This window comes from uncultured Senegalimassilia sp. (genome assembly GCF_902464545.1).
In the GTDB taxonomy this organism is placed as follows: Bacteria; Actinomycetota; Coriobacteriia; order Coriobacteriales; family Eggerthellaceae; genus Senegalimassilia.
The window spans coordinates 1-57,450 of sequence record NZ_CABQJR010000005.1 but is presented as its reverse complement, the minus strand read 5'-3'; the positions used below and the strand labels follow the sequence as shown (position 1 = coordinate 57,450).

At 61.6% G+C, this 57,450-nt stretch carries 52 protein-coding genes and 1 pseudogene (1 of these 53 only partly in view); 28 read left to right on the top strand and 25 right to left on the bottom strand.

All coding sequences use genetic code 11. The features are described 5' to 3' along the window. On the bottom strand, positions 1-1,204 hold the 5' portion of the coding sequence (locus RDW26_RS02590) for an aminotransferase class I/II-fold pyridoxal phosphate-dependent enzyme (protein ID WP_374110306.1). 362 nt of this gene lie to the left of the window's left edge; 1,204 of the gene's 1,566 nt are visible here — the first part of the coding sequence; it begins with the start codon at positions 1,202-1,204; its stop codon lies beyond the left edge, outside the window. 488 nt (positions 1,205-1,692) lie between these two features. On the opposite strand from RDW26_RS02590, the gene RDW26_RS02580 reads away from it, so the two are divergent. From RDW26_RS02580 to RDW26_RS02570, 3 genes are all read left to right on the top strand, one after another. After that, a complete protein-coding gene (locus RDW26_RS02580) occupies positions 1,693-2,862 on the top strand; it encodes an anion permease (protein WP_307982399.1) in 1,170 nt (389 codons plus the stop codon). Between the two features lie 12 nt (positions 2,863-2,874). Then, positions 2,875-3,105 (top strand): hypothetical protein, encoded by a 231-nt coding sequence (locus RDW26_RS02575; RefSeq protein ID WP_294379891.1) that lies wholly within the window; start codon positions 2,875-2,877, stop codon positions 3,103-3,105. A gap of 81 nt (positions 3,106-3,186) precedes the next feature. After that, entirely contained in the window at positions 3,187-4,044 is an 858-nt protein-coding gene (locus RDW26_RS02570) for a universal stress protein (protein ID WP_307982398.1), read from the top strand. A gap of 245 nt (positions 4,045-4,289) precedes the next feature. On the opposite strand, the gene RDW26_RS02565 is transcribed toward RDW26_RS02570, so the two are convergent. From RDW26_RS02565 to RDW26_RS02530, 8 genes are all read right to left on the bottom strand, one after another. Then, positions 4,290-5,210, bottom strand: a complete 921-nt coding sequence (locus RDW26_RS02565; protein WP_307982397.1) for a thiamine pyrophosphate-dependent enzyme — start codon at positions 5,208-5,210, stop codon at positions 4,290-4,292. Positions 5,211-5,212: 2 nt separating this feature from the next. Next, positions 5,213-6,529 (bottom strand): transketolase C-terminal domain-containing protein, encoded by a 1,317-nt coding sequence (locus RDW26_RS02560; protein ID WP_307982396.1) that lies wholly within the window; start codon positions 6,527-6,529, stop codon positions 5,213-5,215. Continuing rightward, positions 6,529-7,479: a 2-oxoacid:acceptor oxidoreductase family protein gene (locus tag RDW26_RS02555; RefSeq protein ID WP_307982395.1), complete on the bottom strand. Its 951-nt coding sequence runs from the start codon at positions 7,477-7,479 to the stop codon at positions 6,529-6,531. Before RDW26_RS02555 ends, RDW26_RS02560 begins: the two co-directional genes overlap by 1 nt. Before the next feature lie 146 nt (positions 7,480-7,625). Further along, complete coding sequence (locus RDW26_RS02550; RefSeq protein WP_307982394.1) at positions 7,626-8,279, bottom strand: LysR family transcriptional regulator substrate-binding protein; 654 nt, start codon at positions 8,277-8,279, stop codon at positions 7,626-7,628. An 87-nt stretch (positions 8,280-8,366) separates the two neighbouring features. Next, positions 8,367-9,710 (bottom strand): AMP-binding protein, encoded by a 1,344-nt coding sequence (locus RDW26_RS02545; protein WP_307982393.1) that lies wholly within the window; start codon positions 9,708-9,710, stop codon positions 8,367-8,369. A 393-nt stretch (positions 9,711-10,103) separates the two neighbouring features. Further along, on the bottom strand, positions 10,104-10,940 hold the full coding sequence (locus RDW26_RS02540) for a deoxyribonuclease IV (RefSeq protein ID WP_307982392.1): 837 nt from the start codon (positions 10,938-10,940) through the stop codon (positions 10,104-10,106). Positions 10,941-11,069: 129 nt separating this feature from the next. Continuing rightward, the gene (locus RDW26_RS02535; protein WP_307982391.1) at positions 11,070-12,116 is read right to left on the bottom strand and encodes a YeiH family protein; all 1,047 of its coding nucleotides are present in this window, start codon (positions 12,114-12,116) and stop codon (positions 11,070-11,072) included. A gap of 62 nt (positions 12,117-12,178) precedes the next feature. After that, positions 12,179-12,634, bottom strand: coding sequence for a C-GCAxxG-C-C family protein (locus RDW26_RS02530; RefSeq protein WP_307982390.1), 456 nt, complete (start codon positions 12,632-12,634; stop codon positions 12,179-12,181). A 128-nt stretch (positions 12,635-12,762) separates the two neighbouring features. Between RDW26_RS02530 and RDW26_RS02525 the strand changes: the two genes are divergently transcribed. After that, positions 12,763-13,344: a carbonic anhydrase gene (locus RDW26_RS02525; protein WP_307982389.1), complete on the top strand. Its 582-nt coding sequence runs from the start codon at positions 12,763-12,765 to the stop codon at positions 13,342-13,344. Positions 13,345-13,522: 178 nt separating this feature from the next. On the opposite strand, the gene RDW26_RS02520 is transcribed toward RDW26_RS02525, so the two are convergent. Beyond that, the gene (locus tag RDW26_RS02520; RefSeq protein ID WP_307982388.1) at positions 13,523-15,199 is read right to left on the bottom strand and encodes a SulP family inorganic anion transporter; all 1,677 of its coding nucleotides are present in this window, start codon (positions 15,197-15,199) and stop codon (positions 13,523-13,525) included. Positions 15,200-15,525: 326 nt separating this feature from the next. Here RDW26_RS02520 and RDW26_RS09115 point away from each other — a divergent pair, with 326 nt between their 5' ends. Next, the gene (locus RDW26_RS09115) at positions 15,526-15,831 is read left to right on the top strand and encodes a type II toxin-antitoxin system death-on-curing family toxin (protein ID WP_374110305.1); all 306 of its coding nucleotides are present in this window, start codon (positions 15,526-15,528) and stop codon (positions 15,829-15,831) included. 121 nt (positions 15,832-15,952) lie between these two features. Here the strand turns inward: RDW26_RS09115 and RDW26_RS02515 are convergent, their stop codons facing one another. Continuing rightward, on the bottom strand, positions 15,953-16,939 hold the full coding sequence (locus RDW26_RS02515; protein ID WP_307982387.1) for an AraC family transcriptional regulator: 987 nt from the start codon (positions 16,937-16,939) through the stop codon (positions 15,953-15,955). 169 nt (positions 16,940-17,108) lie between these two features. Here RDW26_RS02515 and RDW26_RS02510 point away from each other — a divergent pair, with 169 nt between their 5' ends. From RDW26_RS02510 to RDW26_RS02480, 7 genes are all read left to right on the top strand, one after another. Further along, a complete protein-coding gene (locus RDW26_RS02510) occupies positions 17,109-19,127 on the top strand; it encodes an ABC transporter ATP-binding protein (protein ID WP_307982386.1) in 2,019 nt (672 codons plus the stop codon). Then, positions 19,124-20,884, top strand: a complete 1,761-nt coding sequence (locus tag RDW26_RS02505) for an ABC transporter ATP-binding protein (RefSeq protein WP_307982385.1) — start codon at positions 19,124-19,126, stop codon at positions 20,882-20,884. The genes RDW26_RS02510 and RDW26_RS02505 overlap by 4 nt, the downstream gene beginning before the upstream one ends. Positions 20,885-21,564: 680 nt before the next feature. Continuing rightward, entirely contained in the window at positions 21,565-21,759 is a 195-nt protein-coding gene (locus RDW26_RS02500; protein WP_307982384.1) for a hypothetical protein, read from the top strand. Further along, the gene (locus tag RDW26_RS02495; RefSeq protein WP_307982383.1) at positions 21,759-22,178 is read left to right on the top strand and encodes a LysE family transporter; all 420 of its coding nucleotides are present in this window, start codon (positions 21,759-21,761) and stop codon (positions 22,176-22,178) included. Before RDW26_RS02500 ends, RDW26_RS02495 begins: the two co-directional genes overlap by 1 nt. A 672-nt stretch (positions 22,179-22,850) precedes the next feature. Next, positions 22,851-23,078 carry a hypothetical protein gene (locus RDW26_RS02490; RefSeq protein WP_307982382.1) on the top strand — a complete coding sequence of 76 codons (228 nt, stop codon included), beginning with the start codon at positions 22,851-22,853 and terminating at the stop codon, positions 23,076-23,078. A 312-nt stretch (positions 23,079-23,390) separates the two neighbouring features. Continuing rightward, positions 23,391-23,849 carry a hypothetical protein gene (locus tag RDW26_RS02485; RefSeq protein WP_307982381.1) on the top strand — a complete coding sequence of 153 codons (459 nt, stop codon included), beginning with the start codon at positions 23,391-23,393 and terminating at the stop codon, positions 23,847-23,849. Positions 23,850-23,992: 143 nt separating this feature from the next. After that, entirely contained in the window at positions 23,993-24,748 is a 756-nt protein-coding gene (locus RDW26_RS02480) for a metallophosphoesterase (protein WP_307982380.1), read from the top strand. 293 nt (positions 24,749-25,041) lie between these two features. Here RDW26_RS02480 and RDW26_RS02475 read toward each other — a convergent pair whose 3' ends face one another. Together RDW26_RS02475 and RDW26_RS02470 are read right to left on the bottom strand one after the other, a co-directional pair. After that, positions 25,042-26,028 (bottom strand): DUF5692 family protein, encoded by a 987-nt coding sequence (locus tag RDW26_RS02475; protein ID WP_114621053.1) that lies wholly within the window; start codon positions 26,026-26,028, stop codon positions 25,042-25,044. Positions 26,029-26,154: 126 nt separating this feature from the next. Further along, positions 26,155-26,742, bottom strand: a complete 588-nt coding sequence (locus RDW26_RS02470) for a TetR/AcrR family transcriptional regulator (protein WP_307982379.1) — start codon at positions 26,740-26,742, stop codon at positions 26,155-26,157. A 304-nt stretch (positions 26,743-27,046) separates the two neighbouring features. On the opposite strand from RDW26_RS02470, the gene RDW26_RS02465 reads away from it, so the two are divergent. The 10 genes from RDW26_RS02465 (at position 27,047) to RDW26_RS02420 (ending at position 34,421) form a co-directional block, all read left to right on the top strand. Beyond that, positions 27,047-27,628 (top strand): cytochrome c3 family protein, encoded by a 582-nt coding sequence (locus RDW26_RS02465; protein ID WP_307982378.1) that lies wholly within the window; start codon positions 27,047-27,049, stop codon positions 27,626-27,628. A gap of 54 nt (positions 27,629-27,682) precedes the next feature. Continuing rightward, complete coding sequence (locus RDW26_RS02460) at positions 27,683-28,174, top strand: FMN-binding protein (protein WP_307982377.1); 492 nt, start codon at positions 27,683-27,685, stop codon at positions 28,172-28,174. 14 nt (positions 28,175-28,188) lie between these two features. Beyond that, on the top strand, positions 28,189-30,036 hold the full coding sequence (locus RDW26_RS02455; protein ID WP_307982376.1) for an FAD-dependent oxidoreductase: 1,848 nt from the start codon (positions 28,189-28,191) through the stop codon (positions 30,034-30,036). Positions 30,037-30,045: 9 nt separating this feature from the next. Continuing rightward, on the top strand, positions 30,046-30,762 hold the full coding sequence (locus RDW26_RS02450) for a hypothetical protein (RefSeq protein WP_307982375.1): 717 nt from the start codon (positions 30,046-30,048) through the stop codon (positions 30,760-30,762). 73 nt (positions 30,763-30,835) lie between these two features. Continuing rightward, the gene (locus RDW26_RS02445; protein ID WP_307982374.1) at positions 30,836-31,771 is read left to right on the top strand and encodes an FAD:protein FMN transferase; all 936 of its coding nucleotides are present in this window, start codon (positions 30,836-30,838) and stop codon (positions 31,769-31,771) included. A gap of 60 nt (positions 31,772-31,831) precedes the next feature. Then, complete coding sequence (locus tag RDW26_RS02440) at positions 31,832-32,101, top strand: hypothetical protein (RefSeq protein WP_307982373.1); 270 nt, start codon at positions 31,832-31,834, stop codon at positions 32,099-32,101. Beyond that, positions 32,098-32,442 carry a type II toxin-antitoxin system PemK/MazF family toxin gene (locus RDW26_RS02435; RefSeq protein ID WP_307982372.1) on the top strand — a complete coding sequence of 115 codons (345 nt, stop codon included), beginning with the start codon at positions 32,098-32,100 and terminating at the stop codon, positions 32,440-32,442. The genes RDW26_RS02440 and RDW26_RS02435 overlap by 4 nt, the downstream gene beginning before the upstream one ends. A gap of 141 nt (positions 32,443-32,583) precedes the next feature. Further along, the gene (locus RDW26_RS02430; RefSeq protein ID WP_307982432.1) at positions 32,584-33,183 is read left to right on the top strand and encodes a type IV toxin-antitoxin system AbiEi family antitoxin domain-containing protein; all 600 of its coding nucleotides are present in this window, start codon (positions 32,584-32,586) and stop codon (positions 33,181-33,183) included. Further along, the gene (locus RDW26_RS02425) at positions 33,180-34,025 is read left to right on the top strand and encodes a nucleotidyl transferase AbiEii/AbiGii toxin family protein (RefSeq protein ID WP_307982371.1); all 846 of its coding nucleotides are present in this window, start codon (positions 33,180-33,182) and stop codon (positions 34,023-34,025) included. Before RDW26_RS02430 ends, RDW26_RS02425 begins: the two co-directional genes overlap by 4 nt. Before the next feature lie 51 nt (positions 34,026-34,076). Beyond that, a complete protein-coding gene (locus RDW26_RS02420; protein WP_307982370.1) occupies positions 34,077-34,421 on the top strand; it encodes a hypothetical protein in 345 nt (114 codons plus the stop codon). Here RDW26_RS02420 and RDW26_RS02415 read toward each other — a convergent pair. The 3 genes from RDW26_RS02415 to RDW26_RS02405 are packed head-to-tail and all read right to left on the bottom strand — an operon-like array spanning position 34,418 to position 36,927. Then, positions 34,418-35,221 carry a DUF3800 domain-containing protein gene (locus RDW26_RS02415; RefSeq protein ID WP_307982369.1) on the bottom strand — a complete coding sequence of 268 codons (804 nt, stop codon included), beginning with the start codon at positions 35,219-35,221 and terminating at the stop codon, positions 34,418-34,420. The two genes, RDW26_RS02420 and RDW26_RS02415, sit on opposite strands and share 4 nt — an antisense overlap. A gap of 43 nt (positions 35,222-35,264) precedes the next feature. Then, positions 35,265-35,618: a hypothetical protein gene (locus RDW26_RS02410; RefSeq protein ID WP_307982368.1), complete on the bottom strand. Its 354-nt coding sequence runs from the start codon at positions 35,616-35,618 to the stop codon at positions 35,265-35,267. Continuing rightward, the gene (locus tag RDW26_RS02405) at positions 35,611-36,927 is read right to left on the bottom strand and encodes a DNA repair protein (RefSeq protein WP_307982367.1); all 1,317 of its coding nucleotides are present in this window, start codon (positions 36,925-36,927) and stop codon (positions 35,611-35,613) included. Before RDW26_RS02405 ends, RDW26_RS02410 begins: the two co-directional genes overlap by 8 nt. 110 nt (positions 36,928-37,037) lie before the next feature. On the opposite strand from RDW26_RS02405, the gene RDW26_RS02400 reads away from it, so the two are divergent. After that, a complete protein-coding gene (locus RDW26_RS02400; RefSeq protein ID WP_148514812.1) occupies positions 37,038-37,334 on the top strand; it encodes a hypothetical protein in 297 nt (98 codons plus the stop codon). Between the two features lie 268 nt (positions 37,335-37,602). Here RDW26_RS02400 and RDW26_RS02395 read toward each other — a convergent pair whose 3' ends face one another. Then, a complete protein-coding gene (locus RDW26_RS02395) occupies positions 37,603-39,600 on the bottom strand; it encodes a bifunctional UDP-sugar hydrolase/5'-nucleotidase (RefSeq protein ID WP_307982366.1) in 1,998 nt (665 codons plus the stop codon). A 286-nt stretch (positions 39,601-39,886) separates the two neighbouring features. Further along, positions 39,887-40,309 carry a peptide deformylase gene (locus RDW26_RS02390; RefSeq protein ID WP_307982365.1) on the bottom strand — a complete coding sequence of 141 codons (423 nt, stop codon included), beginning with the start codon at positions 40,307-40,309 and terminating at the stop codon, positions 39,887-39,889. 177 nt (positions 40,310-40,486) lie between these two features. Here RDW26_RS02390 and RDW26_RS02385 point away from each other — a divergent pair, with 177 nt between their 5' ends. The 3 genes from RDW26_RS02385 (at position 40,487) to RDW26_RS02375 (ending at position 44,625) form a co-directional block, all read left to right on the top strand. Next, entirely contained in the window at positions 40,487-41,512 is a 1,026-nt protein-coding gene (locus tag RDW26_RS02385; protein ID WP_307982364.1) for a DMT family transporter, read from the top strand. Between the two features lie 442 nt (positions 41,513-41,954). Next, on the top strand, positions 41,955-43,274 hold the full coding sequence (locus tag RDW26_RS02380) for a dicarboxylate/amino acid:cation symporter (RefSeq protein ID WP_307982363.1): 1,320 nt from the start codon (positions 41,955-41,957) through the stop codon (positions 43,272-43,274). 166 nt (positions 43,275-43,440) lie between these two features. Further along, positions 43,441-44,625 (top strand): MFS transporter, encoded by a 1,185-nt coding sequence (locus RDW26_RS02375; protein WP_307982362.1) that lies wholly within the window; start codon positions 43,441-43,443, stop codon positions 44,623-44,625. A gap of 108 nt (positions 44,626-44,733) precedes the next feature. On the opposite strand, the gene RDW26_RS02370 is transcribed toward RDW26_RS02375, so the two are convergent. From RDW26_RS02370 to RDW26_RS02350, 5 genes are all read right to left on the bottom strand, one after another. Then, positions 44,734-46,326 carry a LuxR C-terminal-related transcriptional regulator gene (locus RDW26_RS02370; RefSeq protein WP_307982361.1) on the bottom strand — a complete coding sequence of 531 codons (1,593 nt, stop codon included), beginning with the start codon at positions 46,324-46,326 and terminating at the stop codon, positions 44,734-44,736. Between the two features lie 216 nt (positions 46,327-46,542). Beyond that, on the bottom strand, positions 46,543-48,030 hold the full coding sequence (locus RDW26_RS02365; RefSeq protein WP_118350423.1) for a flavocytochrome c: 1,488 nt from the start codon (positions 48,028-48,030) through the stop codon (positions 46,543-46,545). Between the two features lie 15 nt (positions 48,031-48,045). Beyond that, positions 48,046-48,642: a cytochrome c3 family protein gene (locus RDW26_RS02360; protein WP_296129661.1), complete on the bottom strand. Its 597-nt coding sequence runs from the start codon at positions 48,640-48,642 to the stop codon at positions 48,046-48,048. Positions 48,643-48,797: 155 nt separating this feature from the next. Further along, positions 48,798-49,592, bottom strand: coding sequence for an HAD family hydrolase (locus tag RDW26_RS02355; RefSeq protein ID WP_307982360.1), 795 nt, complete (start codon positions 49,590-49,592; stop codon positions 48,798-48,800). 166 nt (positions 49,593-49,758) lie between these two features. Continuing rightward, the gene (locus RDW26_RS02350; protein ID WP_307982359.1) at positions 49,759-51,429 is read right to left on the bottom strand and encodes a PLP-dependent aminotransferase family protein; all 1,671 of its coding nucleotides are present in this window, start codon (positions 51,427-51,429) and stop codon (positions 49,759-49,761) included. A gap of 254 nt (positions 51,430-51,683) precedes the next feature. On the opposite strand from RDW26_RS02350, the gene RDW26_RS02345 reads away from it, so the two are divergent. Beyond that, a complete protein-coding gene (locus RDW26_RS02345) occupies positions 51,684-52,484 on the top strand; it encodes an SDR family NAD(P)-dependent oxidoreductase (RefSeq protein ID WP_118350427.1) in 801 nt (266 codons plus the stop codon). Between the two features lie 392 nt (positions 52,485-52,876). Here RDW26_RS02345 and RDW26_RS02340 read toward each other — a convergent pair whose 3' ends face one another. Next, complete coding sequence (locus tag RDW26_RS02340) at positions 52,877-54,703, bottom strand: ABC-F family ATP-binding cassette domain-containing protein (RefSeq protein ID WP_307982358.1); 1,827 nt, start codon at positions 54,701-54,703, stop codon at positions 52,877-52,879. A 404-nt stretch (positions 54,704-55,107) separates the two neighbouring features. Between RDW26_RS02340 and RDW26_RS02335 the strand changes: the two genes are divergently transcribed. Then, positions 55,108-56,418 (top strand): ATP-binding protein, encoded by a 1,311-nt coding sequence (locus RDW26_RS02335; protein ID WP_307982357.1) that lies wholly within the window; start codon positions 55,108-55,110, stop codon positions 56,416-56,418. 161 nt (positions 56,419-56,579) lie between these two features. Here RDW26_RS02335 and RDW26_RS02330 read toward each other — a convergent pair. Beyond that, positions 56,580-57,450 (bottom strand): annotated as a pseudogene (locus RDW26_RS02330) (IS256 family transposase); the annotation flags it as partial.

The following is a 57,450-nucleotide window of genomic DNA, read 5'->3' as shown; positions in this document are numbered from 1 at the left end:
CGATGGACTGCGCCGGCACGTTGGAGCACAAGCGCATATTCGACAACATGTTCAGGCCCAAGATGAAGTCCTGCGCGCAGTATTTCTCGCCGGACAGCACCATCCAGCCGATGCGATAGCCGGCAATCATGTGCGACTTCGAAAGACCCGAGAAGGTGATGCAGAACAGGTCAGGAGCAAGGCTTGCGATGGAGACGTGCTCAAGATCGTCCATGACCAAGCGGTCGTAAATCTCATCGGACAGGATCATCAGCTGATGTTTGCGAGCCACATCGACGATCTGCTGCAGCACCTCGCGCGGATACAGCGCGCCGGTGGGGTTGTTGGGGTTGATGATGACGATGGCCTTCGTGCGCGGCGTGATCTTGCGCTCGATATCGTCGATATCGGGATACCACTCAGCCTGCTCGTCGCAGATGTAGTGAACGGGCGTGCCGCCGGCAAGGGTGGCGCAAGCCGTCCACAGCGGGTAGTCGGGGCTGGGGATAAGGATCTCGTCGCCGGTGTCGAGCAGCGCCTGCATGCACAGGTTAATGAGCTCGCTGACGCCGTTGCCGGTGTAGATGCTGTCCATATCCACATTGGGAAGGCCCTTGATCTGAGAGTATTGCATGATGGCCTTGCGCGCGCTGAACAAGCCCTTCGAATCACTGTAGCCCTCGCAATCGGGAAGCTGATGGCGCATGTCCTGAACCACCTCGTCGGGCGTGCGGAACCCGAACGGGGCAGGGTTGCCGATGTTCAATTTCAAAATGCGCATGCCTTGGGATTCCATGCGAGCAGCTTCGTCCACAACCGGACCACGAACATCGTACAGAACGTTATCAAGCTTCGAGGATTTCTTGAACTGACGCATAGGTACGCTCCCTTGATCATCAGACACAGCAGGTTCATTAGTATTGGAAGGTTCAAAATCGTTTTGAACCTCATGAACAAGTGGTTCAGGTGTAGAAGGTTCATGCTCAGGAGGAGTCATAGGTGCAGACTCTTCGCCGCCTAGCCACTCAGGAGTGACGTTCAATAGTTCAGCAAGCAGCTGCATCACATCGGGGCGGGGGATGGTCTTGCCGCTAACATACTGGCTGACCTGGCTTTTCCAGAGTTTATGACCTTCTTCTTGTGCTGCATGGATCAAATCTGCCTGCTTCATGCCGGTGGCATCCATGGCAATCTTTAGTTGTTCGGCAAACACGTTCTGATCCATGCCGGTCCTTTCGTTCAAAGTTCAAACTATAGGTTCAAAGTTCAGTTCAATATAGAATTGAACTTTAAATTGAACCAAAGTATGAACAACTCAGTCCATGAACCTTTAAACTGAACCATGAACTGAAGTTATCACTCAATTGCAGTTCAGAGTTCATAGGTTCAATTTCTTGCAGTGTAGCACGTTCGCATAGTCGTGTGTTCAATTTCATAAAGCCCCTGAAGTTCAAGAATGAACTTTCTCCGATTAGCGGTCTGTTCACTTCTTCTCCCCGATTCCTCAAAAGCATTACCCTCATCTGAAGTCGGCCTTACAGTCGCTTTACATATCGCCCCTAGACTTTCTCTCTGCATGCCGAGGGTGTGCTGCGCCCTTGAAACGTCGTAGTAAATGCGTTCGGGAGAATCAAGCTCTCATATGGGGTAGAGCTTCTCAAACGTTCGATGTTTTAACGACGCAATGAGGTTTTCGAAGGGAGAACGAAAGTAATGGATCCGGCAACGCTGGTAATCGTCGGCTTGGTGATCGTCACCGCTTTGACGTTTGACTTCACGAACGGTTTCCACGATACGGCCAATGCAATGGCCACGTCCATCGCTACGGGCGCGCTCAAGCCCAGAACCGCTGTTATCGCCGCAGGTACGCTGAACCTCGTCGGCGCGTTTCTGTCTGTGGAGGTCGCAAAGACCATCTCCGGTGGTTTGATCAACGAGCAAGTTGTCACCATCGCGCCTGAGTTCATCTTGGCGGGCTTGATCGGTGCCATCATTTGGAACCTGCTCACCTGGCTGGTAGGCCTTCCTTCCTCGAGCAGCCATGCGTTGTTCGGCGGTCTGGTCGGCGCCGTCATCATCGGCGCGGGCGTTGAGGGCGTGAACTTCACTGCCGTGATCACCAAGATCCTTGTCCCTGCTCTGGTGTCTCCCGTCGTTGCCGGTTTGGCGGCCTTCTGCGCGGTCAAGATCATCTTCGCCGTGGTTAAGCACATGAGCGAGAAACAGGTCGAGTCCGGCTTCCGTCACGGTCAGACCGTCACCGCTTGCTTGGTGGCTCTTTCGCACGGCACTAACGACGCCCAGAAAACCATGGGCATTATCACGCTGACGCTTATTGCCGTGGGCCTTCAGCCTTCCGGTTCCGGTCCTGAGCTTTGGGTCGTCGCCATTTGCGGCCTCGCCATCGCTGCCGGCACGTATATGGGTGGTTGGCGCGTCATCCGCACGCTGGGCAAGGGCTTGACCGAGATCAGCACCCCGCAGGGCTTCGCCGCCGAGGCTGCGAGCGCAACCACCATCCTGGTGTCGTCCCACCTTGGCTTCGCACTTTCCACCACGCAGGTTTGTTCCGGCTCCATCATCGGTACCGGTCTTGGCAAGAAGGGCAATCCGGTCAACTGGGGCGTTGCCGGCCGTATGGCGATCGCCTGGTTGGTTACCTTCCCCGCGGCCAGCATCGTCGGTGCTCTTGCTTGCGCTCTGGCGAAAACCGGCGTCTGGGGCACCGTTGCAACGGTTGCCATCGCCGTGTGCGTTGCGTTGATCATCTTCCGCCTTTCGAAGCGTAATCCGGTCAACAGCGGCAACGTCAACGATAGCCACGAGGTGAGCATCAACGCCGAAAAGGCTCGCACGGTTCAGCCTCAAGCTCAGGCTGCGTAAGGAAGGTAGAACATGATCACGACTGAAATCATTAGCTTCGCCACCGTTCTATTCACCGCGGTTTGCGTTGCGAGCCTTATCAGCGTCCTGTATGCATGGGGTTTGCGTATGTGGGCCGACGGCTCGGTGGACGCCCAGGGCAACGCTCATCTGCTGCATCGTGTAGTCTCCGTTATCTGCTTCACCGCCTGCGTCTCGATCGTTTTATTCGCCCTTTGGCTCATGATTCCGATGTTCCACTAATCAACGTTTGCAGTTGGGTGCTTTTGGCGGGTATTATCTTCTGACCGATATCCGAATGCGATCACTTCGTTAGGAGTTGCAATGGGAAGCATTTTGGTAGGCATTGACGGCAGCGATCGCGGGCGTCGCGCCCTTGATTGGGCGGTGCGATTCGCTCGCGTGGTCGGTTACGACGTCCACATGCTGGCGGTCATCGATGAAGCGATCGCCAACAAAGCCGGAGTAGGCGTCGAAACCATCACCGAAACCGTGACCGCCGCGCTCGAGAAGAAGCGCCAAGCAGCCTTGGAAAGCTATCCCGACATGCGCATCCAGGCAAGCGTCTCCGTCGGCGACATCGTCGGCGTGCTCGCCGATTCCGCGGCCATGCACGACCTGATCGTGTTGGGCAGCCACCACGGCCACACCATCGGCGAAACCATCGGCGGCGCGAAGGGCCTGCGCGTTTCCGTGTCCACCAGCGTCCCCACCGTCGTGGTGCCCGCGGATTGGGATGCGAAGCAGCAGGGTACCGGGGTCGTCGTGGGCGTCGGCCCCGACGAGGCGATCAGCGCCCGCGCCATCGACTTCGCCGCACGCGCGGCCGTGGCCACGCAGCAGCCGCTTGAGCTGATCAGCGCCTGGGGCGTTCCCGCATGGCTTGAGCGCACCGCGGAATCCATGGGCGGCGGCCTCGCCCCCGTCGGCGAGCAGCGTCAGATCGAGCTTGACCGCCAGCTCGGCCGACTTGCCTTCGAGTACCCGGCGCTGCAGGCCACGGGCCGCACTGTTGAGGATTCCTCGCCCTCCCGTGCCCTTATCGAAGCCGGTAAGGAAGCATCCATGCTGGTCATGGGCACCAACTCGCGCAATGCGCTGGGTCGCACGCTGTTCGGCAGCGTCACTCACAGCGTGCTTTTGAACCTGAAGGTGCCGACCATCATCGTCCCTCAGGCATAAGCGCTCCGCAACATATCCGATGTCGCATCTCCCCTTGGCGGCATCCCCCCATACGAAACCGGCGCCCTTGAGCGCCGGTTTCCGTTTCTGTTGGGGTTTACGGGCGAGCAAATCGCCCGCTGGGCGGTGGCGAGGCGGTTTTTGCGGGCGAAAGAAACGCCGCCGGGAGGATGGCCCTATGGCGGTAACTTATTCGCGAATCTCAGCCGTTGCGTCGTGCCGTCGCTTCGTCGCGCATCCTCGCGTTACGCCGTCCAATCGCGGCGGATCTTCTCCCATTTTGCGTCGCGGCCGGCTTCCACCTGGGCGATTTCGTCGTCGGTGAGCGCGCGGAATCTGCCTTGGCGTCGCAGATATGCCTCAACGCTGGCGAACTCCCGCGGGTTCCTGCTGAGCTTGAACTGCCCGCCCGGCACGCCGCTGAGCTGGGGTCCTTCGTATTCGGCCAGATACCACAGGCCGCAATCCACGATGTCGCGCGCCACGTCCACCATATCGGCCTCGGGACAGCCCCAGCCGGTCGGGCAGGGCGCGATCACGTGGATGAAGCGCGTGCCGCGGATGTCACGGGCGCGTTCCAGCTTGCGCAGGAAGTCGGGCAGATACCCCACGCTGGCGGTGGCCGCATAGGGGATGCCGTGCGCGGCCACGATCTCGAACACGTTCTTCTTCTGCGTCAGGCACCCGTGCGCGTTGCGCCCGGCCGGCGTGGTGGTGGTCTTCGCGCCGAAGGGCGTCAGCGAGCTCTTCTGGATGCCCGTGTTCATGTACGCCTCGTTGTCGTAGCAGATGTAGAGCACATCGTCGTTGCGGTCGATGGCGCCCGAAAGCGCCTGCAGGCCGATGTCGGCGGTGCCGCCATCGCCGGCGAAACCCACCACGGTGCAGTCGTCGGGCTTGATGCCCTGCGCCCGCAAACCGGCCTCGATACCGGTGAGCACGCTTGCCGTTGCCGCAAAAGGCGTGATCATCGCATTGTTGGCGAAGGAGAGCTGCGGGAAGTTGAAGCCGACGGCGCTCATGCAGCCCGCCGGCAGCGCCGCTACCGCGTTCGGGCCGAGCACCTTGAGCGCTGCGCGAACGGCAAGCGAGCCGCCACATCCGGCGCAGGCTTTGTGCCCGAAGAAGAACTCGTCATCGGGCAGGGTCTTCGCGTTCAAAGCCATGGCTATCGGCCTCCTTCCGCATCGGTTGCGCACGCACCGTCGCGCACGCCTTTAGGGTCGCCGCCGGCAATGGCAACGGCCCCGGCGTCGCCGCAACCTTCGCAGCACGGGTTGCCGAACTCGTCGGCAACGGAGTCGACGCCCAAAAAGCCCACGCGCGGGCAATCCTCGGGCGCGATGCGCCCGGCGGCGATCTGCTCCAGCACTTCGAACATGCCCCTCATCTGGGCCTGCGTGATATCGTCGCCGCCAAGGCCGCCCACGAAGTTCACCACCGGCACGGCGTTGCCCGCCTGCTGCAGTGCGGAGCACACGTTGGTCATGACCGTGCCTTCCGCGCCGAAGCTGACGTCCTTCTCCAGCACGCCGACGGCTGTCGCGTTCGCCAGCGCCTCCACGATCTGCCGCGCGGGGAACGGGCGCATGTACCGGATGCGCACCAGGCCCGCTTTCACGCCCTGCGCGCGCAGCTTCGCCACGCGCTCGCGCGCCAGGCCGGCGATGGAGCCCAGCGTGACCAGCACGATTTCGGCATTGTCGCAGTTCACGGCCTCGATCAGGCCCGGATAGCTCCTGCCGAACACCTCGGCGAAGCGCGCTTCGACGCGCTCCACGGCGTCGGCGGCGGCCAGCATACCCTCGTGAGCCGAGCGCTTGAAGTAGCGGTTGAACTCCGGGCCCGCCGAGTAGCCGATGTTGACGGGGTTTGCGAAGTCGAAGCGGTTGCCTGCGCCGTCGTAGGGCGGCAGGAACGCGTCGGCTTGCTCCTGGTCGGGAATATCCACGCTTTCGTAGGTATGCGTGAGCGCAAAACCGTCCAAGTTCACCATGAACGGCGTGCGGACCTCAGGGTCCTCGGCTACGGCATAGGCCATGAGCGCCAGGTCGAGCGCCTCCTGGTTGTCCTGCGCGTATGCCTGCACCCAGCCGTGGTCCAGAAGCGCTAGGCTGTCGCGCTGGTCGCCGTAGATATTCCACGGCAGCGCGGTCGCGCGGTTCGCGTTCATCATGACGATGGGGAAGCGGCCGCCTGCAGCATAGGTCAGGCATTCTGCCATGTACAGCAAGCCCTGGCTCGACGTCGCCGTGAACGTGCGCGCGCCCGTGGCCGACGCGCCGATGGCGCACGACAGGGCCGAATGCTCGCTTTCGACGTGCACGTACTCGGCCGCCAGCTGGCCTTCCTCGACCATTTCGGAGAGGCGTTCGACCACGACGGTCTGCGGCGTGATGGGGTAGGCCGAGATCACCTGCGGCCGCGCCAGGCGCACGCCCTCGGCGAACGCCTCGTCACCGGATAGAAAACGCTTCATGCTCATCACGCCTCCTTCGCGTTCGCTTCGGGCGCCATGGAAAGCGCGTCGAACTTGCAGGCAGCGGCGCAAACCCCGCAGCCTTTGCAGAAATCAAGGTCGATATCCACCGAAACGCCCGCCTTGTTCTGCCCGGAAACCTTGAAGATGGCGCCGTCCGGGCAGTACAGGTAGCACTGCAGACAGCCCGTGCACGCGTCCGCATTGAGGACCGGGCGCATGTTGCGCCAACCCGCGTTGACCTGCGTCAAGTAGCCCGCCGTGTAGCAGGTGGTGTCGGCGTAGGCGGAAGGTTCGGGAACGGTGGCGAACAGCTGCGGCATATGCGCTGCCGAAGAATGCGCAGACCGGTGCAAAGCGGTTACCGTCTCCGCCGCAGCACATGAATGACCTGCGGATTCGTCAACGTCAGCTTCCTCATGCCCTGCAACCTCGGCCTGCTGGACCAGCGCGATGGCGCGCTCGACCACCTTGATGTTGCCGTCGTGCAGCTTTGCGGGCATGTACTGGCGGATGGCCTCCTCCATGCTCTCGCGGTTCACGCAATCGGCAAGCTGCGCCAGCGCGCCCAGAAACACCGTGTTGGGGATGGGCCGGCCCAGAAGCTCGGTGGCCAGACCGTCCGCGTCGATGGCCAGCAAGCGCGGATCGTCCAGCGCATCAGCCGTGTTCACCAGGCAGATGCCGCCTGGCTTCAGCTCGCGCTCCCAGCCGGACGCCAGCAGCGTTCCGTCCAGGTAGATAACGAAATCCGCCTTCGAAACGGCGCTTCGGTCACCGATTTGCACCGTATCGATCTTGGTGAACGCGCGCATGGGGGCGCCGCGTCGCTCGGGGCCGAACGAGGGGAACGCCAGCGCGTGCCGCTTGCCGTCAAGCGACGCCGCCGCGCCCAGAAGCCGAGCGGCGGTGAAGGCCCCCTGCCCGCCGCGGCCATGCCAAAGCACTTCTATCATGTGAAACCTTTTCCCGTCTTGGATACGCCGTTCCATCATACGCCACGGCTTTTGCCCGGCATCCGGCAGGCCCGGCGTCGGCCCGCAAAACGCCGAAAAGGGGACGAGCGCGCTCGTCCCCTCCATGGTCGCAAAAACCGCGTTTCCTAGAACTTGGCGTAACGCTCCAAGTTCTTCTCGAGCGTTGCCACGAAGCGCGCCGCGGTGCCGTCGAGCTGCGCGCCCTTCTTCTTCAGGTAGCCCAAGCGCAGCGTGACGTCCGCGTCAAGCGGAACCGTGCGCAGCTGCGCGCCATCGGAGATGCCCACCAGGATGCCGGAGGTGACCGTGTAGCCGTTGAGCGCAACGATCAGCTCGGAAAGGCTGGCGCGGTCGGTGGTGGCGATGGACTTGGCGCGCGGCTGGTCGCCCAGCGCCTCCTCGAAGAAGGCAGCCGGAACGTCGTTTCCCTGGTCAAAGTAGATGTAGGGGTAATCGGCAAGCTGCTCGAGCGTCAGGCTGGACGCGTTGACCAGCGGGTGGCTTGCCGGCAGCGCCACGCGTGGGGCCGACTCGACCAGTTGCACGAACTCGAGGCCGGCGGCGTCGAAGGCGGCGTCAAGCTCCGCGGCGGTCGCGGAGGTCTCGAACACCACGCCCAGCTCGCTTTCGCCCGATGCCACGTCATCGATGACGCCCTGCGTGGTGCGGTCGCGGAACGCGTAGTTGTAGGAGTCGCCGCCGAGCGCCAGCACCGTGTGCGCAAACGTCTGGACATTGAACAGGTAATGCTGCCCGGAAACGGAGAAATCGTATGCCATGGGAAGATCCTTTCGTTCTGTGCCGCATCCCGCAAAAGCCTGTTGCGGGATGCGGTCGATGTGAACCAGATGGTTTTGCGCCGTCGCTTACTTCGCGCTGTCGCGCTCGTCGATGAAGCGCTTCGCCTTGTGCTCGCTGGAGGTGCCCAGCTTGTCGGCGTCGAACACGATGACCTTGGCCGGACGCACGCCCGTGTGGGCCTTCAGCGCCGCCTCGACGCGCTTGGACACCTGATCGTAGGGCTCGTCGCTGCCAAGGGCGCGCTCGACGGACACCTCATAGCGGGTGGTGAAGTTCTCGTCGTACACGCGGATGGAGTACTCGCCGGTCAGGCCCGCTTCTTTGCGCACGACGTACTCGACGTCGGAGGGGAACACGTTCACGGCGCCCACGATGAACATCTCGTCCTTGCGGCCGGTCACGTGGATGCGGGCGTGGGTGCGGCCGCAGTTGCACTTCTCGGTGGAAACGTAGCCGATGTCGCCGGTGCGGAAGCGGATCATCGGGCGGGCCTTCTTCATAAGGGTGGTGTAGGTCAGCTCGCCCACGCTGCCGGGCTCGAGCACCTCGCCGGTGACCGGGTCGACGGTCTCAACGAGGATCTGGTCCTCAACGATATGCAGGCCGTCCTTCGCCTCGCACATGGCCGCGCAGGCGCCGTAGATGTCGGACAGGCCGAAGAAGTCGACCACGTTCGCGCCCCACAGCTCCTCGATGCTCTCGCGCGTTGATTCGATGGAACCGCCCGGTTCACCTGCGACGATGATGGTGCGGATGCTGAAGTCGTTGCGTGGGTCGAGGCCCTTCTCCTTGATCTTCTGGCCCAGCGTCCAGGCGTAGGAGGGGCTGGTCCAGATGATGGTGGGCTGGTACTGCTTCAGCACGAAGATCAGGCGGTCGGAGGGGATGGCGCCGGCCCAGATGGCAAGTGCGCCCAGGCGCTGCGCGCCGATGACATCGGGGCCGCCGACGTACAGGGCGAAGTTCAGGCCGTGGACGTAACGGTCGTTGGGGCGCATGCCGGCCTGCCAGAACAGACGGGCCTCGGTGTCCTGCCACAGGTCGAAGTCCTCCTGCGTGAAGGGGCTGACCGTGGGCACGCCGGTGGAGCCGGAGGAGGTGGCCATGAACACGACGTCCTCCTCGGGCACGCTGCACAGCTCGCCGAAGAAGCTGCCCACGTGCTGGGTCTCGCGCTCGGTCTGCTTGTTGATGAACGGGAACTTCGCCAGGTCGTCAAGCGTTTTGATGTCGGAGGGCTTCACGCCGGCGGCGTCGAAGCTGCGCTTGTAGTAAACGGTGTTGTCGTAGGCGTACTGCACCATGGTCTGCAGGCGCTCGAGCTGCAGCTGCTCAAGCTCGGGGCGCGGCATGCACTCGATCTCGGGATCGTAGTACTTCTGGTCGTACGGGATGTTCTTCTTTGCCATGATGCGGTGCTCCTTGGATCGCGTAGTGCCGGCGGGCGCCTTGCCTGCCGTGGTTTTGCTGTTCGTATTGAAACACCGAATTGCCCGGTATTCAACGCAGGTTACTAGGATATTTATCGATGGATTGTTATCGGGCAAATCGATAACCTAGCTGACCTGGGAATATATGGCGAAGGAAGGGGCGGGGAAGGGGAAGCTGGCGAAAAGAATCGCGATGTTTGCCGCGGGTATTTGTCGGTTTGCGTGCTCAACGGTTGTCGGGTGAGCTGCCGCATGGGAAGAGGGGGGAGTGGAGGGCGGAGAATAGGGAAGGCGAAGGCGTGTCGCCTTCCCTATTCTCCTTGCGTGCTGTCCGGGTACCAACGCGCCCTTTGCCAGCTGCCTTTTCGCTGTTTACTCCCTTTCTGCCAGCTCGCGCAGAAGCTTGATCTCGGCTGCGTAGCCGGGCAGCTCGTTGGGGGTTTCCAGGATGAAGGGCAGCTCGCGCAGCGCGGGGTGCGTGACGATGCGCTGGAATGCGTCGACGCCGATGAAGCCTTGGCCGATGCACTCGTGGCGGTCCTTGTGCGCTCCGCAGGGGTTCTTCGAGTCGTTGATATGCACGGCACGCAGGCGCTCAAGGCCGATCACGCGGTCGAACTCGTCGAGCACGCCGTCCAGGTCGTTCACGATGTCGTAGCCGCCGTCGTGGATGTGGCACGTGTCCAGGCACACGCCCATGTGATTGGAAAGCTCCACGCGGTCGATGATGGCGGCCAGCTCCTCGAACGTGCGGCCCACCTCGGTACCCTTGCCGGCCATGGCCTCCAGCAGCACCGTGGTGGTCTGTTCGGGGCGCAACACTTGGTTGAGCAGGCCCGATATCAGCTCGATGCCCGTTTCTGCGCCTTGCTTCACATGGCTTCCCGGATGGAAGTTGTAGTAATTGCCGGGCACGGATTCCATGCGTACCAGGTCGTCTGCCATGCATTCGAGCGCGAACTCGCGGGCGTGCGGCTTGTCCGAGCAGGGGTTGAGCGTGTAGGGGGCGTGCGCCACCAAGGGGCCGAAGTTGTGCTCGGCCATCAGCGCGCGCAGCGCCGCCGCGTCGGCGGGGTCGATGGCCTTCGCCTTGCCACCGCGCGGGTTTCGCGTGAAGAACGCGAACGTGTTCGCGCCGATGGAAAGCGCGGTTTCGCCCATGGCTAGAAAGCCCTTCGACGTTGACAGATGGCATCCGATGGTCAGCATATCGACCCTTTCTTCGTTTGCGAATTTGTTTGAACCGCGGAAGCGGCGGTTTTGCGGGATGGCGGCGCGGACGTCGGATTCGGATTCAACGGCTCCGGCTCCGGGCGCCTAGCGTTCGCACGCCCAGCGTTACCAGAGTCCTAGCGCGTGCTGCGCCGCCAGGCTCGTGCATGCAATGGCCACCCAGCATGCCGCGCCCAGCACGATGGGTTTTGCGCCCGACTTCACCAGGCCGACCACGTCGGTGTTCAGGCCGACGGCCGCCATGGCAACCACGATGAAGAACTTGCTGAGCGTTTTGAGCGGCGCGAAAACGGCCGGGTCGACGCCTGCGGCGCTGGCGCCCGTGGCCACCAGGGAGGCGCACACGAACAGCACGATGAACGTGGGCAGCGCACGTTTCAAGCTGAAACCGCTGGTAGATGCATCATTCGCGCCGTTTTCCGCGGCTTGCTTGCGTTCGTGCGCGGAAACCCATAGCGCCAGCGCGAACGTGATGGGGATGATGGCGAGCGTGCGCGTGAGCTTGACGATGGTGGCGTAATCGAGCGCGTTTGCGCCGGGGTGCATGCCGTCCCATACAGCTGCGGCGGCGGTCACCGACGACGTGTCGTTGACCGCGGTACCCGCGAACAGGCCGAAGCCGTTATTGCTCAAACCTATAACGTCGCCAAGCGTGGGGAAGATGAGCGCTGCCAGCACGTTGAACAGAAACACCACCGATATGGCGTGCGCCACTTCCTGATCGTCGGCTTTGATGACCGGCGCGGTGGCGGCGATGGCCGAGCCGCCGCAGATCGAGGACCCCACGCCGATGAGCGTGGCGGTGCGCCCGGGCACGTGCATCACGCGGCACAGCACGGCCGCGGTGATCAGCGACGCGGAGATGGTGGACAGGATGACGGGCAGCGACATGGCTCCCACCTGGGCCAATTGCGTCAGCGGCAATCCGAAGCCCAGCAGCACCACGGCGGTTTGCAGGATCTTCTTCGACGCGAACTTGATGCCCGGCCCCGCAGCGCCCTTCTCCTTCCAGAACGTACCGATGACCATGCCCAGCAAAATGGCGAACACGGCGCCGCCCACCAGTGGCACCGCCTGGCCGAGAAACCAGCAGACGACGGCGATAAGGGCGCTTACGGCAATGCCGGGCGCAAGGGTTTTGATGTGGGACATGAGGTGCTTTCTACGCGTAAGTTGTATGACGCGGTCAACTATAGCGCAACGTCCCGGTGGAGCTATGCGCCAGCGCGCGCATCCGCCTGAAGAACATCGATGGCGATGTCCACGGCGTCTTGGATGCAGCCGGGGCAGGAGCGGAGCGGCCCCGCGGGGTTGCCGATGCCCTTGAGCTCGGAGCAGATGGTGGTGCCGTTTTGCGCCTTGAATCGCGAGCACATCTGATCGGCCAGCTGGTACGTTTCCATCTTGCTGACGGGGTTTTCGCTACCGGCGCTTTTGGCCCATCCGGCCGCCATGACGGCGCCCGACACCGCGCCGCAGGTCTCGGTATAGCCGCCCATGCCGCCGCCAAAGCCCTCCATCAGGCGAAACGTCTGGTCGACGTCAAGCCCGATCGCCGGCGCCAGCGTGCAAGCGACCACCTGCGCGCAATTGAAGCCTTGCTCGAGATACGCCATCGCCTGCGTTTTGCACGCATCGTGGTCAAGTTCCAAAATCGCCTGTTTCGACATGGCAGTTCCTTTCCCCCTAGGTTTGCCCTATTGTAACCGCTGACATTTTGCAGCTTGCCGGCAAAAATGCGTTCAGGTTTGCGCACCGCGGTAAGCTGAGCGTGAACATAATGAAAGGGGAGCCCGCCATGAGCCACAAATTTTGCAACCTTACGGCAGATGAGGCGCTCGAGCGCCTGCGCGAGGGAAACGCTCGCTATCTGAGCGCGAGCCAAGCGCAGGGCGATGTGTCGCCGGAGTTGCGCCAGTCGACGTTTTGCGAAGGCCAGCGCCCGTACGCTATCGTGCTGGCGTGCTCGGACTCGCGCGTGATCCCCGAGGCCATCTTCTCGGCGGGCATCGGCGAGCTGTTCGTCATCCGCGTGGCCGGCAACGTGGTGGACAAGCACCAGCTCGGCAGCATCGAATACGCCGAAGACCACTTGGGCTGCAACCTGGTGGTGGTTTTGGGCCACACGGGCTGCGGCGCCGTCGACGCCGCCATGCATCACGAGCCCTACGGAACAGTGAAGTTCATCACCGACGAGATAGCAGACGCTATCGGCAACGAAACCGACGAAGCCGCCGCCTGCCTGGCGAACGTGGCGCGCAGCGTACGCCGCATCGAGGAAAGCCGCAAAGTCCGAATCGACGAGGCGGAACACGGCCTACGGGTAATAGGAGCCCTCTACCAAACCGACACCGGCGAAGTCCAGTTTTTGGAGCGATAGCCGAACGCGGATGCGCCCGCGGGATTCCGCGGGCGCATCCGCGTTTTCGTTAGGTTGTTTGCGGACCGTTGGGCCAGCGAGGTCGCCATCCCTCGCAAGCTGCCTGCATGAACACACCTCCGTCCCCTGTCCACGGGGGGTCGCCGGGGCATCGAACCCATCGCCCCCCGCAGGCGCCTTACGCGGCTTTCTCCTCTTGCTCGAGCTGGGTGCGGGCGTAGGCGATGGCGTCGTCGATGTTCGGGCGGAAGCGATCCTTGCCCACCAGGTCGACGAAACCGGCGCGGCGCATGGTCCTCATGGGCTGCTCGTTGGCGTGGCTGAAGATCAGCTGCACGCCGTTTTCCGCGCAGTACTCGTACAGGTTCTCCAGCGCGTTCATGCCCGTGGCGTCCAGCGAGGGCACGCCGCGCATGCGGATGATCAGGTACTTCGTGAAATCCTTCACCGAGATGTCGGAGATGCGGTCGGTCATGCCGAAAAACATCGGGCCGTTGATCTCGTACACGCGAACGCTCTTGGGCAGCTCGCGCAGGTGCGTAACTTCGGAGTCCTTGTCGCAGAAGTACGTCCAGCCCTTCACCTCGGTCTCCTCGGAAACCATCTTCATGAACAGCACCACCGTGATGAGCATGCCCACGGCAATGGCGGTGACTAGGTCGAACACGATGGTCAGCGTGAACGTCAGCAGCAACGTGGCCACAGCACCGCGCGAGGCCGTGACGCAAAGGTGGGCGAAGTTGCGCCAACCCGACATGTTGTAGGCAACTTGCAGCAAAATTGCCGCAATGGTGGGCATGGGGATGAGCGCGGCATAGGGCATCAGGAATACCAGCACCAACAGCAGCACCGCGGCGTGCACCATGCCGGCGATGGGCGTGCGGCCGCCGCTTTTCACGTTGGCGGCGGTACGCGCGATGGCGCCCGTTGCGGGAATGCCGCCGAAGAGCACCGAGCCCATGTTGCCGACGCCCTGCGCCACCAGCTCCATGTTGCAGCGGTGATGGCCGGAAATCATGGAGTCGGCGACCACGCACGACAGCAGCGACTCGATGGCCGCAAGGATGGCGATGGTGATGCCGTTGGCAAGCTCGTCGCGGAACAGGTCCAGGCTGAGCTGGGGGAATTGCAGCGTGGGCAGGCCCGCCTCGATGGTGTACAGGTCGCCGATGGTGTTGACTTGCAGGCCGAATGCGGGCACCATGGCGGCGCCCACGATAACAGCCACCAGCGAACAGGGGATGCGCTTGGACACCTTCGGCCACAGCATCAGGATGACAAGGCACACCACGCCCACCAGCACCGCCTGCCAGTTCACCGTGGAGATGTTGGCCGCCAGGGCGCCCAGCTTGTCAGTGGTGTCGACGGTAGTGGTGCCGGCGGGGTACGTCAGCCCCAGCAGGTCCTTGATCTGCCCGATCACGATGGTCACCGCGATACCGGCAGTGAAGCCGGTGGTGATGGTGTAGGGAACGAAGCGAATGAGCGTGCCGAGCTTCAGCAGGCCCATGAGCACGAGTATCACGCCGGCGATGATGGTGGCCGCCACCAGGCCCTCCATGCCGTCGGTGGCCACGATGCCCGCGACGATGGTGGCGAAGGCGGCGGTGGGACCGGAGATCTGCACGCGGCTGCCGCCCAAGAACGCAATCAGGAAGCCTGCGATGATGGCGGTGTAAAGGCCCTGCTCAGGTCCGACGCCTGATGCGATGGCCAGCGCGATGGAAAGCGGCAGCGCCACCACGGCAACCACCACGCCCGAGACGATGTCCTTCGGGATCTGGCGGCGCAGCTCCTCTTTGCTGGAGTGCTTGATGATGCTGAATAATATGGGCTTGATCTTGTCTCGCTGCATGGCCTTCGTTTCGCGTCGGAATGGTCGGTTTCAAAGCTCCTGCAACGCAGCCCGCCGGGCGATGGAGACGACAACGCCCCAACCGGGCCTTTTCCCCGGATGGAGCGTGATGTGTCTTCAGATTGTACGGCATGCCTAGCCGCAAGAGGGTGTTTATGGTAACGCGGCAAAGCCGCCCGCCGCCCGACCACACAAAATCGCCAGTAAGAAGGGATATCGGCGCTGACGCGACGGCCGGGGGCGATTCGAGACAAGTCGGCAAGATGACGCCAGATGTCGCAAATGTAGGGAAATAACCTACATTTGCGACAATTCAAGCGAGGCAGATGGCCTTGAAGTCCTTCCATCAAGTTTTGCACCTCGCCCCATGCGCTCACAGGCGCAGGGCTGCTTTTCGTCATCCAACTGACGAGGCAAAGGCCTGCAGATACGCTTACGGCATCATCAAAGACCATCCATTCGCCGATGGTAACAAACGAACCGCCACCGCCTTCATGGGTACATACCTCAGGCTATCCGGGTTCGAATTCAAGCCATCCCATGCCGACCTTCTTGAAGCCATGCTCGGTACTGCCGATGGTACATGGGACTTCGAACCGCTTGTGGAGTGGGTGCAAACCGCTGAGGGATAACCGCGCCAAACGAACGGGGGACGGAGGTGTGTTCGCGCGGAAACGCGTTCACGCATGCAAGCACGTCGCTCGCTCCCCGCGGCGCGCCTGATGCCTGGTCCGTCCCCGCTCCGTCTCCCCGCTACCCCTTGCACGCGTCGCGCCATTCGGTGGGGGAGATGCCGGTTGCTTGCTTGAACGCCTGCGAGAACGCCGAGGGTCGTGGCCAACCCAGGCGCTCGGCCACGTACGCGACCGAATCGCCGCTTGCAAGCAGGACCTTTGCGCGTTCGATCCGGCGCGCTTTGGCGTATCGCCCGATGCTTTGCCCCGTCTCGCGCGAGAACGCCGAGCACAGGTGCGAGCGACTCACGAACAGCATGCTCGCAAGCTCGTCGAGGCCGGGTGCGCGCCCCTCGTCGAGCATGCGCTCGATGGCAGCCTGCGCCTCAAGAGCAAGTTCGCCGCGCTCGCGCGCCGAAGCGCCGCACCGCGCGTCCTCGTCACCGGCGCATGACGCGGCAAGCTCGGCCACCATCTGCTCGACGCGCGCCTGGATAAGCAGCGCCGAACCCGGCCGGTATTGCGGCCCGGTTCCTAGCAGCGCCGACATGATAATCCGCGATTGCGCCTCATCCCACGCGCGTCCGAACCGCTCGAACATGCCCGAGAACGCGCCTGGCCAGCGCAAATCGAGTTTCTCGAAATACTGCGGCAGAAAGCAGATGCAGCGCGACGAATACAGGCCTCCCCGGCGCAGCGTGCCGGAAGACGAACCCGCTGGCTGCACGAACGAGTACAGCGATCCGTCGAGCAGCGCCCGCGGCCGGTCGATCATCCGCGGCATGGTGGCCTTGGAATCCTCCGACACCATGCACACGCACGCATATGCGCTCTCGGGCGACTCGACCAGCGCCATATCTCGCTCCATATACACCTCGTGGCTGAACGCGATGCAGAAATCCCCAACGGGCATGCCCCACGCCGACCCGCAGCCCCAGGTGTTCCGACCCGTGCCCGACCAGCCTTCGCCGTTGCGGCGGATGACGATCCCGAACTGCTCGAGCTGCGGCTCGTAAAGCGAGCGAACCGCGCGTGGGATGGCGTTGTAGGCGGAAGCATCGGTCATTCGGATTCGTCTCTCATTGTTTCGGTTTCGTGCACGCGCTCAGCAGGAATGTTTGCCAAGGCTTCCTTGCATGATAAGTTACGCCAAGGTAACTAGCAAGAGGCATTCCGCGCCGGCAAAACGCCCAAAAACGCGCCGCGCAAAAGCCCCAAATAGGGAAGGAATAACTATGGCCGAAGAGGAACCACGCCCAACACCTCGCCAAAACGCCGACGAAGCCGCCGACCCGCCCACCGCCGAAGCACCTTGCTTGGCAGCAGGCGACGTCGGCGGCGGCGAAGCCGTAGGAAAATCGTTTGCGGCAAACGCCGAAAACAACCAAACCGGTGTCAATGTTGCTGGCGAAGCCGTTGACCCGTCGGCAACCCCCACTCCCAGCCCCAAACGCAACGACATCTCCCAGCTCCTCGACTTCGCAGGCAGCAGAAAGCCGCTCACGTACCTCGGCTTGGCGCTCAGCGCCGTATCGCAGCTGCTCGGCTTCGTGCCCTACGTGTGCATCTGGCTTGTCGCGCGCGACCTTATCGAAGTCGCGCCGAATTGGCAGGCCGCGCAAGGCATCGCCGCGTACGGCTGGTGGGCCATCGGCGGCGCGGTCGCCTCGATCGCGGCCTATTTCCTCGCGCTCATGTGCACGCACCTGGCCGCGTTCCGCACGGCGTCGAACATGCGCAAGCAAACCACCGAGCACCTCATGCGCCTGCCGCTCGGTTACTTCGACACGCACGCAACCGGCGAGCTGCGCCGCGTGATCGACGGCTGCGCTGCCAGCACCGAATCGCTGCTCGCGCACGTGTTGCCCGATGCGGCGGGTTCGATCGCCATGGTGGTCGGTATGCTCGCGCTGCTGTTCGCCTTCGATTGGCGCCTTGGCCTTGCGTGTCTGGTCCCGATCGTGATCTCGGTCTGCTGTCTCATGACCATGATGTCCGGCAAGGGCATGGAGTTCATGAAAGCTTATATGGGCGCGCTTGTGCGCATGAACGAAACCGGCACCGAATACGTGCGCGGCATCCCCGTGGTGAAGGTGTTTCAACAGACGGTGCACTCCTTCAAGGCGTTCCACGATGCCATCGCCGACTACGCGCGCATGGCGCAGGACTACGCGGGCACGTTCTGTCGAAAACCGCAGGTCCTTCAGCTGTCGGTGCTCAACGGCTTGGTGGTGTTCCTGCTTCCCGTGGCGCTCATCCTGGCGCCGGGCGAAGCGGATCTCCCCAGCTTCGTGGTCGATTTCGCCTTCTACGCCATCTTCTCGGCGGTCATTCCCACAGCTATGGCGAAGCTCATGTTCATGAGCGAGGCGTCGCAGATGGCGGGCGATTCCCTCGGCCGCGTGCGTGCGATCTTGGAGGCGAAGCCGCTCGAGGCCCTCGCGAACCCGCGCCACATCGAGGGCGGTGACGTGCGCTTCGAGCACGTGTCGTTTGCCTATGAAGGCGCCGCAGCCAACGCGCTCGACGACGTGAGCTTCGAAGTCCCCGCCGGCACGACCCTCGCGCTCGTGGGTCCGTCGGGCGGCGGCAAGTCGACGTGCGCAAGCCTGATACCGCGCTTTTGGGACGCAACCGCCGGGCGCGTGCTCGTCGGCGGCGTGGACGTGCGCGACGCCGCCCCGCACGAGCTCATGGACAAGATCGCGTTCGTCTTCCAAACCAACCAGCTGTTCAGCCGAACGCTCGAGGAAAACGTGCGCGCAGCCAGGCCCGATGCCACGCGTGAGCAGGTGCTGGCAGCGCTGCACGCCGCGCAATGCGACGACATCGTGGCGAAGCTGCCGCAGGGCGTCGACACGCACCTCGGCGCCGGCGGGGCGTATTTGTCGGGCGGCGAAGTGCAACGCGTAGCCCTTGCCCGCGCGATCCTCAAGGACGCGCCCATCGTGGTGCTCGACGAGGCCACGGCGTTCGCTGACCCCGAGAACGAGGCCCTCATCCAGCGCGCCTTCGCGAAGCTGGCCGAGAACCGCACGGTGATCATGATCGCCCACCGGCTCTCGACGGTGGTGGGCGCCGACCAGATCGTGGTGCTCGACCAGGGTCGCGTGGCCGAGCGCGGCACGCATGCCGAGCTGGTCGAAGCTGGCGGGCTGTACGCATCCATGTGGGCCGACTACGAGCAGGCCGCAAGCTGGAAGATCGCGGGCGCGCAGACGGAAGCGGCCGCCATGAAGGGAGGTGAGGCATGATGTTCGCCTCGTTTAAGAAGAAGTACTTCCTTTCCGACAAGGGCATGTCCGGCGTGAAGCGCGGCGTGTTCTGGACCTGCGTCACGAACCTGGTCACCATGGCCGGCATGGCGTTTCTGTTCCTGGTGATGGACGGGTTCGTGAAACACCTGACCGAAGGCGCCGACCTGCCGGGCGCGGCGCTGTTTGCCATAGGCCTTGCGGTGTTCTTCGCGGCGCTGTTGCTGTCCAACTGGCAGCAGTATTACTACTCCTACTGCATTTACTACGAGGAATGCGGCAACCAGCGCATGGAGATTGCCGAGCGTCTGCGCAAACTGCCGCTTTCGTTCTTCGGGCGGCGCGACCTGGCAGATTTGACCGAAACCATCATGGGCGACGTGCAGGTCATGGAACACGCCTACAGCCATGCGCTCGGCGAGCTGTGGGGCGCCGTGATCTCGACGTCCATTGTGTTCGTGTGCTCGCTGTTCTTCTGCTGGCAGCTTTCGATCGCGGCGTTTTGGAGCGTTCCGGTGGCTTTTGCCCTGTTGTTCGCCACGCGCAAGCCGATGAAGCCGGTGTTCGAGCGCAATAGGATGGCGAAGCTGAAGGTGACGCAAGGCATCCAGGAGACGCTCGACTGCGTGCGCGAGATCCGCGCCACCAACCAGGAGCGGCACTACCTGGCGGGCCTGAACGCCACGATCGACGCCACCGAGCGCGAATGCGCGAAGGGCGAGCTGACCAACGGCCTGCTGGTGAACACGGCGTACGCGATCTTGCGCCTGGGCATCGCCACCACGCTTATTGCGGGCGCGGCCCTTATCGCCGCAGGTCAGATCGACTTCATGGTCATGTTCGCGTATCTGCTGGTGATCTCGCGCATCTACGCCCCGTTCGATCAGGCGTTCGCGCTGGTCAGCGAGTTGTTCGCCTCCGAGACGTCGGCGGCGCGCATGCGCTCGATCATGGAGGAGCCCATGGCCTCGGGCACGGCCGAGTTCGCGCCGGCGGGCCACGATATCGAGTTCGACCACGTAGCGTTCTCCTACGGCGCCGGCGACGACGGGCGAGCGGGGGAGCGCGTGCTGGCCGACGTGAGCTTCACCGCGCGGGAAGGCCAGGTGACGGCGCTGGTGGGGCCGTCCGGCTCGGGCAAGTCCACCTGCGCGCGCCTAGCTGCGCGGTTCTGGGACGCCACGGGCGGCGCGGTGCGCGTGGGCGGCGTCGACGTGTCCACGGTTGACCCCGAAACGCTGCTGCGCGATTACGCCATCGTGTTCCAGGACGTGCTGCTGTTCGACGACACGGTGATGGGCAACATCCGTCTTGGCCGCCGCGACGCCACCGACGCCGAGGTTCTGGCCGCCGCGCGCGCAGCGAACTGCGACGAGTTCGTCAGCCGCATGCCGCAGGGGTACGACACGAAGATCGGCGAGAACGGCTCCAAACTCTCCGGTGGCGAGCGTCAGCGTATCTCGATTGCCCGCGCACTGTTGAAGAACGCGCCCATCGTGCTGCTCGACGAGGCGACGGCATCGCTCGACGTAGAGAACGAAACCAAGGTGCAATCGGCCCTTTCAAGGCTACTAGCAGGCAAAACGGTCATCGTGATCGCGCACCGCATGCGCACAGTCGAAGCCGCCGACAAGGTGGTCGTCCTCAAAGACGGCCAAGTAGCCGAGCAAGGATCGCCCGAGCAACTGAAAGCCGCCGGCGGCCAATTCGCCCGGATGGTGGCTCTGCAAAGGGAAACCGAAACCTGGCAACTGTAATCCGAGAAGCGGCGGGGCAAGCCCTTGCCGCTGCCGCTTCTCGCTTGCTCCGTGTTGTGAACGGGGGACGGAGGCGCGCTCGCGCTGACCGCTCGTGAGGGGCGATGTGTCTGCTGGGACGCAAGCAGCCTAATGCAATGGCAGCTGCGCCTGTGCGATTTCGCGATCGCATCTGCGTTCCGGTAGGGTTGCCCCGTTTGCTGCCAAAAAACGTGCGAGTGCGTGTTCTTAGACCTGGCTGAGCGTTTGATTTATTTCCTATTGCGAAAGTGTCCTGATAACAAGGGATTTAACCATGCATTTTAGTGCGCTAGGAGTGCTTTTTGCCCAGGTTGACCAGCAGCGCGCTCTCATTTACACTCACTCGCGCAATTTTTGGCAGCGACTCTCCGAGACCCCTCCTAATCTTCAATCCGCATAGCTAATCTTCAAAAGAAATTGAACATTACACCGATACACTGAAGATTAGCGCCGATCGAAATCGATGGCGAAGCAGCGTTCCCGCTACCTCCGCATCTCGTTCCCGCTACCTCCGCATCTCGTTCCCGCCGCCCCGGCATCCCGCGCTCGCCACACTCGGCCCCGCGCCCCGCGCCCCGCTTGCGCGCTCATACGCTATCATCAGCAGCGTCGTACACCTCGCGATGCCCAGGGCCTTGCTTGGGCGGTAAGGGATATCGGTGAGCTTGCTATCCGTGTTCATCCAGGGACTGACGCTGGGCCTGGCGTATCTGGCGCCCATCGGGATGCAGAACCTGTTCGTCATCAACAGCGCCCTGAGCCACAGGCTGGGCCGTGTCATGGCCACCGCGCTCGTGGTGGTGTTCTGGGACGTCTCGATGGCCCTGGGTGCTTCTTCGGCGCCGGCGCGCTGATGGACGCCCTCCCGTGGCTCAGGAGCATCGTGCTGGGCCTTGGCGGCCTGCTGGTCGTATGCATAGGCGTGGGGCTCATCAGGTCGGAAGCGGACCTATCCTGCGATAAGGAAATGAACCAGCCCTTCGCGAAGATCATCCTCGCAGCCTTCGTGGTGACGTGGCTGAACCCGCAGGCAATCGTCGACGGGACCATCATGCTAGGCGCGTTCAGGGCCACGCTTCCCCCAGGTGGCGACCCCTGCTTCATCGCGGGCTTTGCAACCGCCAGCTTCGTCTGGTTCAACGCCCTGGCCCTCGTGTTCAACCGGCTGGGCAGCAAGATCAACGTGCGCGCTCTCACGTGGGTTAATCGCGTCTGCGGCGTTGTAATCGCTCTCTACGGTCTCAAATTGCTCAGCACCCTTGTGTTGTTGTAGGCGAAAGAGCTGGTGAGGTGCATCTGGCGTTTGGGCGGCTCGCCCGACCTTCCTGGCCGGACTCTGGCGCTTGAAAGGGCCTTGTCTGATGAGGCGATTCCCCCGGGTGCATTGAATGATTGCGGCATTTAGCGTTTGATACAGGTTTGACCTGCGGTTTTGGTATGTGTCGTTATTCGCTGAGCCTTCAATCCACAGCTCTGGCCGCGATGTTCGCCCGTTCACGTGCTCGTATCATGGCGTTTGGCGAGGGTTCGGCCTAGCTGATGTCAAAAGCTCAAACGAATCCACTCCGTGTAAGAGTCGTAAGGGCAGGCAAGCAAGCGATCCTTAGCGGCAACGTCATAAAACCCTGCTTAACCAGCATCCCGTCGAGGCGGGGAGCGCCAGTGTCTATCTCCCATATCCCTGAAATCCTTCGAAATCACGCTGCGTACAGTCGGGGGCTGCAAACCACGCGACAGTTCTTTGAAGCTTCATTCCATCCAAGCCATGCAGGCTGGGAAAATGCCAGCATTCCGGTAGCTATGCGGTTTACTCTCTAGAAAAGTTGCGCTTATGACGCAACCTACAAATAGTACGCAACCATGCGGTTGCATAATATGCTTCAGCTTGCTATGATTCTCATCAACAACTGCTCGTTTGAGCATCGATCACTTGCAAGGAGGAACTATGATCGCACTAAACGCTATTGAGCAGAAAACCTATCAAGACCTGCTGTCAGCTATCGCTAAACGGCCGCAAGGCAGCAAGGTCCAAGTTTGCGACCTGTTCGGCATCGACCTTAGCCAACCCACTAACCCTCGCATCGCCCGCAGGCTGTATGAAGAGGTTGCCGCTGGCATGGTCCGGCTTCAGCCGCTGGGGCAACGAAGCGGCGAAGGATACCTTATCCTATAGCCGTATTTCGCAAGGCTCCGCATTCCAGCGGTGCGGCGCGAGATGCCGTGAGCGCCGCATGCCCTGAGCCTCGCCGCTTCTCTGCTGCGAGCATCGATCTGGCACCTTCGGTGACCACTGCGTCTTTGTCGCAAGCATCGATTCGCCCCCGCGAGCCACTGCGCTTCGGCCGCAATCGTCGATTCCGCATTGGCAGACAGACGTCGCCCATGGGGTCAAAAACGCCATCCGTAAAACAACCCACCATCCCAGCGGCACCGGCCACTGCAAGCACACTCAACCCATCAACCGCCAACGCATAAAAGGACCATCATGCAAATCAACATCGCGTTAACTGACAACAACTCCGAACAGGCGGAAACCCTCAGAAGCCAGTGGTATCCCTCCGCTAGCTCCCAGCAAATCCGGGACTCCTTTATCTTCAACGAAGTGATTGATCGCTTCCAAGGAGACCCGGTCGAAGTCCTGGCAGATTACTTCCGAAGCGACGACGACTCCCGCACGGCCCAGCGACGTATCACACTAAGGCAGGACACGAACGAACGCTTGAGGACGATCGCTTCAGTGGCGAACAAGCCCATAGCTGCCACGTTGCGGGCCCTCATTGCGCACGCAGTCGATAACCTTGCCGTAAGCGACGCAAAGGAGCAGGTCGAAGCGCAGGCGGACGCCACGCAGCTCCAGCTGCTCAACGAGAAGATCGCCCAGCTGGAAAGGCAGATTAAGGCCTGCACGAAAACCCTAGAAGACATCAAGCGGCTCGCAAAGTAAACGGCGAACGCCGCAGCGGTGATGCGCTCGCGTGCCGCCAACGTGCCGAACTCGAATCCCGCATCAAGCGCATGATCTGCGTGCGCCCGCCAATAACGCACGTCAGCGCTCTTACAAACCAAAACCGTAAACCCAGGAGTCCTATGATCTACGCCATGAGTGATACACACGGTTGCCTGGCGCCCTTGAACGCGGCGCTTGAAACGGTGGACCTGCGCGACGGCTGCTCCAGGCTCATCCTGCTCGGCGACTATTGCGACCGCGGTCCCGACAGCCTGCAGGTCTACGAAAGAATCATGCGCCTGCAGGACGAATATCCGGGGCAGGTGGTGGCGCTGCGCGGAAACCACGAGGAGATGCTCCTCGAATACTGCGACATGGTCGCGGACCCCGATTACGCCCGCGCGTGGATGCTGGCCGACTCCGGGCTCGCAACAACCAAAAGCTTCCTCGGCGCCAAAGCGTTTCAGCAGGTCGTTCATATGCTGAAGCTCAGGCGCTTCGAGGACGCGTATCGGTTCTCCGTCGAGCGGATGAAGGCCGACCACGCGGACGTCCTATCGTGGATTCGCGGCCTCCCGTACTATTACGAAACGCCCACCCAGGTGTTCGTGCACGCAGGGATCGACGAAGACGCCGGCGACCTCTGGAGGATAGGAACCCCGCCAGAATACTTCACCGCGATGATGCCCGATTACGTGGGCCGACATTTCGACCTGGACGTCATTGCCGGGCACATCACCACAGAAACCATCTCGGGAACACCCGGCTATCACGGAATCTGGCACGACGGTGCCTCCCACTACTATATCGACGGCAATGCCGTGGAAAACGGCCGCATCCTCGTGTTGCGATACGACGAGGCGACCGGCAAATACAGCGGCGAAGGGCTGGAGTAAGGCCGTTTGCGGCTGCGGCCGACCACCTTCCTGGTTTGCTGTCATTCGCAAGCAGGATGCGCCGGCGGCGTGGCACGTATAATCTGCCCGAGAAAGCAAGCAGGCCGGAAGATCAGCTCTTCCGGCCTGCTTTTGTTTTGCGAAGCGGTGTTTGACTTGCTCCGTCTCGCTTTGCCTTGCGGCGGTGCGTTTCCTCGCGTTTTTGACTCGCTTCGCTGCGTTTCGCAGCGTCGCAGGGTCGTTCCCGACCTTCGCCACGCCGCGTCACGCTAGCGAGACCTCCTTCGCGTTCCCTATGCAGCCACGTCCTCGCGGCGAGCCATTGCCTTCTCGTAGTCCTTCGTGCCTACGAATACCTCGTGCTTGTAGGGGTTGACGCCCAGCTTCTTGGCGCGGTAGGCCACGTAGCCCACGGCGGCGACGTTCGCGGCCAGCGCCAGCACGCTGACGACCAGGTTCACGTCGGGGTTGTTCACCGACTGTACGGCGAAGATGGAGTCGTTGGCGAACATGGGCACCACCTGGCAGAACATGCACCACAGGCTCAGCGTGTAGGCACGGTTCTGGATCCAGCCGCCCTTGTTCCACAGCATGCCGGCCACGGTGGGGGCCAGGAGCAGCGCCAGGCCGCAGTACCAGGAGTGCGTGGGCAGGCAGTTGTAGGTGTAGCAGAAGTTCCAGATGTCATAGGAGATGATGAACACCCACGTCATGTCAGGCCACAGCATGTCCTGCTTCTTCTTGGACGTGTAGATGCCCCACCAGCCGGTCATGACGAAGATATTCAGGAGGCCGGCGATGCCGTTGAACACGTTGTGCCAGCCACCGTACAGGGTGACGCCTTCCGAGGACACCCAGGTGGTGCCGAACGCGCGCACGGCGCTTTCGAAGTCGCTGACCACGGCGATCAGGATGTTGATGGCCACGATCACGAACGGGAAGCACTTGAACCAGTCGGCGTTGCCCAGCTTGCCCCAGTGGTACTTCAAGATCATGAAGCCGATGCACCCGGCGGTTGCCGCGTAGAGCTTCGCGTAGTGGAACCAGCTGTTCATGTACAGGTACGTCGGGTTGTTCAGCGCCCAGTCGGCACCGGCGGCCGCGCCGGCGTAGATGGCGATGAAGTAGCCGGTCAGGATGGCGGGAATCACCAGAAAGCAGGTGATGCCGCCGGCCTTCGTACGGCGTGCGACCTCGTTGAACCCGATGAGGGCCAGAAAAACCACCACCCATCCGATCCACTGGTAGACGGCGGTATCGCCGTAGACTTGGAACAACATGATGACCTCCCTTGAGTCGATACGCTCTCGCATCCGGCATTTCAGGCGCACAATGCCCGGGGCCGCTTGCGATGCCCTTTTCACCAGGCGTTTTGCCTGGTTGTTCCCTGTGTTAGTCGGTGACCGTTAACCGGCTTGCACCGGTTTGCGCATGGTTTCGCGCTCCATGTGCAGCGTTTGCGCGATGATGTCGCGCAGCACCTCGTCGGGCGCGTCGCGGTGCGTTCGCACGTAGCCGCAGATGCCCATGATCAGTATGTAGAACGTCTCGTAGACGTGGTCGATGTCGATGGGGTGGTTCTGCGCGTAGTCCTGCACGGTGGTCTCGATGAAGTAGCTGGCCATGCGGTCGGCTACGCGGTTGATGAACTCCAGGTAGAGCGACGCGTTCTCGTGCGTGTCGAGCGCGCGGCGGAAGCTGGAGTGCTCGAAGACGCCCACGCGCATGACGGTGACAACTCCCGCCAGGCTGCCTTCGATATCGCCGGGGGTGCGGTGCTGGTTCCAGAACTGCAGCGACTCGATGTAGTCGTTCACGAAGTCATCGATGACTGCGGAGGTGACCTCCTGCTTGTTGCGGAAGTAGTGGTAGAACAGCGACCGCGCCACGCCGCAGCGCTCGCTGATGTCCTTCACCGTCGTGGCGGACAGGCCCTGCTCCTCGTAGAGCTGCCGCGCCGCATCGACGATCTGCTGCCGCCTTTCGTCGCTCATCCGTGCCACCTCCCCTTGGTGCGCGTTTGTTGCGCCGTTGCGCGCCGTGCGCTGCGTTCCCGGGTGCGCGTCCGCGACGTGCGGGCGTTTCCCCAGTTGTGCACTTTGTTTTCCCCTTGGCGCGCATCGCGTTTCCCATTCCCCTCGGGCACTTGCGATGGCCATAGCATACGGGGTGCGTTGACGCAGCGTCAATGAACACATTTGCAGAAACGTCAAACATTTGATGGAGAAATCTTGCTATTATGCGGCCATCACGTTCACGGGTGCAACGAAAAGCATGCAAGTGTGAAAGGAGGGCGTGATGGAGACGAACGAACAGGCGAAGGCGAAGGGTGGCAAGCGCCGCCGGGTCCCCATCGTGTGCGCGGTGGTGGCCGTGGTACTCGTGTGCGCAGGCGGCGGGTTCTATGTATGGCATAACCAGCCGAGTTTCTGCAACGCGATCTGCCACGAGCCCATGGACTACTACGTGGACGGCTACTACGGCGAGGGCGATGCGGCCCATGCGCAGCTGGCCGTGGCGCACCAGCAGGAGGGGGTCACATGCCTGCAGTGCCACGAGGCGACGCTTGAAGCCCAGGTCAACGAGGGTACGGCGTGGGTTTCCGGGTCGTTTGAGACGAACGCCGACGGCAGCTTGGCGCCGCAGCTGATCACCGCGGACAAGCAGCAGTGCGCAACCGCCGGCTGCCACGACTGGAGCGACGTGGTCGTCGCCACGGAGAACTGGGGCGGTCAGGCGGGCGTGAACCCGCACCGGTCGCACCAGGGCGAGGCCATCGATTGCAGCAACTGCCACAGCGTGCACGGCCAGTCGATCATGTACTGCAACACGTGCCATAGCTGGGAGGTGCCGGAGGGCTGGAGCAGCCCGGCCAAGTAGCGCAGTTCTGCTTGCCGCGTTTCGGCAAGCCGGTTTTCGAAAGGAAGGACCGACATGAGGAAGACGACAGCAGCGGCCTGCGGCGCAACGGCGCTTGTACTGGGGCTTTCGGGTTGCGGCGCATCGTTCGAGGGTTCGGGGTCCAAAGACGCCGCAAGCGCCGAGCAGCTGGCCATGCACGCCGACGATCCATGGGATGCGGTGGTGCAGATCGACCCCGTCAAGAAGTGCGACACGCCGTTGCGCGACGGGGTGTACACGGGCACGGGCAAGGCAATGGCTGGCAACGTGACCGTCACGCTCCTGGTCGACGACAACCGTATCACGTGCCTGGAAACCGCCCAGGACGGCGAGACGCAAAGCGTCGGCGGGTTCGAGGCGGTGCGCGACGGCACCTTCGCCAAGATGATCGAGGCCGCGCAGGGCTCGGATATCGACACCGTCAGCGGGGCCACCATCACCACCGCGGGCGTGAAGCAGGCGGTCGACGACGCCCTGGCCCAGGCGACGGATACGTCCGCCGACCAGGCGAAATCGGGCAACTAGCGAAAGGGGAGGACATGAGCAAGCATGATAGCGAAGCGCGCGGCATCACGCGACGCGGCTTTCTCAGCGCCGCTTGCGCCGTAGTGGGCGGCACGGCGGCGACGGCGGCCATGCCCGCGGCGGCGCTGGCTGTGGAGCAGGGCGTCATCGGCGATTGGGCGGCCGACGGCTCGAAAAACGTCGCCGTGCCCGACAGCGCCGCCACCAACGGCAGCGGCGCGGACGGCACGTATCGTGAGCACAACGCCGCAGCGTTCCCGGCAAACGACGCCACGCCCATCGCCCCGCGCGCGGTCCCCGAGACGTGGGACTACGAGTGCGATGTGTGCGTGGTGGGCGCGGGCGGCGGCGGGCTGAACGCGGCCGCACGTGCGGCCGAGCTGGGTGCCGACGTCATCTGCGTGGAGGCGCTGGGTTTGCACGGCGGCAACGCGCAGTCCGCGGGCATGTGCGGCATCCTGGGCGGGTATTCCGGCCAGAACAAGAAGCACTTCGCCTTCCCCAGCTACCCCTTCGACGCGCAGGCGCTGACCGATTGGGCCATGGACGAGTACCATTACGCGGCCGACCCGAAGCTTATCTACAAGATCGCAAGCGAAGGCGGCAAAAGCCTGGACTGGATGGCGAATTGCGGTGTGCGCTGGCGTTTGGGCGAGGTGCCGGTGTACGTGGCGCCGAAGAACGCCACGCTCGACCACCACGTGCTGAAGATGAAGGACGCTACCGACGCCATGTTCGCCTTCGGTCAGAGAAACGGCGTGCGCTACAAGTTCCAGTGCCCGGCAACGGCGCTGGTGCGCGACGATTCGGGGCGCATCGTGGGCCTGGTGGCGCGCGAGGATTTCGACCATGAGGTGTACATCCACGCCAAGGGCGCCGTCATCCTGACGGCCGGCGGCTTCTGCAACAACAAGGCGCTGCTGGAGAAGTACATCCCCACGGCGGCTATGGGCTGCGCGTCAAGCTACCTGGTGGGCGGCGAAACGGGCGAGTGCTTCCGCATGGGCCTGGGCGCGGGCGCCGATGTGTCGGGCTTCAACAGCTCGGCCAGCTTCGACGGCGGCGTCGATTGGCAGGCCGAAGGCGGCCAGTGGGCGCGCTTCCTGTATGACGGCATGACGCAGCTCTCGCGCCAGCCGTGGCTGACCATCGACCGTTGCGGCAACCGCCTTCGCTATATGGACAGCCGCGTGGCCGAGGACGGGGCGAACGCCATCTACGCCCTGGGCGACCTGGCAACCATCCAGATGACGCCTCCGGGGCATCGCAGCTACATCATCTTCGACGCCGATTACGAGGATCATCTGGCGGGGTTCGCGCAGGAGCATTGCCGCAAGCTCATCACGCCCGACCTGGAGCAGATCGACAAGGTGCCCGAGCATTACCGCGACTGGCACCACGGCGTGCAGGACGCCATCGACGCTGACGTGCTCAAGCGTCGCGACACGCTTGAGGAGCTGGAGGCCGACCTGGGCTTCGCGCCCGGCGTGCTCACCGAGGCGGTGGCGAAGTGGAACGAGTGCTGCGAGCGCGGCGAGGACGACTTCATGTACCCCATGCCGCCCGAGTGGCTGCACGCCATCGTGAAGCCGCCGTTCTACGGCTGCCGCATCGGCGGCAACCTGTACGGCACGAAGGCCGGTCTGCTGATCAACGACCAGATGCAGGTTGTGGGGACGAACGGCCTGGTCATCCCCGGTTTGTACGCCGGCTGGCACACCGCCGGCGGCGCGTGCGGCGAGAACAGCTACATCGGCGACCCGATCTTAGGTTCGCTCATGGGCGACGTGGGGCTGGCGTTTTGCGGCGGATACCTGTGCGGCACCTCGGCCGTGGAGCACGAATTGCAAGGCGCGAAGTAGGGAAGGGGCGTGACGGAAATGAAGGATTCCATGCGCACGATGGCGCGATCGTACGCCATCTTGTTCGCCATCGCGCTGGTGGTGGCGCTGCTTGCCCGCATCGGACTGGCGGTGATGGACGCGGCCGGGTGGCTGGCGTACGACTACATCTCGGCGTCGGGCGTGCCCATGCTCGACGTGATCTGCTCGATTTTGACCGGCTCGGCGTTCGTGGCGTTTCTGTTCGCGGCGGCGCTCACGCTGATGGTGTCGGCGGCCGGCGCGGTGCTGCAGGCGGCGCTGTTCGCGAAGGGCGTCGAGGGCGCCGGCAAGCCGGCGGCGGCGTTTCTGTGGGGTTGGGCCGCGGCGGCGGTGTCGCTGGTGTGCCTGCTGGTGGTCGCCAGCGGCATTTTGAGCGGCGTGCAGGTGGGTTCCATGAGCAGCAAGCTGCCGGGCGCTGGTGCGCTCGTGCTGGCGGCCGTGTGCTTCACGGCGTTTTTGGGCACGCTTCTGGGTGCGTCGTCGCAGGTCATGTGCGCGTGCATCTCGTGTGCCGGCGGGCGTGCGAGCTGGAACCTGGTGGGCGCGGCGGCCGTGTGCGGCGCCGTGGTCATGGTGCTGACGGTGCTCACGTTCGCGGCTATTAACACGGCCAGCCCGAACATGGCGGCCGTGGGCGGCCTACTGGCGGTCGACTGCGTGGTGAACGTAGCGCTGTTGCTGGCGGCGAGCAAGTTCACGAAGTAGGGAAGTGCGGGGGCTTTTGCGGAAGCGCAAAAGCCCCTTTTCGGCGTTGCGAGGGTTTGGGAGGAGGAGTGTTGTGCGCGAGCTTTGTTCCGTGACGTTTCGGGCGTTCGATACCGTGTGCGCCGTGTCGGCCGATGTCGATGCGGCAGCGTTGCGCGAGGTCGAGGCGCTTTGCGCGCGATACGAGCTGCTGCTGAGCCGCTTCAACCCGGAAAGCCGCCTGTTCGCGCTCAACGCCGCTGCGGGTGAGTGGGTCGACGTGGGCGACGAGCTTGCTAGTGTTTTGCGTGCTGCGCTGGGATATTGCGAGCGCACGGACGGGCTGTTCGACATCACTATGGGAAGCGTGTGCCGCCTATGGGATTTCAAGCGCGGGGTCGTGCCGGACGATGCCGCCATCGCCGAGGCGCTTGCACATGTTGACTGGCGCAGCGTGCAGGTCGAAGGAACGCAGGCGCGCATCACCGACCCGCGGGCAATGGTCGATTTGGGCGGCATGGCGAAGGGATATATCGCAGATAGGGTGATTGACCTGCTGAAATGCCACGGCGCAACCAGCGGCGTGATCAACCTGGGCGGCAACGTGGCCTGCTTGGGCAGCAAGCCCGACGGCAGCGCATGGAACGTAGGCCTGCGCGCGCCCGTCCCCTCGGGCGGCAGCTTGCAGGCCGCATCGTTCACCAGAGTTTCCATACGTGGGGAGTCGGTAGTGACCAGTGGCGTCTACGAGCGCGCCTTCATACGCAACGGCCGCGTACTCCACCACATTCTGGACCCCCGAACAGGCAAACCGGCGGAAACGGATGTGCTGTCCGCAACCGTCATAGCCGACAAGTCGCTCGACGCCGACGGCTACACCACCGCGCTCATCATCATGGGCGCCGAGCAAGCTCTAACCTTCGCCGAGCAAACCCCCGGCATAGAGGCCATCCTCCTAACCACCAACGCCCACCTGCTAAAAACCACCGGCTTGCAAGGTGAGGACGTGGACATGGTAGCAAGGTTGTAACCGATGCAGCTGGTTTCTATAATGGATATACATAGATATCCATTCTTGGGAGGTAGCCCTATGGACGCAGTGCTCGGCAAATGGGGGAACAGCAAGGCCTTGCGGGTTCCAAGCGAACTGTGCAATCAGCTTGGAATCGACGTCGGCAGCGTTGCGAAGGTAACCGTCAACGAATCTTCTCGATCTCTCACATTTTCGTTTGAAGCACCGCAACAAGCTTACTCGCGGAGCAAACGAATGACTATGAAAGACTTTGCCGCAGGCTGGGAAGGCCCTAAAGTCGGTAAAGAATGGGGCGGCGGCGATGTCGGAGCCGAGGTGACCGAATGACCTTATACGAACAAGGCGACATCATCGAAGTTGATTTCGACCCCACCCTTGGACACGAGCCGAAGAAAATGCGATCCGCTTTAGTGGTATCTGTTGGGTATTTCAATAATGTCCTCTCGAGCCTTACCGTAGTGTGCCCCATTACATCAACGGTTAACGGGCATCCCCTACATGTGGAGATAGCAAGCGATAATGCCGTACATGGATGCGTATGCTTGGAGCAAATACGCGCTATCGACTTGAGCAGCCCCAAACGCCGCGTCAAGAAAACAGGGCTATCAATGGACACGGAAACCATGACGCGGGTGCTCGACGGCATCGGCGCAATGTTCGGCATCTAATTGCGTAAGGGCCCGGTTCGAATGCTCGAACAACGCCCGCCTGCTACAAACCACCGGCATAACCACCAAAGGCGCAAGGCTGCGAGTTGAGTAGGTGATGATTTTCTATGCTATAATATTAATTAGTTTGTAGCATAGAAAATCAAGGAGGGGACTACGGACGCGTTTGCTGAGATAGCGGCGGCGAATGGAGGATACGTGACCGCTTCGGAAGTCGAAGCGAGGGGTATCCAGAATCGCGAACTCGCCAATGCAGTAAACCGCGGCGAGCTTGTCAAGACGGCGCGCGGCCTCTATTGCACGCCCGAAACCTGGGAAGACGAGTACGTGAGAGCCCAGCATCGCTTCGCCCGTGGCATCTTCTCTCACGACACGGCGCTTTACTTGCTCGGCTTGTCCGATTCCGCCCCCGAATCGCTCGCAATGACTTTCCCTAGGGGCTATAACCCGTCTTCTGCGAAGAAGTCAGGTATCATCACGAAGTCATCGCCCGCCGAGCTACACGAACTCGGTTGCATTGAGCTAGGCACGCCGTATGGCAACATCGTGCGTGCCTATAACGCCGAACGTACCTTATGCGATATGCTGCGCGGCACGTCGTCGCCCGACCTCCAACTGCTTTCGCCGGCATTTCGCTCGTATTTGTCATCGCGAGAAAAGAACCTGCCAAAACTGCAATCGTACGCCAAAGCGCTTGGAGTCTCCCCCAAAGTAAGGAAGTACACGGAGGTGCTGCTATGAATACGAGAAACGCGATGCAACTCAAAGCGCTTATCAATAACAAGGCGAAGGCAGCACACGTGTCACCTCAATTGATGCTGCAGAATTATATGCTTGAGCGATTGATTGACCGGATTTCAAGATCTTCTTGGAGAGATTGCGTCATCGTGAAAGGCGGCATGCTTATTGGGTCGCTCATCGGCGTTGATCGACGCACTACGAAAGATTTAGACACGACAGTGCGAGGTTTTACCCTAACTCATGAGAAGGCCGCTGAAGTCTTCGGCGATATTTGCGATATTGATGTCGATGACGATATATCCTTTGAGATGATTCGCACGGAAGATATTCGAGAGGCAGACGAATACCCAGGTATTCGAGTGTTTTTGCGTGCTTGCTATAAGCCGCTCGCAGTCCCGCTGTCTATCGATGTGACAACAGGCGACAAGATAACCCCTGATGCCATAGTTTATGAGTACCCATTCGTGTTCGATGAAGGCTCAGCAAGGATTATGGCTTATCCACTAGAGACCGTATTGGCTGAGAAAGTCGAGACCGTGCTTTCTAGAAATGTTGCCACTACGCGCATTCGCGACTTTTACGATGTTTACGAACTTTGGCGCATCAAGGGCAACGTTGTCGATCGCTGCGTTCTTCGAGAAGCACTCTCCGCTACATGCGAAAAGCGAAATAGCTGGGGAGCCATCAAGCATCGCGAAGAACTGATTAACTCGATGTACGGCGATGATGGCCTCGAGCGTCAATGGCAAACATACGTGTCTAAACATTCATATGCGGCCGATATCACGTTTCAGGAAACGCTTGATGCCGTTCGCGACCTTACATCAGTTGTCTTTACGTAATGGCAGCTGCATTCGCTGAATCTTGTAGGTACACACGTAAGGAGGGTGCTTGTGTCGATTTGCGCTTCCGTTGAGGAGATGACGAATGCAGCTGCATTCGTCGAAACGGTTCTGGCTGCTCAGGAGCCTGTTTTCGTTATGAAAGACGGGCGAGAGGCGATTGTATCCATGTCTCCGGAAGCATACGAGAGCTTGCTTCGAAAAGCGACCCGCGCCCGCCTATATGATGTCGTCGATTGCGGATTGAACGACGTGCAAACCGGTCGAACGGCAGACGCGAAGAGCGTCACCGCAAACCTACGAGCGGCATACCTCGATCAGCTCTTGCCAACGCCCACCTACTTAAAAACCACCGGCATAACCACTGGCATAACCACTAAAGGCGCAGAGCATTAGCTAAGCCGTTTACGTTTGATCGCTTTCATGTAGTTGTTCTTAAACGCATGGGCGTTGCCGAACATTTTTATATCGGTGCGCGTCGCTTCCTTGTTGCGGTATTTTTCCGCCGTTAGCTCAAGTGTGCACAGCATGTCAGCGGCTTGCGCGAGCATGAAATCAGCAGCATTGGTTTTACGAAACAAGACGCTTTCCTTCGAGAGTGCGTATTCGACGGCACCGCGCAGCGCGTGCGCGACGATTTCCTGCCCGTTGTCGTAGTAGATTTTCACCTTGTCGTACGACTGGAAAAACTCTAGGTTGTCGAAGAGCAGGGTAATGATGTCGCGCTTCATTTTTGTGGCAAGCTGGGTGCTGCCTCCAACTTCTTTACGCTTATACAAGAACGTCTGATATGTGATGGGGAGTTTCTGGACGCTGATGAAGAACAAGGTAAGGTGCGACTTCCTCGTTTCGAAATCCATGTACTCGAAATCGTCGTGCCCAGTCATAATAGGGCCAGCGTGAAAAGGCACTTCGTCAAGGTTGCGATCAGCAAGGCCTTTACGATGTCTGATCAAATGCTCTTCTAGGCTAAATGACTGGTCATGAAAGACAAGCGTGAGTACGTAGTATTTCGAATGGCCGTCCTGCCCGCCAGATTCATCGACAAAGATACTGATTTCGCGCAATGCCCCTCCTAAATATAAAAAAATGCGGGAGGACACCCCCCCGCTACTTGGAGGAAACATCAAGCGATGTCTCCAATATCTTTTTACCACGCCAGCCGCGCTCTTGTCTAGGCTGTTTCGAAGATTCATGTGCGCTGCATTCAATCATGGAGAGCAACGTAGCTTGTAAGCCCTAGGCGTTTCGTTCGTGTCGTAGCCCTTCTCTGATTGATTCGAACACTTCATCGTGTTGGTATCTCAGGGATGCTTCCTCGGCTTGCGCGTCGGCGGCATCAAGTGCTTCCTCGATGCTGCCGTTCTCGACTTCGGCGATTACCTCTTCGTAGCCTTTTAGCGCTGCGAAGGGCATGAACTGGCTGCCACGGTCGGGCGAGGGGACCGACACGCGCACGCCGTCGGCCGCTACGCGTTGCGCTATACGGTCGAGCATCTGCGCGCGGTATTCGCGCTCGTCGGCCGACAGGCCCGGCCACACGTCTGGCGTGGGCAGGCCGGCGGCCACGCGCGCCTGATCAGGGCTAAGCACGATGCCCGCCTACCTGGTTGTTGCGCTCCATGGCGTTCGCCTCCTCCTTCAAGCTTGTGGCTTTCAGCAGCGCGTTCGCGCCGAAGCGCTTGCGCACGTCCACCATGGCCCGCGACAAGGCGGCCTGCTTGCGCTCGTTCGCGGCGTCGTCGAACAGCGTGGGCTGCACCTTCTCGGCGGGCATCAGGTCCGCCAGCGCTATGTTCACGCGACGGATGGCAAGCCCCGGCGTTACGCGCGCGCGGTAGATCTCCAGCACAGCGTCGGTCAGCGCGTCGACGGCGTTGGTGGGCTTGGGCAGCTTCGCCGACCCGCCCGCACCGGCGGCCGCGGCGCCGAACGGCCCGCATCCCTCCCACGATTGGTGGGGGAAATTGCTGGCCGAGTATCCCACGTATACGCTTGCCACCTGGGCGCATAAGCCTTTCTCCACCAGCTCGAGCGCGCTGCCCAGCACCATCTCGCGCAGCAGCGTTTCCACCTCGCGGCAGCTGTAGTCGCGCATGAGCACCTGCCCGTTGGTCAGCGAATGGCCGCGCGGGCGGTAACTGCGCGCTTGCTCGACGGTGCACGCCTCAAGGCCCCACGCGTGGTCGATAAGGTATTCGGCGTTTTTGCCGAACTCGCAGCGCAGCACTTTGGGGTTGACGGCGCAAACCCCCGCAAGGTCGTGCGCGCCGTGCTTGGCCAGGCGGCGGGCGATGCCCGGCCCAATGCCCCAGATGTCGGTGATCGGGCGGTGGAACCAGATCTCGCGCTTGAACGATTCGTCGTCAAGCTGCCCGATGCCGTCGCTGGCGTGCTTCGCGCAAATGTCGAGCGCCACCTTCGCTTGGAACATGTTCGGCCCGATACCGGCCGTGGCGGTGACGCTGGAAACCTCGAAGGCGCGCCGCATTAGGCGTTTTGCGAACGTGCGCGCGTCGGTGCGGTAGAGGCGCAGGTAGGGCGCGGCGTCGATGAAGCACTCGTCGATGGAGTACACCTGCAGGTCCTGCGGGCTGACAAGCTCAAGATAGCTGCCCACGATCTCGCCGCTGACCTGCATGTATCGTTTCATGCGGGGGACGGCGGTCAGGTACTCGATGCCCGGCGGGATGTCGCGTACGCGGCAGCGGTTGCGCACGCCGGCGGCCTTCATGGCCGGCGTGATGGCAAGGCAGATGGTGTTCGCGGAACGGTCGGGGTCGGCCACCACCAGGTTGGTGGTGAACGGGTCAAGGCCGCGATCGGCGCATTCCACGCTGGCGTAGAACGACTTCAAGTCGATGCATATAACGCAACCCGAGGTTTTGCGCAAATCCGTCACCCGCCAATCCTTTCCGTTTCTCCATCGTTTGTTCGCTAGCAATTTTCGAACGCGCGTTCGAAAATACCATAGCGATGGATTTTATGACGAAAGACGGCGAAAGGCGAGGCGTGCACAAAATGTACGTCAACGTCGTGCTGCACGTGAACGATGAGGGGCGTATCGACCCGCTGGCGGTCATATGGCCTGATGGGCGCACGTTTCGCATCGACGAGGTGCTCTACCGCGGGGAGCCGGGGCAAATGCAGAAGGGGGCGAAAACGTCGCGCTTCCGCATCCGTTTCGGGCGGAAGGAAACCAATCTGTACCTGGAGCGCCGCCAAGGTTCGCCAGCGCTCGGTACCCCCGACGTCGACCGCTGGTGGGTCAACGCCATCGACAACACCCCGACTAAGCCTAGCTGCTAGGGGAGCGGGGTGTTGTTCAGTGGCAGATAGCCGGCAGTCCGCGGCGGGCGATCGCAATATGGATTAGATTCCGCAAAATACGACATTTCCCATGAAAATGGATTTCAATCCATTTTCAGCGGCGATTTCAGCATTTTGCGGAATGGATTCCATTTTTATAGCTTCACTACGGCGTTACAAGCGCCGTGATAGGGGGCGGAGCGCGAAAACGAAAGCGGGCTGAAGGGAGAGCGCCCTTCGGCCCGCGAGCATTTAGACGAGCTTGTAACTATGCGCGTTCGTCCTTGGTTTCCGCGTGGGCGGTGGCGAAAGCGGCTGCTCCGACTGCTGCTGCGGCGGCAACGGCTGCGGAGGCTGCCTTCAGGGCGCCGTCATCGCCGGTCGGGGCAAGGGGCTTGGGGTCGCTCGCGTCGTTCGCTGGTGGCTGCGTTTCGGGCTGTTCGGGTTCGGGCTTCGGCGTGGGATCGGGATCAGGTACGGGATCGGGTCCCACCTGCGTCGCGATACGCCCCTGACCTGCGGCGCCTGCATATTGCTGTCCGATAACGCCCTGCAGGTTCAGCTGCACGTATTCCATAAGGGCATCGTTGTCCAAACCCAGCAGCGTGACCGGGTTCTTGCACAGCATGCTGTACGAACCGCCGCCTTCCACCAGGTAGTACGAGTGGCATACCAGCGTATACGCCGCTTGCGGGTCGATAACCTTGCCGTGCAGCTTCGCTCTGCGCACGCGGCGCTCCTTCGCGTCGTCTATGCCGACGAACGTGCTGCCCGAGCGCAAAACGGGCGAGTCGATGTCGGTGCGGATGACGAACTCCAGCCCCTCGGAAACCTGGAGGAAGTCACCGTTGGACTCGGGCAGGCTGCTGGCCGAGAGCTCAAGCGCATCAAGCAGGTCCTGACCCGAAACGCTGGTGTAGCAAAGCTGGTTGTTGAAGGGGTTCACGTTGATGAGGTCGCCCTTCGTCACGTTGCCGCGGTTCAGGTTCGCGCGAACGCCGCCGCCGTTGACGAACGCGATGTCGGCCATAACGCCCGCGTTCGTCGCATAATAAAGGTATGCATCGCACACGAAGTCGCCGAGGTTCGTTTCATGCGCTCGCACGGCCCAGGTGTAGTCGTCGTCCTCGAATGCGTACAGGTCCACTTCGGATGCGCCGATCACGGTTCCCGTTTGGGCTTCGACATCCGCCACCTTCTCGTTGATGGCCGCCTGTACGTTGTCATCGCGCCCGAACGTCGCCTCCTGCACGTATGCGGGATCGCCGCTTTTGCGGGCCTCGCGCAGAAGCGTCGCTTCGAAGGCGGGCGTGCTGGCGGAGATGGTGCCGCTGTCCGGGTTGATAACGACCTGGCCCACGCTGGAGAACTGCGTGCCCGTTTGCGTGATGATGACGTTTTTACCCTCGGCATCTTGCATGACCTGCACATATTCCTGATGCGAATGGCCATCGATGATCACGTCGATACCGCGGCAGCGCTTCACCAACGCATCGGAGCGCCAGATGTCGGGAGACCCGTCCTGGCCAAGATGAGCCAGCAGCACAACGTAATCGGCGCCCGCCGTGCGTGCTTGATCCACGGCGTTTTGCACTGCCGCGACCAGCGCCGCACCGGTATCGTCCTCGCAAAAGCCGTATACGCACGTATGGTCGTCGTCGCTTCGCCAGAACGATTTCGGCGATGACGCCGTCAGCGTCGCCGGCGTGGTAACCCCCACGAACGCCACGCGCGCAGCGCCGCCGCCCGCAAGCGGATAGGCCTGAACGGCGTACGGAGCGAACATAAGCGTGGGCACCTCGGGGCGCTTGTCGGTGAAATTGCAGCTCAGGTACGTGGTGTTTGCGCTACCAACCAGGTGGTTGAACTGCGGCATCCCGTAGTCGAACTCATGGTTCCCGGGAATCACGTAGTCATATCCCGTGGCGTTCATGATGTCGACGAGCGCCTGACCTTGCGTCAGCGTGCCCATGACGTTGCCCTGCACGGCGTCGCCGGCATCCACGAGCGTGACGTTCCCATTGCCGAAAACGCCTTTGCGGTCGGCAACGTAGCTTGCCAGCGCCGAATACCCCAGCGGTGTCGCTCCCTTTTCATCGGCTTCGCCAACGGCGCAGTGGACGTCGTTGGTGTGCAGGATGACGATAGCGCTGCCCGCTTGCGCATCATCGGCGAACGCGCGGCGCGGCAATCCGAACACAGCGCTGCCTAAAGCGAAGGCGGTCGCGCCCGCAAGGAACTGACGACGGGAAAGCTCGTTGCTCATAAGGATGCTCCAATCTGCGAAGAGGCCGAAGCGGGTGGACGCAAGAAGTAAACCAAGTGACTCGTAACGCACGACCATAATACGCGCGCACGATTCCGGAAAACGCGCTGCTTTTTGCGAAAATGGATTCGAACTCATTTCCAACGGCTAGTCGGGCACATTGCGGAATTGATTCCATTTTCGCAGCCTGAAGCAGCGAAATCGAGAGCGGGGCAATAGGGAATGCAGCGCAAAACCACGCAATAGAAAACGAGCCGAAGGGGAGTGCCCTTCGGCTCGTAAGCGCTTAGATGAACTTGCCCTTGCCGTGATCGGCCATGTGCTGGATCAGCTGCGCGACCCAGCCGCGGAAGTCGCCCTTGCGGGGGGCCAGCTTGCCGTCCACCAGCTCCTCGTAGGAGACCTTGATGCGGTCGTAGCGGGTGACCGTGACGGGCTCTTCGTGGGTGAAGCAGCCTTCGACCTGCTTACTTGCAGCCAGGCCCAGCTTGATGACGGGATTGAACATGACGTGCTGCTTGTCCTTCTCGTCAACATAGGCGAACAGGTTGTGCGTCACGCCGATCTGGTTGGCGTGCAGGCAGGCCGCCTCGTCGAGCGACGCCATGGTGTCCAGCAGATCCTGCGCCACCTGGGCATCCTCAGCCGTTGCCTTCTCGCAGGGAGTGGACAGCACCGCTTCATCGTGGACCAGTTCCTTGATAGCCATAAGACTTCCTTCGCTTCGACGCCGGCGCAAAACGCGTGCGCATGCATGCGCATCTGCGGATACGCACGCATGCATTTCCGCATGCACGCTCGCATGCACTTGCCGACGTATTGCTCTACAATCGCTTTCGATATTCTATCGTATACGCCGCCACACATCGGGGAAGGTTTAATTTACATGGCGAAAACGAAAGCGAAGCAGCCCAACAAGCAAGCAGCAGATGCCAGCCAGCCAACGAGTAGGCAGCCGCTTGCCGAGCAGCCAGTAGGCGAACGGCGCCGCATTTTCTGGGTCGGCATTGCCTGCGCGCTTGCGGGCGCCGGGCTGTGGGGCGTGTCGGGCGCGTGCGCGCAGCACTTGTTCTCGCATTACGGCATCACGCCCATGTTCGCCACGGCCGTGCGCTCGCTGGTGGCCACGCTGTTCTTCTTTGGCGTGCTGGTGCTGCGGCGCCGCTATATGCTCGAGCTGATTTGGAAGAGCGAGCCGCGCGTGAAGCTGTTCTTCCTGGTGTTCGGCGCCGCGCTGTTCGTCGACCAGTTCGCATACGCTATGACCATCGCGTTCACCAACGCCGGTACCGCCACCGTGCTGCAGATGCTCAGCACCGTGTTCGTCATGCTGTTCACGTGCGTGATGGGGCGACATTTGCCGAAGGGAAACGAGTTTGTGGGCCTGATTTGCGCTTTCGCGGCCACGGTGCTTATCGCCACGCAGGGCGACCTGGGCACGCTGATGTTGCCGGCAGCCGGCCTGTTCTGGGGTCTTTTGAACGCCGTATGCGTTGCAATCTACGTGCTGACCCCGCGCGCTGCGGGCCTGTTCGACCGTTTCGGCAGTTTTGCGGCCACGAGCGTCGGCATGCTGGTGACGTGCGTCTGCTCGGGCATCGCGTACGCCATGCAGCTCGCCATGGGCGCGGGCGCTCCCGAGGCGGTTGCGAGCATGGACGCATTCGGCTGGCTGGTGCTTATCGGAGGCCTGGCATTTCTGGGCACGTTCGTGTCGTTCGCGCTGTATCTGCGCGGCGTGGCGTTCGTGGGCTCGGTCACCGGCAGCTTGTTGGGCGCCGTCGAGCCGATCAACGCCAGCGTGTGCGCCTGCGTGTTCCTGGGCACGGCATTCTCCGGCTTCGATTTGGCAGGATTGGTGCTCATGCTGGTCATGCTGGCGCTCGTCACGTTGGGCGGGAAGCCAAGATAACATAAGATATATTATCGATATTATTGAACATACATTTAGATGTCAATCTAAGTTGCTGCGCCAGTCGGCGCAATTGTCGTCCTGCATGCCGACGCTATTCGCTGCGTCGGAAAGTTCTTTGCCAGCTTCGAAGGATTTTCTCGCATGACCCCGCGTGAAAACTCTGAGTCTCCCTGATTTGCTCGCTACGCCAGTTAGCGCGACTCCCGATTTGCTTCGAAGCCACGCTGCAGCAACAACCTAAAAACCTTACGCCATAAAACGTGCAGGCTCGGTTCCTTCGTCGCTAGTTTCCCTCGGCGACCGAAAACGATGGCTGTTTTGGGATGTTTTCGTAGAGTTTCGGGTACAATGCGCGTTTGTGCCTTATGGCGCTTCAATTGCAGCAGCGCGCGCAAGCGGCGGCTGCATAGGAAGGGTTTTTGAGTTAGAGAGGGATCACATGTCCAAGATCAACGACCTTGAGCAAGAGGTCAAAGCAGACGTTAAGGAGGCTACGGAAGCGGTTTCCGCGGGAAACGCCGACAAGCCTTGGTTCAAGCGTCTTTCCCTTACCACGTGGATTTTCATTGCGTTGGCCTTGGGCGTTGTGGCCGGCCTTGCCCTGCAGGGCGCCCCTGATATCGCCACCACCTACATCAAGCCCCTGGGCACTATCTTCCTGAACCTCATCAAGATGATCGTGGTGCCGCTGGTCATCTTCTCGATGATCGCCGGCGTCATCAGCCTGTCCGACATCAAGAAGGTCGGCGCCATCGGTGGCAAGACCATCGCGTACTACCTGTGCACCACCGCATGCGCCATCGTCATCGGCCTGATCATCGCGAATGTGTTCAACGTTGGCGGCGGCTATACCCTTACCGCCGACGAGCTTTCGTATGAGGCCAAGGCCGCGCCTTCCTTCATCGAGACCATCGTCAACATCTTCCCCAGCAACTTCGTGCAGCCCATGTCCGACGCCAGCATGTTGCAGATCATCGTGATCGCGCTGTTCTTCGGCTTCGGTATCCTGGCCGCCGGCAAGAAGGCGCAGCCCGTCGCCGACTTCGTCAACGGCATGTCCGAGGTTTGCATCAAGATCATGCACATGATCATCTCCATCGCGCCGTTTGGCGTGTTCGGCCTAATCACCCCCGTGGTTGCCACCAACGGTCCCGACATCCTGCTGCCGCTGCTTAAGCTCATCCTGGTGGCCTACCTGGCCATGATCCTGCACATGGTGGTGGTCTACTCCGGCATGGTGAAGGCCATCGCGAAGATGGGCCCGCTGACGTTCTTCAAGGGCCAGGTCCGCGCCATGACGTTCGCCTTCGCATCCGCATCCTCCGTGGGCACGCTGCCCATCAACATGGAGTGCTCCGAGAAGCTGGGCGTGCGCCGTGAGGTCTCCAGCTTCGTGCTGCCGCTGGGCGCCACCATCAACATGGATGGCACCGCAATTTACCAGGGCGTTTGCGCCATCTTCATCGCCCAGGTGTTCGGTATCGACCTGACCCTCGGCCAGCAGTGCGTCATCGTCATGACCGCCGTGCTGTCCTCCATCGGCACCGCCGGCGTGCCCGGCTCCGGCATGATCATGCTGGCCATGGTGCTGCAGTCCGTCGGCCTGCCCGTCGAGGGTATCGCGCTGGTCGCGGGCGTCGACCGCGTGCTGGACATGATGCGCACCGTCGTCAACATCACCGGCGACCAGTCCGCCGCCGTGTGCGTGGACTCCCTGGAGAAGCGCAAGGAGGCGCGCCAGGCCGCCAAGGCTGCATAAAGCGCACTGCGTCAAACGCTCGAGCCTTTCGGGATGGTTGCAGGAAATCTCTGCTGCCATCCCTTTTCTATTATGGTAACATCGAACACGCGTTCGTTCCAAGACTAATTTGAGCATGCCCTATCAGGTGAGTTCGTTTCGATCGAGAAGGAGGCAAGCAGGTCGCATGGCTACCAAGGTCGCACGCTCGTCGCAACACGGCGATCGGGTTTCAAACTATTTGGCGATGCTCGGACATGCATGTTCGGACATCAACCAAGGTGCGCTATCGGCAGTGCTGCCCTTTCTGGTGGTGGACGGCTATTCGTACACGCAGGCCGTTATGCTGGTGTTCGCTGCCAATATCGTGTCGGCTGTGGTGCAGCCGCTGTTCGGCTGGATAAGCGACCGTCGCGCATGCCCGTGGTTCATGGGACTCGGCGTGTTGCTTGCCGGCGCAGGTATGGCGGGTATCGGCTGGGCCGGCTCCTATCCTCTTATCGTTATAAGCGCCCTGGTATGCGGGTTTGGCGTGGCCATGTTCCATGCGGAAGGCGGTCGCATCTCCAACTTGGCGGCCGGTGCGCGCAAGGGAAACGGCATGAGCATCTTCGCCGTCGGTGGCAACGTGGGATTCTTCATCGGCCCGATCATGGCCGCTGTTTCGCTTTCGGTATTCGGCATGCACGGGCTTGCCGTGTTCCTTGCGCCCACGGCGTTGTGTGCAGCGGCGCTCTTCTTGCATAACAGCCGCTTCAAGGCGCTGAACGCCGTTGCTGCGTCCAATGCGGCGGTCATCGAGCGTCCCGAACGTTGGGGCTTGTTCGGGCTGATCATGGTCACGTTGTCGCTTCGGTCCGTCCTCAGCTACGGCTTCATGGCCTTCATCCCGCTGTTCCTTATGAACGTGCTCGGGCAAACCGAGGCGGCAAGTTCACTAGCTATCTCGCTGTTCTCCGTCGCCGGCATGGTGGGTACTGCGCTTTCTGGCCGCACCTCCGAAGCGGTGGGCGCGCATAGGCTAACCATCGCCTGTCTGGCCATCACCGCTCTTGCCGGTGCTGCGTTCGCGCTGAACGGCTCTTCGGTTGGGCTGGCTTTGGCGTTGACTGCGGTGTTGGCCATCGGGATCGACCTGTTCTATCCCTCGGCGGTTGCGGTGGGAATGGGCTACGTGCCGCAGCATCTAGGCATGGCATCGGGTTTGACGTACGGCGTTGCCATCTGCCTTGGAGGTGTGGCGGAACCGTTCCTGGGTATGGCCGGCGACGCTTTCGGGCTCACTCCCGTCATGCTCACGCTTGCCATCATCGCCCTTGCGGCCGCGCTGCTGTCCATCGTCATCAAGAAGCTCGACGGCACCCAAGCCTGATCGGGCCATCGCCACGTTCTCGGACCGGCTGTCGGCAGTCCGATCCGGCTGGACCGCAATGCGATTCCTTGCGGGATGCCGTAAGGGCTAACTCGTTATCAAACGCTTCTAACGGGTCTCGCTCAGCGCGTCGAGCAATTCCTGCTTGGAGTGGATGCAAAGCTTTGAGTACACATTGCGCGTATAGCTTTTCACGGTGTTTTCCGATAGGTGAAGTTCTTGGCTGATGAACGCCTTGCTACGCCCTTGCGCCAAATACCAGACCATGTCGGTTTCCCGATCGGTTAAATCGAAACGTGCCTGCAGCGCCGAGCAGCGAGCCCGTAAGCCATCTTCGAACGTTGCGCCCTCTACATCGCGGGCATCTTGCTCATTCGGAATTTCCTCGAACGCAGCAGCAACCGACGTCACCTGCGTTTCCCCGGCATCGCATTGCGCGGGCGCAGCTTCCGCCACCACGGTGCGCTCCAAAGCGCCCTTGCGCGCATCGGGCGTGCCGAAGGTGGCGAAGAATCGCCGTGCTTTCGGCTGGCTGCCTCGCAACATCACAGCCATGCTCAGCGCAAGCAGGCATACCAATGCGGCAATGACGAGCATTGATTGCCCAAGCTGGGGTCCAAACAGGAAAACCAGGTAGCGGCCAGCTTCGCGCGGAAGCAAATGGGCCGCCCAAACGGCGGCGAGCACCAGATACGACGGAATGGAGCTATGGCGGCAATAATCATACACGCCATACCACAACAGCCCGATCATGAACGTGTTCGATACGGTGATGAGCATCGCCCCGAATTGCGCCTGGTCAAGGGATACGATAAGCAGCACGCCGATGACCATGAGGGCAACCTCGAGCCACCACATCGCCCCGAAGCTCAAACCACGGCCGCGCACGAGCACCCACCAGATGATGCCAGCGCACAGCGCTGCCACGGCGATCTGGTGAGCAAGCTGGAACGAAGGCGCCAAAACGATGGAAGTGCCCTCCGGGAACCCGCGTGCCACGCCAAGCGCGAAATCAAGCAGCGCAACGGCGACAAGGATGCGCAGAGGAAGCGTTTTACTCTCGTGGTCGTAGACGCGGTCGCGTTTCGGTTCGGGAATGACGTCTTGCCGCGCATCGAGCGTGTCCATGGCCTGCTTGAACAACACGAACGATAGCGTCGGCATGAACAAACCGATGGCGAACACGGCAGGCAACGGCAAGAATCCTAGAACGAAGCCCAAAATCGCGCTGATTCCCAGACATGCGAACGAGTATATAAGCGCCTCGCCCTCGTCTAAGCGGTCGAAGAACGTGATCCACATGCCGCCGCCCCACACGATGCCCAATCCCGCAAACATGGATGCGGGAATGCCGAGCGGCAACGTCGGATATTCTATTTGCACTAGCAAAAGTGCAGGCGCCAACGTCATTGCCGTCATCGATAGCACGTCAAGAGCCTGTCGGGCGCGCCCGCTCAGCGGGATACGCGAGAACACGAGCATGAGAATGAAGATGAGGGCGACGCGCGTCATGTTTCCGATAATGGTGACGGCGCCCGAATCGGTTGCCGTATACCGATCGTACAGACAGCATTGCGTCCATACGCGAATAGCGATCAAGCCCATGAAGCAGGCGGCGAACCTTGGCCCATACGTGGACCGGAACTCCTGCCAGCTTGCCGTATGCACGCGCCGTGCGGCCATGGAAATCTCGTCGTTCATGCGCCCCTCCCTCTTTCAAGCGCATAATTATAGCAAGCGTACTTGCCGAATCGGCATAAGCACGTTGTCGTATCAGCGATGCAGGCGGTTCTCAACGTTTCCCATCGCCGAAGCAAAGCCTCGCGCAAACCCTGCATCGTCTACTACCCGATTGCGCGCAAAAGCCGGGAGCGTGATCGCGCTCCCGGCTTTTGCATACACGCTCAACGTCTTCTATTATGCGAAAACGTATGCGCACGCGGTTTCCTGCGCCTGACGGCCGTTGACGTTGATGTCACACACGGCGTTGCCGCCCAAACGGTTGCCGCCGTGGATGCCGCCGGTAACCTCGCCAGCGGCGAATAGGCCCGGGATCGCGTTGCCGTCGGCGTCGAGCACCTCGGCCGCGGCGTTCACGCGCAGGCCGCCCATGCAATGGTGCACGCCCGGCGCGACGGGAAGCGCGTAGTACGGCGCCTTCTCCAGGGGGTTCAGGCTCTTCGTGCGCCCCATGGGGTCGTCCACGCCGTTGGCGATGTTGTCGTTGTACGACGTCACCGTGTTCACGAACGCATCGACCGGCACGCCCATCTTCTGCGCTAGCTCTTCGAAAGTGTTGGCCACGTGGATGAGCCCGCGCGAGACGAACTTCTCCTCAACCGACAGGTTGTTGTCGTGCACCGACTGGTCGAACACGGCGAACGCTCCGCGCCCGGGCTGCGCCCATTCCGCTTCCGACACGCGGTCGCGCGTGAGCAGCTCGTTGGTGAAGCGCACGCCGTCGGTGTTCACCAAAATGGCGCCGTCGCCGCGGATGTTCTCGGACAGCAGCGTCGCGGTGGTCTGCTCGACGGTGGGGTGCACCTGGATCTGGTCGATATCCACGGTATCGGCGCCCACGGCCTGGGAGAACAGGATGCCGTCGCCCTGCGTACCCGGCTGGTTGGTGGTCACAGCTTCGCGAAGCTCGGGGCGGTACTGCGCCAGCATCTCGCTGTTGGCTCCGAAGCCGCCCGTTGCCACGATGAGCGCGCGGCAGCGATACTCGATGGGCAGGCCGTTGGGGTCGGTGGCACGGACTCCCGCCACCTTGCCGTCGTCCATGACGATCTCCTCGACCTTCGTGTTGCACACGGCGGACACGCCGCGCTGGCGACATTGCTCGGTCATGCCCTTCACGATGTACTTGCCAACGGCTTCGCCTGACTCGGGGCGATGGATGCGCTTGACCGAAGCACCGCCAGACGTGCCCAGCTTCGACAGCGTGATCCCCATGGAATCAAGCCAGTCGATAGCATCGCTCGAGCCGGCGCACATGTGGCGGATGAGCTCCATGTTGCCCTTCTCGTGACCGCCCGCGTAGGTGTCGGAGGACATGAGATCTACGCTGTCCTCGATGCCGGCTGCCTTCTGGAACTTCGTGCAGCATGCGTTCATGCCGCCCTCGGCGAAGCAGGTGTTGCCGCCCGCTACCGGCATCTTCTCCAAAAGCAGCACTTTTGCGCCCTGGTCGCACGCGCCCACGGCCGCAGCCATGCCCGCGCCGCCCGCGCCCACCACGACGATGTCGTACTCGCCGCCGTCGATGGTGTTCTGCGCGGCCTCCGCCTCAAGTGTTCGCGGGGTGCCGCAACCCGTCAGGCCCATCGCCATCGCGCCCATGCCGAAGGTCAGCGCGCCCGTGAGGAAACCACGACGGGAAACATCGTTGCCCTTGACGTCCATAATCGTTCCCCTTCCCTATTTCTTCTCACGATACGGGATGCTGTCCCAACCCTCGGGCACATCCTCGGCAGCCTGATAATGGCACTCCGAGCAGGTGATGACGGACTGGCTGTGCATCTTGTGGCAGTCGCCGCAGTCGGTGACGCCGTGCTCGCTGAAGTCATGCGGATTCCAGGCCATCCACTCGGTCTTCTTCTCAAGCTTGTCAAGGTCCATGTTGTGGCACGATTCGTTAAGGCAGAACTCCTGAGTGGCGAACTCGCCGCTGCGGCTCACCAGATGCTGCGTGTCCTCGTCGAACGTGTAGTCGCCGGTCACCCAGTGCATACCCTCGACCACCTGCTCCTCGATCTTGGGCTCGTGACACGTCAGGCAGTCCTTGCCCGCCTTCATGTGCGCGTTGGCAAGCATAGTGCCATCGGTGTTGTAATAGCTTTCCACATATGCGTTCATGGGCGTGTGGCAGATGCTGTTGCAGAAGCTGGGCTGGTTATGCCAAACCGCGAACCCCCCTACCGCCGCAACCGCCACGGCTGCGACCACGCACACCGTGGCAATGGTGCGATTGCGCTTGTTCTGCGACAACTTGCCCGTGTGCTCGCTTTCGCTCATAACGTCCTCCTGTTCCTTCTTGGCTTCCCATTCGCCGCCGAGGAGCGGCTTTCGACAAGCAAGATAGTAGGAGGAAACCCTTTGATGCTGCACATCCGAAAAGGGTGGTTTAAGCCTGTGACCAGGGTGGTTTTCGAAGGGTGTGCGAAGTGCCGCTACTTCCCCATCATGCTGAGCAACGCTTCCAGCTCACGCTGCACGGCGTGCTCGGTGTTGGGGCCGATTACCTTGGTGGAGATCTCCTTGATGGCGGAGCGGCCGTTGCCCATCGCGATGCTCGTGCCCACCATTCGCATGATCTCGTAATCGTTCATGGAGTCGCCGAACGCCACCACTTCCTCGGCGCGGGCATGGCGTGCTTCCATCACCTGCTTGATGCCCGTGGCTTTGCTCACGCCGCGCTGCATGACGTCGATCCATTTGCGGCCGGACGGTGCGAACACGAAGTCCTCGCCCATCTCGCGCTCCAGGATGTAGGCCATATCCATGACGGCGTCGTCCACGTAGATCGAGGCCTTGATGATGCTGGTATCGGGGCGCGGCAGGTCGCGCACGCGCAGCGGGTTCGGAAGGTTCTTGTCCAGCTCGCGCTCGAAGCGCTCCTCGTCGTCGAGCAGATAGGAGATCTTGCGGTCGAACACCACCAGATGCAGTCCGTCGAACAGGTCGACCACGTCCTTGAGCCTGCGTAGCGCGGCGTGGCTGTACACCTCGCGGTCCACAAGCTGGCCGCCGATCACCACTTGCGCGCCGTTGGAGGCGACGAAATCCATCTGGTTGCTCACGGGGGCGAACAGCTCCTGCAGCGTGTCGAAACGCCTGCCCGAAGATGCCACGAACCCGATGCCTGCGGTTTTCAACCTTTTGATCAGGTCGAACGTCTCCTGCGGCACATTTCCTTCGCCGTCCAGGAGCGTGCCGTCCATATCCGATGCGATGAGCTTGATCATGCCTGCCTCCTTTGCCGCCGCGCCCCATGCGCCGCGCGTTTGTTTCGTATCCCTCGCTTCGCCGCCATTGTACGGCGCGTTTCGCAAGCGAAAATACCGGCCACGAAACCTGCGCAGGATGCTTACCGGCCGTTGACGGAACGTTGAAGGCTTGTTGATGGAGGTGCTACTCACACTCTGGGAAGACGCATGCGAGGCGGCGCACGGTTTCCGGCAGGCGCTCCGGTTCGATACCGGCGTAGTTCAGCACCAGCGCGGTTTCGCCGTTCGAATACTGCTCAAAACGCTTTGTAGTGCGCTCGCTCAACCCGTCGCCGTCGCGCAGCAGGTAATCGTTGAACAGCGAGATGTTGAGCCCCTGCTCCGCGCCGCGCTGTCTGACTTGGTCGTGCGTAAGGCTCGTGCGCACATACAGCAAGAAGTGCGTGCCCGCGTTTCGCTCCTCGACGTGCGAGATTTCCGCCAGCGGCGATTGTGCGATCTCCCGCAAAACCGCCTCGCGCTGGCGACGATAGAAGTTGCGCGTGCGATTGATGTGCCGCTCAAGGTGACCCTCGTCGATGAAGCGCGCCAGCGCGTACTGCTCGAAGCTGGAAACCGTGCACGAGTAGAAGCTCATGGTGTCTACGTAGCGCGCTAGCAGCTTCGGCGGCAGCACCATGTAGCTGATACGCAGGCTGGGCACCATGGTTTTCGAGAAAGCGTTCAGGTAAATCACCTTGTCGGATGCGTCGTCGGCGAACAGCGGCATGATCAGACGGCCGCTGTAGCGGAATTCGCTGTCGTAATCGTCCTCGATGATGTAGCGTTTGCGCGCACGGTTCGCCCACTCGAACAGCTCCAGGCGCCGCTTGATGGGCATGACGATGCCCGTGGGGAAATGATTGGCCGGCGAAACGTGCACCACATCGGCGCCCGATTCCTCAAGTTCGTCCACCAGAAGGCCCGATTCATCGATGGGGACCGGCCGCCAGGGGTTACCGAACGCCTTGGAGATGGCGGCGAACTTGCGATAGCCAGGGTTTTCCATGGCGAACGTGGTGGTGGGCCCGAGCATTTGCAGCAGGCGGCCGTACAGATACTCGCTGCCCGCACCGATGATGATGCAGTCGGGCGAAACGTCCATGCCGCGCGTGCGCCGCAGATACGACGCGATGGCGCGGCGCAGCTCGGGCAGGCCGTTGAACGGAATCGATCGCAACAGGTTGTCGCTGGGAAGCGAAAGCGCCTCGCGCATGTAACGCCCCCACACCGTAGCCGGGAATAACGATACGCTGGTACGGTTAGCTTTCAGGTCGACGAAGTACTCCGGGTCGCGGGCTCGTTCAATCGCTTGCGGGGTTTCGGCGGCGAGGGTGTCACTAGCGGTGTCGGCGGAGCTCCTGGCGGTTCCGCGATGTCTGCTGTTGCGTCCTGCCGAAGCATCATCGAATCTCGCATCCTGGGCGCTGTGCGCAGCAAAAACGCCTCTTGCTGCCGCATCCTGCGCACCGCATTCGGCGCCGACGCTCGTTCCATCTTCGCTACTCGAATCTTTGACCTGGGGTGTAACCGGTTTACACCGGAACTCTGAGACGTCCTCCACGAAATAGCCGCGGCGTTGTTCGGTGCGCACGAACCCTTCCGTGATCAGCTGGTCGTATGCCGCTGTGACCGTTGCAACGCCGATATCGAGATGCTGGGCAAGGTTGCGTTTGGACGGCAGCTTCGTCCCGCAGGGGATTCGGCCGCGCGCGATGTCCTCGCGAATGGACTGGTATAGGAATTCGTAAAGCGAACTGGTGCCGCGCGAGCGCAAATCGTACGTAAGCATACCTGCCTGCTGAGATGCTGACATGGGCTGATCCTTTCGCGTACGGCCGCAAAAGCGCGTTTTTCGGTGCGTTTGCAGCGGGAACGGCCGGTTTGAGCGTTTGAACGAACTGGTGCAACTGGTCTATCTGGTATGTAAAACTATCACTGTTTTGGTTCTTTTGACCAAACCAAATACCGATTACACTTTTGTTGCTCATTGAATCCGGCCGCAACGATTCCTTGGCTGTTGCGGCCATTTGCATGCATGCCAAGGGCACACGAAGACGGGAGACGAACATGGGTTACTTCACCGGCAAAACCATCATCATCACCGGCGCGGGCTTTGCAGCGCTGAAGGACGGTTCCGCGGGCTCCATCGGGTTCGGCATCGCCACCGCCTTCGCCAAAGAGGGCGCAAACCTTGCCATCACCGGCCGTAACGTGAAGAAGCTCGAAGCCGCCAAGGAGCGTCTTGAGAGCGAGTTCGGCATCCGCGTGCTGCCCATCCAGGCCGACGTTAACGCCCAGGCTGATAACCAGGCCGTTGTGCAAGCCGCCGTCGACCAGGTTATGGCCGAGTTCGGGCGCATCGACGCGCTGGTGAACAACGCCCAGGCCTCCGCTTCCGGCGTCACCATCGCCGACCACACCACCGCCCAGTTCGATCTGGCGCTGTATTCCGGCCTGTACGCTGCCTTCTATTACATGCAGGCATGCTACCCGCACCTGAAGGAGACGAAGGGCTCCGTGGTGAACTTCGCCAGCGGCGCCGGTCTGTTCGGCAACTACGGCCAGTGCGCTTACGCCGCAGCCAAGGAAGGCATCCGCGGCCTGACGCGCGTCGCCGCCACCGAGTGGGGTCCCGACGGCATCAACGCCAACGTGGTTTGCCCGCTCGCCTGGACCGCTGCGCTCGAGAACTTCAAGGAACAGTACCCCGAGGCCTACGAGGCCAACGTGCACATGCCTCCGATGGGCCACTACGGCAACGTCGAGACCGAGATCGGTCGCGCCGTCGTGCAGCTGTGCGGTCCCGACTTCAAGTTCATGAGCGGCGAGACCATCACGCTCGAAGGCGGCATGGGCTTGCGCCCGTAACCCTGAACAGGGGACGGAGGTGCGTTCATCGCGCCTCTCCTCTAGCCCCATCTGCCTTCTGAACTGGAACAGAAAGGGCGTTCGTGTGGCTGTACCGGCCAACTACTTCTCTACGATTCTATCCGGACCCCTCCGGTGGAATAAACGAAAGCGCCTCGGGCATCTGCGGTCCGAGGCGCTTTTGCGTGCTCTGCTACTTGAACAGGGGACGGAGGTGTGTTCAAACTTGTCAGAAAGCTGGCGTCTGCCCCCCCCCTTTTTTTTTGGCACTTCGGCGATTTCTGTCGAGCGAACAGGGGAAGATAGCGTTCGCCCAGCTCGACCACCTGAACAGGGGACGGAGGTGTGTTCACACCTGAACACACCTCCGTCCCCTGTTCAGGTTGCCCCTACTACTCCCCTAGCGCCTCCGCGGCTTCGAGCCATTGCTTGTCGAGCTCGTCGATTTGGGCTTGGAAGTCGTCGATCTGCTGCTGGAACTTGCCGAGCGCCTCGAAATCCGATGGGTCGGCGGCGGCCATGTCGGCTTGGGCCTGCTCGATCTTGCCGCGCAGCGTGTTCGTCTTGTTCTCGCAGCTGCGCATACGCTTCTTCAGCTCGCGAATCTCGCCGCCGGACAGCTGCGGGCTATCGCCGCCAGCAGCGGTGGCTTTCGCGTCCTCATTCGCCCCCGAGCCCTGCGGCGCCTTGGCGTGCGCAATCGGCTTCGGTGCACGCGCTGACATCTCCAGGTACTCCTCAACGCCGCGCGGCAAGTGGCGGATATGGCCATCTACCAGGGCGAACTGGTGATCGGTGACGCGCTCCATCAGGAAACGGTCGTGCGTGACCAAAAGCAGCGTGCCCGGCCATGCGTCCAACAGCTCCTCGATGGCGGCCAGCATGTCAGTGTCCATGTCGTTGCCCGGTTCGTCCAGGATGAGCACGTTGGGCTCGTCGAGCAAGATAAGCATAAGGGCCAGGCGGCGCTTTTGACCGCCGGACAGGTCGCACACCGGCTCGTTGAGGTCGGCGCGCGAGAAGCCCAGCTTCTCCAGCAGCTGCGCGGGCGTCATTTCCTTGCCGTCGAGCATCATGCGGCGCGTGTAGTTGCTGATCACCTGGCGAACGCGGTCGTCGCCGAAGCGGGTGAGGTTGTCCAGGTGCTGCGACAGCACCGCGAACTTCACCGTTTTGCCGATCTTCACGAAGCCCGACGTGGGCGCCTGCACGCCCTGAATCACCTTCAAAAGCGTGGTTTTGCCCACGCCATTGGCGCCGACGATGCCGTAGCGGTCGCCAGGACCGATGATCCAGTCGACGCCGTCGAGCACGGGCGCGGGCTTGCCGTCGAAGCGCACCGTGACGTTCTTCAGCTCCACCACTTGCTTGCCCAGGCGTGCCATGGCCATGCGCTTGAGCTCCAGCTCGTTGCGCAGCGGAGGCACGTCGGCGATCAGCTCGTGCGCGGCGTCCACGCGGAACTTCGGCTTCGTACCGCGAGCCTTCGGGCCGCGCGCCAACCAGGCAAGCTCGCGGCGAAGGGCGTTCTGCCGCTTCTCCTCTGCCAGAGCAGCCAAACGGTCGCGCTCGACGCGCTGCAGGATGTACGCGGAAAAGCCGCCCTCGAACGGCTCGACCACGCGGTCGTGCACTTCCCACATGCGCGTGCACACCTCGTCCAAGAACCAGCGGTCGTGCGTGACCACCAGCAATGCGCCCTGACCGGCGCGCCAGCGGTTCTTCAGATGATTCGCCAGCCAGGTGATGGCGCGAACGTCCAGGTGGTTGGTGGGCTCGTCAAGCGCCAGGATGTCCCAGTCGCCGATAAGCAGGCGCACCAGGTCGACGCGGCGGCGTTGGCCGCCGGAAAGCGTGTCCACCTTCGCGTCCCAAGGGATGTCGCTGGCAAGGCCCGCGATGATGTCGCGAATGCGCGCGTCACCGGCCCATTCGTACTCAGGGATGTCGCCTACCACGGCGCGCTCGACGGTGTCGTCGTCGTTCAGCTTGTCGAACTGCCCCAGCACGCCCACGCGCACGGCGCCGTTGCGCAGCACGCGGCCCTCGTCAGGCTCGAGCATGCCCGCCATCACCGACAGCAGCGTGGACTTGCCGTCGCCGTTGCGGCCCACGATGCCGATGCGATCGCCTTCGTCAACGCCCAACGACACGCTTTCAAACACCGTTTTCGTGGGAAAATCCACGCGCACTTTCTCGCAACCCAGCATAAACGCCATAGGTACCAACTTCCTTGCATATATCAGCACCTTGGCCGCAACCGCGCCGAAAGCGCAAACGCGACCAAGGACCTGCATCGATTCCAACGCACCATGATAGCAAATGGCCAGCCAACCATCGCCCAAGCCCCAAAGCGCCCCAACTTCGCCACACCCTCCCGAACACGAAAGCACTCGCTCGCACAACCTTTGACGACGATCGATATGCTTCCCCCGATCTTCAAGCCAACGATTGCGACGACCTCGTGCCCAGCCCCGTTATATAACCCGATTCCCGCCCATATCCAGAACCATCAACCTAAATTACGATGTTATGTCCTGAGTTTCGCCAGTTTTGGTTATATTAAGGCCTTATTTTCGCCATTCTGTGCGAAAATAAGGCCTTAATGTTATAGGGAGGTAGCATGGACAGGACCTTAATGGCCAAGCTTATCGCCTGGAAGGATAAGCCACGCCGAAAACCGTTCATCCTCAATGGCGCACGCCAGGTCGGCAAGACGTGGTTATTGAAAGAGTTCGGCAGAACCCGATTCTCAAATGTCGCCTATATCAACCTCGACCACAACGCAGTCATGCAAGAACAGTTTGAACTCGGCTATGACATCCCCCGGCTCATCTCGGCATTCCAATTCGAAACGGGCGAGCACATAGCGGAAGGCGAAACGCTCATTATCCTCGATGAAATCCAAGAGTGCCCGCGAGCGCTCACCTCGCTCAAATACTTTTACGAAGAAGCTCCAGGTTACGCCATCGCGGCAGCCGGCTCGCTGCTGGGAATCACCATTCACGACGGCACCGGCTACCCCGTTGGCAAAGTGGAGACGCTTGACCTGTTTCCCATGGGATTCACCGAATTCCTGCTTGCAACTGGAAACGGCAATCTGGCAAAGCTTATCGCAATCGACGATCCGGTCATGATCGATTCGTTCTCCAGCAAGCTGATCCCGTTGCTTCGCCAGTATTATTATGTGGGCGGGATGCCCGAAGCGGTGGCGGCGTTTCTCGAACGCGGAATGCTAGAAGACGCTCGCGAGGTACAGAACGACATCCTGCGCGGCTACGAACGCGACATCTCCAAGCATCTTTCCCGAACGGAAGCCGAGCACGCTATCGCGGCCTGGGAATCCATACCCCAGCACCTAGGTCAGGAGAACAAAAAATTCGTTTTTGGGCATATCGCCAAGGGTGCCAGGGCGCGTAACTACCAATCGGGGATTACCTGGCTGGAGCAAGCGGGGCTTGTAACGCGCGTGCGAAGAGTGACGAAGCCTGGGCTACCGCTGCGTTCTTACGCTGATGACAGCGCATTCAAACTCTTCTTGCTTGACGTCGGTCTACTTGCCGCCATGGCTGGTCTGGACAAACGGACCGTCATCGGAGGCAGTTCAATCTTCGAAGAGTTCAAAGGGGCGCTCACCGAGCAATATGTCTGCCAGCAACTCATTTCCGAACGGGGTCTCGCACCTTATTACTGGTCCGCCGAGAATTCGACGGGTGAACTCGATTTTCTAGTGCAAGACGGAAGTCGAGTTGCAGCCATCGAAGTGAAAGCTGAGGAAAATCTTCGCGCAAGAAGCCTTCGAGCCTTTAAGGACAAGCATCCCGATATCACTGCGCTTCGCTTCAGCATGTCAGGATTTCGTGAGCAAGACTGGATGCGAAACATTCCGCTCTATGCAGCATGCAATGCTGAGCTATGGGGCGAACGCTCGTAGACCTCGCGCTAAACCATCAGCCTAAATATCGATGTTATGTCCTGATTTTCGCCAAGTTTGGTCATTTTAAGGCCTTATTTTCGCCAAAAATGGCGAAAATAAGGCCGTTTTGGTAGGTACCGTCAATAGTTTTGCGCAAATTCAGCAAGCCGCCGGTACGGCTACTCCTTGAGCAGAGACGCGTCCAAGTAGCGGCGGGAGCCCCATTCGCTGTCTGCGACGTACTTCAGGCGGGCGGCCACCAGCATCAGCGCGGATTTCCCGTCAGGGAACGTGCCGACGACGCGGGTATGCCGCCTAATCTCCCTGTTCAGGCGCTCGATGGCGTTGTTCGTGCGGATGCGCCGCCAATGCTCGCGGGGCATCTCGCATCACGTCAGCGTCTCGGCGAAGCCTTCGCGCACGACCTTGGCTGCCTCCTTGAGCTTCATCGACTCGAGCTCGGCGGCCACCGACTCGGCCTTGGCCGCCGAGGCCTCGCGCGACTCCATCGCGTGGATGGCCTTGAGCATCGCCGCGACCTGGGGGCGCTTGGATTTGGGGGCCTTGGCCAGCGCGTTGCGGTAGAAGTGCACCGTGCAGCGCTGGTATTTGGCCCCGGGGAACACCTCGGCGATCGAGCCGACCATGCCGGCGGCCTTGTCGCCGGTGAACATGCGAACGCCGCGCAGCCCCCGCGACTTCAGCCACGATAAAAAGTCCTGCCAGCACTCCTTGGACTCCGTGAAGCCCTCGGCGCAGCCGACGACCTCGCGGTACCCGTCCCCGTTCACGCCGATGGCCACCATCACAGCCACGTTCTCGTAGGAGCCTCCCCAGCTGCGCTTGAGGTAGATGCCGTCGATGTAGACATACGGGTATTCGCAGGTCAGAGGCCGGCACCTCCATTCGTCCACGGCCTTGAACGCCTTGTCGTTAAGATTGGAGACCGTGCCGGCGGAGACGCCGGCGCCCCACAGGATCTCGCTGACGTCCTCGATGCGCCGCGTCGACACGCCGGCCAGGTACATCTCGATGATGGCCTCCTCGACC

Coding starts and splice junctions, on each gene's coding strand:
- RDW26_RS02580 (WP_307982399.1), top strand. CDS start 1,693: ATGGATCCGGCAACGCTGGTAATCGTCGGCTTGGTGATCGTCACCGCT.
- RDW26_RS02575 (WP_294379891.1), top strand. CDS start 2,875: ATGATCACGACTGAAATCATTAGCTTCGCCACCGTTCTATTCACCGCG.
- RDW26_RS02570 (WP_307982398.1), top strand. CDS start 3,187: ATGGGAAGCATTTTGGTAGGCATTGACGGCAGCGATCGCGGGCGTCGC.
- RDW26_RS02565 (WP_307982397.1), bottom strand. CDS start 5,210: ATGGCTTTGAACGCGAAGACCCTGCCCGATGACGAGTTCTTCTTCGGG.
- RDW26_RS02560 (WP_307982396.1), bottom strand. CDS start 6,529: ATGAGCATGAAGCGTTTTCTATCCGGTGACGAGGCGTTCGCCGAGGGC.
- RDW26_RS02555 (WP_307982395.1), bottom strand. CDS start 7,479: ATGATAGAAGTGCTTTGGCATGGCCGCGGCGGGCAGGGGGCCTTCACC.
- RDW26_RS02550 (WP_307982394.1), bottom strand. CDS start 8,279: ATGGCATACGATTTCTCCGTTTCCGGGCAGCATTACCTGTTCAATGTC.
- RDW26_RS02545 (WP_307982393.1), bottom strand. CDS start 9,710: ATGGCAAAGAAGAACATCCCGTACGACCAGAAGTACTACGATCCCGAG.
- RDW26_RS02540 (WP_307982392.1), bottom strand. CDS start 10,940: ATGCTGACCATCGGATGCCATCTGTCAACGTCGAAGGGCTTTCTAGCC.
- RDW26_RS02535 (WP_307982391.1), bottom strand. CDS start 12,116: ATGTCCCACATCAAAACCCTTGCGCCCGGCATTGCCGTAAGCGCCCTT.
- RDW26_RS02530 (WP_307982390.1), bottom strand. CDS start 12,634: ATGTCGAAACAGGCGATTTTGGAACTTGACCACGATGCGTGCAAAACG.
- RDW26_RS02525 (WP_307982389.1), top strand. CDS start 12,763: ATGAGCCACAAATTTTGCAACCTTACGGCAGATGAGGCGCTCGAGCGC.
- RDW26_RS02520 (WP_307982388.1), bottom strand. CDS start 15,199: ATGCAGCGAGACAAGATCAAGCCCATATTATTCAGCATCATCAAGCAC.
- RDW26_RS09115 (WP_374110305.1), top strand. CDS start 15,526: ATGGCCTTGAAGTCCTTCCATCAAGTTTTGCACCTCGCCCCATGCGCT.
- RDW26_RS02515 (WP_307982387.1), bottom strand. CDS start 16,939: ATGACCGATGCTTCCGCCTACAACGCCATCCCACGCGCGGTTCGCTCG.
- RDW26_RS02510 (WP_307982386.1), top strand. CDS start 17,109: ATGGCCGAAGAGGAACCACGCCCAACACCTCGCCAAAACGCCGACGAA.
- RDW26_RS02505 (WP_307982385.1), top strand. CDS start 19,124: ATGATGTTCGCCTCGTTTAAGAAGAAGTACTTCCTTTCCGACAAGGGC.
- RDW26_RS02495 (WP_307982383.1), top strand. CDS start 21,759: ATGGACGCCCTCCCGTGGCTCAGGAGCATCGTGCTGGGCCTTGGCGGC.
- RDW26_RS02490 (WP_307982382.1), top strand. CDS start 22,851: ATGATCGCACTAAACGCTATTGAGCAGAAAACCTATCAAGACCTGCTG.
- RDW26_RS02485 (WP_307982381.1), top strand. CDS start 23,391: ATGCAAATCAACATCGCGTTAACTGACAACAACTCCGAACAGGCGGAA.
- RDW26_RS02480 (WP_307982380.1), top strand. CDS start 23,993: ATGATCTACGCCATGAGTGATACACACGGTTGCCTGGCGCCCTTGAAC.
- RDW26_RS02475 (WP_114621053.1), bottom strand. CDS start 26,028: ATGTTGTTCCAAGTCTACGGCGATACCGCCGTCTACCAGTGGATCGGA.
- RDW26_RS02470 (WP_307982379.1), bottom strand. CDS start 26,742: ATGAGCGACGAAAGGCGGCAGCAGATCGTCGATGCGGCGCGGCAGCTC.
- RDW26_RS02465 (WP_307982378.1), top strand. CDS start 27,047: ATGGAGACGAACGAACAGGCGAAGGCGAAGGGTGGCAAGCGCCGCCGG.
- RDW26_RS02460 (WP_307982377.1), top strand. CDS start 27,683: ATGAGGAAGACGACAGCAGCGGCCTGCGGCGCAACGGCGCTTGTACTG.
- RDW26_RS02455 (WP_307982376.1), top strand. CDS start 28,189: ATGAGCAAGCATGATAGCGAAGCGCGCGGCATCACGCGACGCGGCTTT.
- RDW26_RS02440 (WP_307982373.1), top strand. CDS start 31,832: ATGGACGCAGTGCTCGGCAAATGGGGGAACAGCAAGGCCTTGCGGGTT.
- RDW26_RS02435 (WP_307982372.1), top strand. CDS start 32,098: ATGACCTTATACGAACAAGGCGACATCATCGAAGTTGATTTCGACCCC.
- RDW26_RS02425 (WP_307982371.1), top strand. CDS start 33,180: ATGAATACGAGAAACGCGATGCAACTCAAAGCGCTTATCAATAACAAG.
- RDW26_RS02415 (WP_307982369.1), bottom strand. CDS start 35,221: ATGAATCTTCGAAACAGCCTAGACAAGAGCGCGGCTGGCGTGGTAAAA.
- RDW26_RS02395 (WP_307982366.1), bottom strand. CDS start 39,600: ATGAGCAACGAGCTTTCCCGTCGTCAGTTCCTTGCGGGCGCGACCGCC.
- RDW26_RS02390 (WP_307982365.1), bottom strand. CDS start 40,309: ATGGCTATCAAGGAACTGGTCCACGATGAAGCGGTGCTGTCCACTCCC.
- RDW26_RS02385 (WP_307982364.1), top strand. CDS start 40,487: ATGGCGAAAACGAAAGCGAAGCAGCCCAACAAGCAAGCAGCAGATGCC.
- RDW26_RS02380 (WP_307982363.1), top strand. CDS start 41,955: ATGTCCAAGATCAACGACCTTGAGCAAGAGGTCAAAGCAGACGTTAAG.
- RDW26_RS02375 (WP_307982362.1), top strand. CDS start 43,441: ATGGCTACCAAGGTCGCACGCTCGTCGCAACACGGCGATCGGGTTTCA.
- RDW26_RS02370 (WP_307982361.1), bottom strand. CDS start 46,326: ATGAACGACGAGATTTCCATGGCCGCACGGCGCGTGCATACGGCAAGC.
- RDW26_RS02365 (WP_118350423.1), bottom strand. CDS start 48,030: ATGGACGTCAAGGGCAACGATGTTTCCCGTCGTGGTTTCCTCACGGGC.
- RDW26_RS02360 (WP_296129661.1), bottom strand. CDS start 48,642: ATGAGCGAAAGCGAGCACACGGGCAAGTTGTCGCAGAACAAGCGCAAT.
- RDW26_RS02355 (WP_307982360.1), bottom strand. CDS start 49,592: ATGATCAAGCTCATCGCATCGGATATGGACGGCACGCTCCTGGACGGC.
- RDW26_RS02350 (WP_307982359.1), bottom strand. CDS start 51,429: ATGTCAGCATCTCAGCAGGCAGGTATGCTTACGTACGATTTGCGCTCG.
- RDW26_RS02345 (WP_118350427.1), top strand. CDS start 51,684: ATGGGTTACTTCACCGGCAAAACCATCATCATCACCGGCGCGGGCTTT.
- RDW26_RS02340 (WP_307982358.1), bottom strand. CDS start 54,703: ATGGCGTTTATGCTGGGTTGCGAGAAAGTGCGCGTGGATTTTCCCACG.
- RDW26_RS02335 (WP_307982357.1), top strand. CDS start 55,108: ATGGACAGGACCTTAATGGCCAAGCTTATCGCCTGGAAGGATAAGCCA.